This window comes from Rhodococcus sp. BE178 (assembly GCF_050433545.1).
In the GTDB taxonomy this organism is placed as follows: domain Bacteria; phylum Actinomycetota; class Actinomycetes; order Mycobacteriales; family Mycobacteriaceae; genus Prescottella.
Window position 1 is genome coordinate 57,491 of sequence record NZ_JBNPXA010000014.1, and the last position, 57,671, is coordinate 115,161.

Here is a 57,671-nt window from a genome sequence, read left to right on the forward strand (position 1 = left end):
ACCGGTGCGCGGCGGCGGATCGGCCAGCGCGACAACGATCAGCAGCTGCGCCGCGTTCGCGACGACGATCCGCTCGTACGGGTCGGTGTCGTCGGCAGTGCGCCGCAGGACGGTCTTGCGTTCGGCCACGCGCACGATGCGGGCGAGGGTGTCCGGCTTGCCCGACAGGTCGCCGACGACGCTCACCTGATCGCCGACGACGATCGGCGTGCGGCCCAGTTCGCGGGCCCGCATCGTGACCACCGGCCGGTCCGGATCGCCGTCGAGCACACATCCCCACCGGCCGCGGTCGACGGAGACCACCATGGCTTCCTCGGCGCTGGCGTGCTCCGGCCGGGTCTTGGTCCGCGGGCGGGTGCCCTTGCCCGGGCGGATCCGGACGTCGGACTCGTCGTACTGCCGGCGGCTCAGGACAGTGCTCCCTGCTCGGCGGACCCCGACGTCGATTCTGCCGCGTCCAGCATTGCGGCCCAGAGGTTCTCGAAGCCGGGCAGGGTCTTCGCGGTGGTGCCCACGTCCTCGATACGGACGTCGTCGACCACGAGTCCGACGATCGCGCCTGCCGTGGCCATGCGGTGGTCCGCGTACGAATGCCACTGGGCGCCGTGCAGCGGCCGGGGCTCGATGCGCAGGCCGTCGTCGGTCTCGGTGACCGCACCGCCGAGCTTGTTGATCTCGGTGGCCAGCGCGGCCAGTCGGTCCGTCTCGTGGCCACGCAGGTGCGCGATGCCGCGCAGGACCGACGGGCCGTCCGCGAGCGCGGCGAGGGCCGCGACCGTGGGGGTGAGTTCGCCGATGTCGTGCAGGTCGATGTCGATGCCGCGCAACGACTTCGGGCCGGTCACAGTGAGGACGCCGGCGGTGCCTTCCGAGAGGCTCACCTCAGCGCCCATGTCGGTGAGGATGCCGCGGATCGCGTCACCCGGCTGGGTGGTGCGCGACGGCCACAACGGCACCCGCACGGTGCCGCCGGTGACGGCGGCCGCGGCGAGGAACGGCGTCGCGTTGGACAGGTCGGGCTCGATCACCCAGTCCACCGGATCGACCGTGCCCGGCAGTACCTTCCACGTGTGGGCGTCGCCGCTCTCGCCGGGCGTCAGCACGGTCACGCCGGCCTCACGCAGCATCTCGACGGTCATGTCGATGTGCGGCATCGACGGCAGCGGACCGCCCTGGTGGCGGACGGTGACGCCCTCGTCGAAGCGGGCAGCCGACAGCAGCAGGCCGGACACGAACTGCGACGAACCGGACGCGTCGATCGTGACCGTGCCGCCGCGCAGACCGCCGTGGCCCTGGACGGTGAACGGCAACGCGTCCCCGTCGATGTCGGCACCCAGGCCGCGCAGGGCGTCGAGGATGGTGCCGAGCGGCCGCGTGCGGGCCTGCTCGTCCCCGTCGATCGCGACCGTGCCGGCGGCGAGCGCGGCGACCGGGGGCAGGAACCGCATCACGGTGCCGGCGAGGCCGCAGTCGATGCTGCCGCCGGTCATCGGACCGGGGACGACACGCAGGGTGGTGCCGGTCGCGGCGTCGGGCGTCGCGGTGATCGACACGCCGAGGGCCTGCAGGCCCTGGATCATCAGATCGGTGTCGCGGCTGCGCAGCGCGCCGGTGATCGTGGAGGGCCCGGACGCGAGCGCCGCGAGAATGAGGGCGCGGTTGGTGATCGACTTGGATCCGGGCAGCGTCACGGACGCATCCACGGGGGCTTCGGCACGGGGCGCTGTCCACAGGCTCTCACGACTCACCCGTCCATCTTCGCCTATGGGTGGGCGGCGCGTGGCAACCGTGCCAGCATGGGGAGCGGACGGTCACACCCGACAGGGTCGACGGCGACGAGGAGTGCGGCAGACATGTGCGGCAGGTACGCGACGACGGCGAACCCGGCGACGCTCGCGGTGGAGCTCGACGCGATCAACGAGACCGGGGAGTCGGACGGCCCCGAGTCCGCCGACTACAACGTTGCGCCCACGACGCAGGTGCTCACCGTCGTCGCCCGACACGACCGCGAGGACCCCGACAGTCCGGCGACCCGGAGGATCCGGCGCATGCGCTGGGGTCTGGTCCCGTCGTACGCGACCGAGCCGGGTAAGGGCGCACCGTTGTTCAACGCCCGCTCCGAGACCGTCGCGACGAAGGCCGCGTTCAAGACGTCGCTGCGGTTCAAACGCTGCCTGGTCCCGATGGACGGCTGGTACGAGTGGCAGACCGAGCCCACGCCGGACGGGAAGGCCGTGAAGGTGCCGTACTACATGGCCCGCGGCGACGGGCAGCGGCTGTTCATGGCGGGGCTGTGGGCGGTGTGGCACGACCCGAAGGCCCCGAAGTCGCCGCCGCTGCTGAGCACCACGATCCTCACGACCGATTCCGTCGACCAGCTCGCGAACGTCCACGACCGGATGCCGCTGATCCTGCCGCCCGATCGCTGGGACGCCTGGCTCGATCCGGACAGCCTCGGTCACCCCGACCTGATCGCGCCCAGCCTCGAGTCCGTCGCGGCCGTCGAGATCCGTCGGGTCTCGACCAAGGTCAACAGCGTCCGCAACAACGGTCCGGACCTGCTCGACCCCGACACCGGCGACCGGGCGGGGGAGCAGATCAGCCTGCTGTGATGGGCTGCCGCGATGCGAGATCGGTGACGTCGGCGACCAGTTCCAGTGAGCGCATCCAGGCATCGCGCGCGCTGGCCGAGGAGACCACCATCAGCTCGTCCGCGCCGGTCTGTTCGGCGAACCGGCCCAGGTAGTCGTGCACGGTGTCCGGGGTGCCGACGGCGGAGTAACGCACCATCGCGAGCACCTGCTGACCGGCGGGCGACTCGAGGATCATGTCGGCCTCCTCCGGCGTGAACGTGCGGCCGCGGCCGACGAACAGCCCGACCCGCTTGCGCTTGGTCTCGAGGAACAGCCGCTGCGCCTCCTCGTCGGTGTCCGCGGCGATCACGTTGACGGCCGCGATCACGTGCGGCTGCGCGAGTTGCGCCGACGGCCTGAATTCGCGTCGGTAGATCGCGATCGCGTCCATCAGGGCGTTGGGCGCGAAGTGCGACGCGAACGCGTACGGCAGGCCCAGTGCGGCGGCCAGCCGGGCGCCGAACAGCGAGGATCCCAGGATGTAGAGCGGCACCTCCGTGCCCTTGCCGGGCGTCGCCTCGATGCCGGGCACCCGTGACGGCCCGGTCAGGTAGCCCTGCAGCTCGAGCACGTCCTGCGGGAACGACTCCGCCGAACCGGGGTCGCGGCGCAGCGCCCGCATGGTCTGCTGGTCGCTGCCCGGCGCGCGGCCCAGGCCCAGGTCGATGCGGCCGGGGTGCAGCTCGGCGAGCGTGCCGAACTGCTCGGCGATGGTCAGCGGCGCATGGTTGGGCAGCATGATGCCGCCCGCACCGAGCCTGATCCGCTCGGTGTGCGCAGCGACGTGCGCGATCAGCACGCTCGTCGCCGACGACGCGATCGACGGCATGTTGTGGTGCTCGGCGTACCAGATGCGGCTGTAGCCCCACCGCTCCGCGTTCCGCGCCATCTCGACGCTGGCCCGGAAGCTGTCTCCCGCAGTCTCGCCCGTGCCGATCTGGGCCAGGTCGAGGATCGAGAGGGGAATGGAGAGAGGGACCGTCACGGGGACACCGGCTTTCATTCGTGGAGACACGTCATGGGTGGAACAACGGTGCGAGGCCGTCTCATTCCGTCAGCCGGCCGTTATCTCCGCGACCACCGCACCCGACAACCGCACCAGATCCTGCGGCGCCACCTCGATCTCGAGGCCACGGCGGCCCGCACTGCACAGCACCCGATCCCACGTCAGCGCCGACGCGTCGATCACCGTCGGCAGCCGCTTGCGCTGGCCGAGCGGGGAGATGCCGCCGAGGACGTAGCCGGTGGAGCGTTCGGCGTCGGCCTGCGGCGCCATGACGGCCTTGCCCGCGCCCACCGCTGCCGCGGCCGCCTTCAACGACAGCTTCGACGGCACGGGCAGCACTGCGACCGCGAGTTTTCCGGACTCGGTCTTGACGACCAGCGTCTTGAAGATCTGCGCGGGCTCCACCCCGAGATGATCGGCGAGCGAATCGACGGCCTCGTCGCCGAACGACGCGGCGCGGGCGTCGTGGTCGTAGCTGTGGATCCGGTGCGCGACCTTCTCCTTGTCGAGCAGCTTGGTTGCGGGGGTCGAAGTTCCGGCCATGGCGACAACTCTAAGACTCCGCGTCTCGCGCTATCTCGCCGCGATCACGACTCGGGAACACACCGCGTCCCCGCGCTGTTGAAACCTGCCGAGAAGCTGCATCAGCGAAGGGAGTGGCCGGTGGCGGTGTTGTGCGCGGAGCGGGCTCGTTCGGAGACCGCGACGAAGTCGGCGCGTCCGGGAATCGCGGCAGGGTTGGCGGTAGCCTTGACCCCTACGGCAAGCGAAGGGATCAGCGTGCTCGACGATCACGACCCCGAGAACGAACCCGACACCCCGACCGACCCCGCGGGTGACGGTCCAGAGTCCGATGCCGCGCTGGTCGAGCGGTTCGAGCGTGACGCGCTCCCGCTCCTCGATCAGCTGTACGGCGCCGCGCTGCGGATGACGCGCAACCCGGCCGACGCGGAGGACCTGGTACAGGAGACCTACATCAAGGCCTACTCGGCGTTCCGTTCCTTCAAGGCCGGAACGAACCTCAAGGCCTGGCTGTACCGGATCCTCACCAACACCTACATCAACTCCTACCGCAAGAAGCAGCGTCAGCCGGCGCAGTACCCGACCGACGAGATCACCGACTGGCAGCTCGCCGCGACGGCCGAACACACGTCGACGGGTCTGCGGTCGGCGGAGGTCGAGGCACTCGACGCGCTGCCCGACGACGACATCAAGGCGGCACTGCAGGAGCTCCCCGAGGAGTTCCGCATGGCGGTGTACTACGCCGACGTCGAGGGATTCCCGTACAAGGAGATCGCGGAGATCATGGGCACGCCGATCGGCACCGTGATGTCGCGCCTGCACCGTGGGCGCAAGCAGTTGCGCGGCCTCCTCGCGGACGTCGCTCGCGAACGTGGATTCAACCGCGCCGAGCGCAGCGGAACAGCGGAGCAGGAGGTTACTCGGTGACCGGGGAGAACGAATTCGAGCAGTTGGATTGCTCGGCGGTGATCGCGGATGTGTGGTTGCTGCTCGACAGCGAGTGCGACGAGAACTCGCGCGAGAGGATCCAGCGGCATCTGGAGAACTGCGGTGCGTGTTTCGAGGCGTACGGCATCGAGGAGAAGGTCAAGAGCCTGATCGGCCGCAAGTGTGGGGGCGAGCACGCCCCGGACGGGCTGCGGGAGAGGCTCTCGTTCGAGATCCGGCGCACCGTGATCATCACCGGGACCGAACTCGTCGGCGACCGCGAGTCGGACGACTAGACGAACGACCCGGGCCGGTGCCCGGAACGGATCAGGGGCCGGCAAGCGGTGTGCTTGCCGGCCCCTGATTCGTCTGTCAACGCGTCTCAGGCATTGGGACGCTTGCCGTGATTGGCGGCGTTGCCCTTGCGGCTGCGCTTCTTACGACCACGCTTACCCATGAGTAGCTCCTTCTGTGTTCGAACTCGAGTTCGTCCTAGTGTTTCACGTGTGATTGGCTGTGGTTCCATTGGCTGGTCCGCGACCGTCCACGAACAGTGAGGTGCCAGGTGGCAGAAGATGTGCGCGCCGAAATGGTTTCGACCGTCTACCAGGTCGTTGTCAGTGCAGGCGAAGAGGTGACCGAGGGCGACACCCTCGTGATTCTCGAGTCGATGAAGATGGAAATCCCCGTTCTGGCCGAGGTGGCCGGCAAGGTGACGTCCGTCGATGTGAGTGTCGGCGATGTCATCCAGCAGGGCGACCTGATCGCCACCATCAGCTGAACCCGAGAGACGATTCGGAGCCTGGCACATGTCGACACTGAGCGACCTGCTCGCCGAGCACACCGATCTTCCCGGCAGCGCGGTCGATCACCTGCAGCAGGTTGTGGGCGAATGGCAGCTACTCGCGGATCTGTCCTTCGCCGACGTCCTGCTGTGGGTGGCGACCGAGCGGCCCGACGACCAGACCGGCTCGGTGGGCGCCGATCCCGGCACCGTCGTGTGCGTCGCGCAGTGCCGCCCCACGACCGCGTCGACGGCCTTCCCGGACGATGCCGTCGGATCCGTGGTCTCCGAGTCCGAACATCCCCAGGTCCTCAAGGCGCTCGTCGACGGCGAGATCGTCACCGAGGTCGACCACTCGTGGCGCGGCGGCACCCCGTTGCGTCGGGAGGCGGTTCCGGTGCGCTGTGGCGGCGAGGTCATCGCGGTCCTGAGCCGGGACACCAATCTTGCGCAGCAGCGCGCCCAGAGTCCCCTCGAGATCGCGTACCTGGACTGCGCTGCAGACCTGTGCCAGATGATCAGTGAGGGGACGTTCCCCAATCCCGAGACACGCTCGGACACCAACTCGAGCCCCCGAGCGGGAGACGGCTTCATTCGTCTCGACCCCGAGGGGCGGGTCGTGTACGCGAGCCCGAACGCGCTCTCCGCGTACCACCGCATGGGGTTGAACAGCGACCTGATGGGTCAGGACCTGGCGTCCACGACCCACTCGCTCATCACCGACCCCTTCGAGTCGCAGGAAGTGGCCGACTACATCAGCGGAACACTCGCCGGCCGCCTCGGACACCGGATGGAGATCGAGGCCCGCGGCGCGACCGTGTTGCTGCGGGCTCTGGTCCTCAAGCCGCACGGCAAGGTGGTGGGTGCCGCCGTCGTGATCCGCGACGTCACCGAGGTCAAGCGCCGCGATCGCGCCCTGCTCAGCAAGGACGCGACGATCCGCGAGATCCATCATCGCGTGAAGAACAATTTGCAGACCGTCGCGGCGCTGCTGCGCCTGCAGGCCCGCCGCACCGACAACGAGGAGGCGCGACAGGCGCTCAGCGAGTCGGTCCGACGCGTGACGTCGATCGCGTTGGTCCACGAGACGCTGTCGATGTCGGTCGACGAGGAAGTCGACCTCGACGAGGTCGTCGATCGCCTCGTGCCGATCCTCGCCGACGTCGCGTCGGTCAACATGCCGATCAAGATCCAGCGCGAGGGCAGTCTCGGCGTATTCTCCGCCGAGCGCGCGACCCCGCTGGTGATGGTGTTGACCGAATTGGTGCAGAACGCGATCGAGCACGCCTTCGAGCCCGGCGAGTCCGGCACGGTGTACCTGCGTGCGGATCGTTCGGCCCGCTGGCTCGACGTCGTCATCCACGACGACGGTCGGGGCCTGCCCGACGGTTTCAGCCTGGAGAAGTCCGATCGGCTGGGACTGCAGATCGTGCGGACGCTGGTCGACGCCGAACTCGGTGGATCGCTGGGGCTGCATCCGTGCCCGGGCGGCGGCACCGACGCCGTGCTCCGGGTGCCGCTGGGTCGGCGGGCGCACCGCCTCTGACGTTTCGCAGTCTCCGACCGTCTGGTACTACGTTCGGACCACGAAAGACGAAGGCCCGGCACCTGGTAGGTGCCGGGCCTTCGTCTCGGTCGAGACTAGACTGCGGTGCGCGCGCGGGTGCGGGCGTTGCGGCGCTTGAGTGCGCGACGCTCGTCCTCGCTCATGCCGCCCCAGACGCCCGCGTCCTGGCCGGACTCGAGGGCCCAGGACAGGCACTCCGCGGTCACGGGGCACCGGTTGCACACCACCTTGGCATCAGCGATCTGCGCGAGAGCCGGGCCACTGTTTCCCACCGGGAAGAACAGTTCGGGATCCTCGTCGCGACAGATTGCGTTGTGGCGCCAGTCCATCTTTCTACTCCTTAACTGGGTGCGCCATGCACCGTAATGTATTTACAAGTTCATGGGTGCTTACTTGGTTGTTTCAGCACTGTTACTTGTGAATGCTTTCACGAACGCGGGGGAAGTCAATAGATATCGACTGCACCGTGGGGAAGCTCACTCGGTTAGGCTGCCCTGCCCGGCTCCGCATCCTTTGTACACCCACCTGGGGCTTTGTGCACCCCATCAGGACATTTCAGTCCCCGATCGTGACTGATCGAGCGTTGGATCAGGCTCAATCGGGCGTTCGAATCAGTGGGATCGGCGGGATCGGGCCCTCCGGGGGGGTATCGCCGGCGAGTGGCGGTGGAGTCAGTGCGCCTGCGGTGCGACGACGTCGAGCGCATCGGGGACCGCGACGAATGTCACGTCGCTTCGCATGCCGATATAGTCGCCGTCCATTTGGAGGCCGATCGGTGTAGTTGCGCGGATACGGATTTGCGCCACATCATCGAATCGAATCAATGAATGTGATTTCGGCGATAATCCGGCCGAAAGTAGTTGACGAACGACGCGAAGACTGGCAAAGACTCCCGTCGTCCGCATCGCGAAGAGCCCGAGACCCGCTTCGAAGCTCGTTCCCGGGTTCGTGTGCACCTCGCGCTTGTTCAGATAGGTCCACGGAGTCGAGTTCGACACGAACGCATAGTGCACGCCGTCGATCGGCTCCTGATCGGGAAGTTCGACCGTGAGCGTCGGCTCCTCACGCTTGGCGCGGAAGAACGCGCGGACGGCGTGCCGAACGTAGCGTCCCGGCGTCACGGCCTGTCCGTTCGTGCGGCCGTTGTCCACCGCTTCGCACACCTGGGCGTCGAGGCCCATTCCCGCGTTGAACGTGAACCAGCGGTTGTCGCAGTGCCCCAGACCGATCGTTCGCCGCGCGCGCAGAGCGAGCAGATCGATCAGTTGGTTCGTCGCATCCACGGGGTCCGGCGCGATTCCGAGCGACCGGGCGAACACATTGGCCGAGCCGCCCGGGACGACGGCGATCAGCGGAATGGGACCGATGGGAACGGACCGCATCGTCCGGGGATGGGGCGCGCCGAGCAGGCCGTTGACGACCTCGTTCACGGTGCCGTCGCCGCCGTGCACGATGATCAGCGCGATGCCGTCGGTGCGGGCCTGCGCCGCCAGTTCCGCGGCATGACCGCGGTGCGTGGTGTGGGCGACGGTCAGCCGCACCCGGCTCGACAGCGCGTGCGCGAGGAGGTCGCGCCCCGCGGGCGTGGTCGAGGTGGCGTTGGGATTGACGATCAGCAGCGCACGCACGGGGCATCAGCCTAGCCGGGTTCTGCCCGTGTTCTAGGCTGGCTGCGTGTCGAACCAGCCTGCTCCCGCTCCGACTCCCACCACGGTCCGTGGGGCCGGCGCCCTGGTGACCCTCGAGGGCGGTGCCGCAGTCGGTGTCGCGATCGTCCTGGTCGTCCGTGGCTTGTTGGGCGCCGACCAGAGCATGACCAGTGGATACGGCACGGCCGCGTGGTTCGCGATTCTCGGTGGGGCCGTCCTGGCGGCGGGTATCGGGCTGCTCGGCGGTCACCGCTGGGGACGCACGATCGGTGTCATGGCGCAGCTGCTGTTGCTGCCCGTCACGTGGTACGTGTTCACCTCGCACCGGGTGGTCTGGGGAATCCTGTTGGGTGCGGTGGTGCTCGCCGCTCTGGTGCTGCTGTTCTGGAACAGCACGTCGCGGTGGGTGGCCGAGGGATACGGCGCGCCCGACGAGTACTAGGCCCGGCCGCTACGGCGCCTGAGTCGCCAGCGCGGCCAGCGCCTCGCCGCTGAGCCGGTACGTGGTCCACTCGTCCTGCGCCACCGCACCCAGCGCCTCGTAGAACCCGATCGACGGTGTGTTCCAGTTCAGCACCGACCAGGCCAGCCGCGTATAGCCCTTGGCCACGCATTCGTCGGCGAGCGTCGCCAGCAGCGCCTTTCCGTACCCCGCGCCACGGTGTTCGGGGGTGACGTACAGGTCCTCCAGATAGATCCCGTGCACGCCGTCCCAGGTCGAGAAGTTGCGGAACCACAGCGCCGTCCCGACGATCGTGGGGGCCTGCGCATCGTCGCCCGGAACCTCGACGACGTGCGCGAAGACCGCGGGCTCGGGTCCGAAGAGGGCCGTCTCGATCTGCTCCGGAATCACCGTGCACTCGTGCCGGGCCTTCTCGTACTCGGCGAGTTCGTAGATCAGCCCGGTGATCGCCGCGACGTCGTCGGGGGTGGCCCGACGGATCACGGCCAGTCCGACGTTCGTTCGTGCGTTCACTGCATGCCTTCTCTCGGGGTGACGTTGTGGGTGAGGATCGTTCGGAAGCCGTGTTCGTAGCCGAGCACGGTGCGCGCCGCGGGGGAGAGGGTGAACCGTCGTCCCTCGGCGACCGGCTGTTCGACCCACCGGGCGATCAGCGCGCGGAAGAAGTGGCCGTGCCCCACCAGCAGCACGTCGCGGTCCGCGAGCGCGGCCTCGCACGTGCTCACCACCATGTCGGCGCGGGACATGACCATTTCGTGGGTCTCGCCGCCCGGGCACGGGTGGGTCCACACCGTCCAGTGCGGGATTCGTTCGCGGATCTCGGGCGTGGTGAGGCCCTCGAGTTCGCCGTAGTCCCATTCGGTGAGGGCGTCCCACCGGCGGTCCTCGGTGAGCCCCGCCAGGGCCGCCGTGACGTGCGCCCGTCGGCGCGGGCTCGTGATCACCAGGGGGTCGCGCAGTTGCAGGGCGGCGAGTTGCGGTCCGGCCTCGCGGGCCTGCTCCGCGCCGCGTTCGGTCAGCGGAACCTCGGTCGTGCTCGTGTGCCGGCCGAGGCGGGCCCACTCCGTCTCACCGTGTCGCAACAGGACGAGCCGGCGGTCGGGTGAGGTCATGGGTCCAATCATGCCGGGTGCGGCCGAACCCTCGCGTTCGGGCCTCGAGTAGGCAAGGATCTAGGCCGTGACGACGGTACTGGCTGTAGCGAATCAAAAGGGTGGGGTAGCCAAGACCACGACGGTTGCTTCACTGGGGGCGGCGCTCGTGGACCTCGGTCAGCGGGTGCTGGTCGTGGACCTCGATCCGCAGGGGTGTTTGACATTCTCGTTGGGGCACAACCCCGATCGGCTCGAGACCTCGGTGCACGACGTGCTCACGGGGGACGCGTCGGTGCGCGACGTGCTGCTCGAGACGGACGACGGCGTGATGCTGCTGCCCGCGACGATCGACCTCGCGGGTGCGGAGGCGCTGCTGTTGACGCGGCCGGGGCGCGAATTCGCGCTCAAACGGGCCCTCGCGCCGATCCTCGACGACTTCGACGTGGTCATCATCGACTGCCCGCCGTCGCTGGGCGTACTCACCCTCAACGGGCTCACGGCCGCCCGGTCGGTGCTCGTGCCGCTGCAGTGCGAGACGCTCGCGCACCGCGGTGTCGGACAGTTGCTGCGCACGGTCTCCGAGGTCCAGCAGATCACCAACCCCGACCTCGTACTGCTGGGCGCGCTGCCGACGCTGTACGACGCCCGCACCACGCACAGTCGGGACGTGCTCTCCGACGTCTCGGACCGCTACGACCTTCCGGTGCTCGCGCCGCCCATCCCGCGGACAGTCCGATTCGCGGAGGCATCGGCGTCGGGCTCGACGGTGCTCGCGGGCCGAAAGAACAAGGGTGCGGAGGCGTATCGCGAACTGGCGCATCATCTTTCGGCGCACTGGTCCGGGGGCGCCGAGTTGGTGACGTTCTCGCCGTACGAGGGGACTGCCTGACCCGCTGCCGGGTCAGTCCAGCCAGTCCCGGGCGGCAGTCACGAGGGCCGAGACGCCCATCGTGATCGTCGGTTCGATCACCGGTGCGTAGTACGGCGAGTGGTTGGGCGGCAGGACAGGGGTGGTGCCCGCCGCGGCGGCCTTCGCGAAGATCGCGGGGTCCGCGCCGCCGAGAATCCAGTAACAGATCGGGGCGCCCGACGCGGTCGCGAAGACGCCGACGTCCTCGCTCGCCGCCCCCGCGCCGGGATCGGTCACCTTGTCGTCGCCGAACCGGCGGCGGAAGGCGGCCGTCGTTCGGGCGACGGCGTCGCCATCGTTGACCAGGACGGGAAACGAATCGATCGGGGAGATCTCGGGCTTCTTCGGCGCGTTCGACGCCGCCGCCTCCGCCTCGACGATCCGGGTGATCGAGTCGAGGACCCGGGTGCGTACATCCGGGTCGTATGTGCGGATGTTGAGTTTCAGTTCGGCGTGGTCGGGAATCACGTTCGCCTTGGTGCCGGCCTGGAGCGAACCGACCGTGACCACGACCGTGTCGGTCGGCGCCACCGTGCGCGAGACCACGGTCTGCAGGCGCAGGACCGTTGCGGCCGCCATGACAACCGGGTCGACGGACTCTTGGGGCATCGACCCGTGTGAGCCGGTGCCGTGCAGCAGGACCCGCAGCGAGTCCGCGCCGGCGAACGCGGGGCCCGGGTGGGCCGCGAGCATCCCGGCGGGCAGGGGTGCGACGTGCTGACCGAGCACGACGTCGGGGGTGCCGAACCGCTCGAACAGGCTGTCGTCGACCATCGCCTGCGACCCGGAGCCGAGTTCCTCGGCGGGCTGGAACACCGCCATCACCGTGCCGGACCACGAATCCTGTTCGTTCACCAGCACTTCCAGTGCCCCGAGCAGGCAGGTCACGTGCATGTCGTGTCCGCACGCGTGCGCGACGGGGACCTCCCGGCCGTCGGGGTCGGTCGCGCGGACCGTGCTGGCGTAGGGCAGTCCGGTCTTCTCCTCGACCGGCAGCGCATCCATGTCGGCCCGCAGCAAGGCGGTGGGGCCGTCGCCGTTGCGGATCATGCCCACGACCCCGGTCCCGCCGACCCCGGTCGTGGTGTCGATGCCCAGTTCGCCGAGCTTCGTCGCGATCCGGTCCGCGGTCCGGGTCTCCGCAAACGACAGTTCCGGGTGCCGGTGCAGGTCGCGGTAGAAGTCGGCCAGCCACGGCGCGGTGTGGGAGGTGTCGGGTCCGGTCATCACGCAACCTCGCTCGGTCGGGGACGGTGCCGACCACCAGCGTAGGTCAGCGCGCGAAGTGGCGGGTCAGATCCTCGGGTGTCGGCTCCCAGACCGCCGGCCAATCGGCCTGCCGCAGTAACGCGTCCGTGCCGCCGTCGGCGAACAGGACGCTGCCGCACAGCAGGGACGCGGTGTCGCCCACCAGGAATGAGATCAGGGCGGCGATCTCCTCGGGGCGCCCGCGACGTCCGATCGGGACCGGATAGAAGTCCAGGGACTTCGCCAGTTCCGGGTCGAGGTCGGGACCGGACGTCATCGGGGTGTCGATCATGCCCGGAGCGACGGCGTTGAGACGGATGCCCGAGCCGATCCACTCCGGCGTCACCGCCTGGCGCCGCACCCACCGTGCCAACGCGAGCTTCGATGCCGGGTAGGCGGGGATGGCGCCCACCTCGTCGCCGAGCGCGACGGCCTCGTCCTCGGCCCCGGCCAGGCAGGACGCCACGATGTGCTCGGGGATGCCGGGTTGCGTGCTGGTGCTGCTCGACGAGATCGCGACGGCGTACGACCGCTCGGCGCGCGCGAGGACCGGACGCAGCTCGTTCAGGAAGTCGACGACACCGAAGTAGTTGACCGCCACCAACTCTCCGCCGGTGTAGGACGACAGCGGGCCGCGGCCCGCGCAGCACACCGCGGCGTCGAGGACCCCGCCGGTGGCCTCGACGACAGCTGCCGCGGCCTGCGTCCGCCCGTCGCGGGTGGACAGGTCCGCGGTGATCTCGGTGCCCGCCAGATCCACCCCGACGACGTCGTGTCCGGAGGTGCGCAGGAGGTTGACCGTGGCGGCGCCGATGCCCGAGGCCGCGCCGGTGACGACGATGTTCGACATCCCGGAATTAGAACATGTTGCACCCGCGGGGGTGCGGGAATCGGTGGGGGTCAGCGGAGCGCGACGACCTCGCCGCCGCGTTGTTCCAGGACGACGTCGCCGACGACAGCGGTCGCGATGGGGACGGCGTCGCTGTCGCGGGTCACCGGAATCCGCCGCTGCTCCACACCGGTGGCCGGATCGAGCACCGCGATCCCCCCGGGCACGGGGACCAGGAGCGAACCCGCCATGATCGCGCCGGGACCCAGCGCCCCGGGAAACGTCCAGCGGGGCGCGAGTTCGCTGGTGGACAGGGCGATCAGTTCCGAGCCCGTCCACCACGTGAACACCGAACCGTTGCGCGCGGCCGTGGCATGTGGGCTCACCTCACCGGTGACAGGGTAGGACGCGACTTCGTTTCCGGTGCCGTCGTGAACGGCGTAGCGGGGGCCGCTGACCGGGCCGGCAGGCAGATACACCGCGGTGTGATCGCCCGACGCCGCGATGAGGCGGGCGCCCGGCGAGTCGGAGCCGGGCCCGGTGAGCAGGATCGTCCCGAACTCCTGGGGCTCCTGATTGTCCTTGGGGGCTGCGTCGAGGACACTGAGCCGGTCGGCGGCCTCGCCCGGGCAGTCCATCAGCACCGAGACCCGGGTACCGCCGGCCGCGGCGGAGCGCAGTTCGCAGCCGGGGTGAGGCTGCTTGCCGGGATTGATGGGCGCGTCGACCCGCCCGAACTCGAGGGTGCGCACCAGGTCCGAGCGCCACAGTTCCATCCGCTCGGAGCCTCGGGAGACGACGTAGGTGCCGTCGTAGGACAGCGTCACCTCGTCGTCGGCATCGCTCGAGCGCTGTGCCTTCCGTTCGCCGGTCGCCCCGTCGAGCTGGGTGACCTGGCTGCAGCCACGCTGATCGCGATAGACCGCGACCACGGTGTTCCATGCGCCGATCGCACCGCACAGCGGCATGTCCCGCTGGTACCGCCACAGCTCGGCGCCGGTCAGCCGGTCGCGGCCGGTGACGGTCCCGCCGTCCGCGGTCGCGACGACTCCGGCCGCGACGAGGGGAGCGGTGGTCTCGGGGCTGTCCGCTCGCCAGATCTCGTCGAGCGACTCCGGCGGCGACAGGGCCGTATCGACCTCTGCCGCAGGGGTATCCGAGGTGATGGAGGTGGTACCCCGAGCGTCGCTCCGGATCCAGATCACCGCCGCGGCGATCGCGACGACGATCGCGATGATCGCGGCGACGGCGACGTCCAGACGAGTACGACGCTCGGGTGCCAGCACAGGTGGCAGACTACCTCGGGCCTACTCGGCTGCTGCCGATGCCGAGACGCTCACCGGCTCCGCGCCGGTCTGGCCGTCGGTTCCCGCGGACGTGCGGCGACGACGACGGCGACGACGGGGTGCGGCGGCGTCGTCGGACGCCGGTCCCGCGGTGGGCGCACTCGTCGACGCAGTCTCGTTGCCCTCGGTCGACTTTTCGGCGGCCGCTGCGGAACCGTCGGTGGCCTTGCCGGCGCGCGTACGGCGACGGCTGCGGGTGCGCTTGGGGGCATCCGACTTCTCGGACTTCTCACCGTCGGCGGCCGCACGCGCGGGCTTCTCGGCCGACTCGGCGCGCTCGGCCCGCGGCTTGCGGATCGTGCCCTTGGCGTCGGTCGGGATCCCCAGCTCCTCGTACAGGTGCGGGGAGCTCGAGTAGGTCTCGACGGGCTCGGCGACACCGAGATCGAGTGCCTTGTCGATCAGCTGCCAGCGGGGGATGTCGTCCCAGTCCACCAGCGTGATCGCGGTACCGGTGCGGCCCGCGCGCCCGGTGCGGCCGATGCGGTGCACGTAGGTCTTCTCGTCCTCGGGGCACTGGTAGTTGATGACGTGGGTGACGTCGTCGATGTCGATACCGCGGGCCGCGACATCGGTCGCGACGAGCACGTCCACCTTGCCGCTGCGGAAGGCCTTGAGGGCCTTCTCGCGGGCGATCTGGCCGAGGTCGCCGTGGACGGCGCCGACGTTGAAGCCGCGCTCGTTCAGGTCGTCCGCGACCTTCTGCGCGGTGCGCTTGGTGCGAGTGAAGATCATCGTCGCGCCGCGGCCCTCGGCCTGCAGCACGCGGGCGACCATCTCGGCCTTGTCCAGCGCGTGGGCGCGGTAGATGTGCTGACTGGTGCGCTCGTGCACCGCGGACGACTCCGGCTCCTCGGCGCGGATGTGCGTGGGCTGGGTGAGGAACGTGCGGGCGAGCGTGATGATCGGACCCGGCATGGTGGCCGAGAACAGCATGGTCTGACGCTTGTCCGGGACCATACCGAGGATGCGCTCGATGTCGGGGAGGAAGCCCAGGTCGAGCATCTCGTCGGCCTCGTCGAGGACCAGGACGCCGACCTTGCCGAGAATCAGGTGGCCCTGGTTGGCGAGGTCCAGCAGACGGCCCGGGGTGCCGACGATGACGTCGACGCCCTTGCGGAGCGCGTCGATCTGCTGCTCGTAGGGGCGACCGCCGTAGATCGAGAGGACCTGGAGCGGCTTCTTGCCGGCCTTGAGGTACTTGGCCGCGTTCTCGAGGTCCTGGGTGACCTGGATGCACAGCTCGCGCGTCGGCACGATCACGAGCGCGCGGGGGGTGCCGTCGAGGGGGGTGGTGCCGGAATCGGTGGTGGCCACCCGGTGCAGCAGCGGGACGCCGAAGCCGAAGGTCTTACCCATACCGGTGCGGGCCTGACCGATGAGGTCGTCGCCGGCGAGGGCGAGGGGGAGCGTGAGCTCCTGGATAGCGAAGGTGCGCTCGATGCCGATCTCGGCGAGCGCCTTGACGATCTCGTCCCGGACGCCGAGCTCGCCGAAGGTCGGCGGGGTGTGCGTCTCGTCCAGCTGCGCGGACAGGGTGGTCTCGGTTGCGTCGTCTTCGTGGTCGATCGTGATCTTGCTCAGGGAACTGGCCTTCCTCGTATCGGCACGCACGCACGAGGTAAGGGGCCAGGCCGTAAGTCGGCCGATGTCGGTGCCCTCTTGTATCGGTGCCCCGGCCGTGTTGCAGGCCCTCGTCTCAGCGCGGAGATCGGTGTCGATCTCGGCGAGACGCGGCGGGCGCCGTCGATCAGGTGCGCGCACATTATCTACAGGAGTCCGTGTCCGAGCCGCGTGCGAATCAGTCCGGATCGCGTACGAAATCGAGTTCGGATCGTCGGCCCCGAAACGCGGAACTGCGGCGGAAATAACGGTCTCCCGTGGCAATTGTAGCGGCCGGGGCGAAGGAACCCCGCACATGCATGGCGCAGATCACGATTCTCGGCGTGTCCCTTCAGGGAAGCTGAGCCGGACGCACGGATTAGGCTGTGGCGTCATGGGAGCCGATTCGTCCACGTCGTCCGTGCCGACCATTGCCGCCGATCACCCCGGTGTGGGCGAACTGTTCGCGGTTCTCGCCTACGGTGAGATCTCCGCGTTCTACCGACTTGCGGAGGACGCCCAGATGGCGCCCACGCTGCAGGGGCGGGTGGCCTTCGCGAGCATGGCCGCGGCCGAGATGGCCCACTTCGAGACCCTCCAGGCGGCGCTGACCGATCGCGGCCTCGAGATCTACGCGGCGATGGATCCGTTCGTGCGCGCCCTCGACGCGTACCACGCGTCGACCGACCCGTCGACGTGGCTGGAGTCGCTGGTCAAGGCATATGTCGGTGACGGTATCGCCGCCGACTTCTACCGTGAGATCGCGCACTCCCTCGACCCCGCGGTCGGCGGCATCGTCCGCGAGGTCCTCGCCGAGGTGGGGCACTCCGAGTTCGTCGTGCAGGAAGTGCGGGCGGCGGTCACGGCGAGCAAGACCGAGAAGGATCGCCTGATGCTGTGGGGTCGGCGGTTGCTCGGCGAGGCGATCACGCAGGCACAGTTCGTGCTGGCCCAGCGCGAGGAACTGACCGACCTGGTGATGAACGCGACCGGCAGCCTCAACGGTGTGGCCGCGCTGTTCGACAACATGCAGGCCAAGCATTCCGAGCGCATGGCGGTGCTGGGCCTGCATTGAGGCGACTGTTCGCTGACAGCACAGCGCCGCAGCGGGCTGGACCGGTCGGTGCTGCACTAATCTGGCCGAGACAGCTGAAAGCGCTCGGAGAGTTCGGAGGTTGACCGTGGAGGTCAAGATCGGTGTAACTGACAGCCCGCGTGAGCTCGTCGTCAACAGCGCCCAGTCGCCCGACGAGGTGGAGGCGCTCGTGAAGGACGCGGTCGCCGGCAAGGCTGACGGTGTTCTCGCGCTCGTCGACGACAAGGGACGCAAGTTCCTGGTGCAGGCGGGACGGATCACCTACGTGGAGATCGGCCCGTCGGACAGCCGCAAGGTCGGCTTCGCGGCTACGAGCTAGAACCGAGACACACACGAAGGGCGCGCAGTCATCCCGACTGCGCGCCCTTCGCGTGTATCGGAAGTGCCGGTCCCGGTTACTTGGACTCGGCGTGCAGCGGCACGTGCGACAGACCGCCCCACGCGAGCGCGACCGTCGTGTCGACGGCCTCCTCCTTCGGGATGGGGCGCGCGGCCTCGAGCCAGTACCGGGCCGTGAACTGGCTGGTCCCGACCAGGCCGACCGCCAGGATGCGGGCCCGGTAGGGGTCGAGCCCGGAGTCGTGCGCCACCAGGTCGAACACCGCATCGACACATGCCTCGGTGGCCTGCTCGACGCGGCGTGCCACCTGCGGCTCGCCCATCAGGTCGGACTCGAAGACCAGGCGGAAACCCTGGGAGTCGTTGTCGACGAAATCGAAGAACGCCTGGACCGCCGCGCGCACTCGCTGCTTGTTGTCCGTCGTGGACCGCAGCGCCTGGCGCACACCCGAGATGAGACTGTCGACGTAGCTCTGCAGCACCGCGACGTACAGCTCGAGCTTGCCCGGGAAGTGCTGGTACAGCACCGGCTTGCTCACTCCGGCACACTCGGCGATCTCGTCCATCCCGGCGGCGTGATAGCCACGGCTGACGAAGACCTCGCTGGCGGCCGCGAGCAACTGAAGGCGCCGCGCATCCCGGGGTAGGCGGGTGCTGCGGCGGGTGCCCTGACCGTTTGCGGTCGTGGCGGCGCGATCGGAGTGTGTCCGATCCGCGAGTTCAGTCATGTCGCTCCCAATCTGCACAAAGAGCCCAGTTCGTTCGGTGTCCGACTTCACGAACGCCTCGGGGCAAGATAAATCATTTGAACGATACCCGGACGGTTCTCGGCCGCATTCGCTGTACTGAGTTGTCGTACCGAGTCGTCGTCCACGGTGACTGACGGTCACTCGGCGGTGCGTCGATGGACCCTGATCGGCCGGCGACAGGCCATCGGCGGCGCTCCTGGTGATGAGTATTCCAGGATCCCACGCCGAGCACCGCGGCGCGAGGGGAGCCCGCGGATTCAGGCGCACCGGGTGAACCGCTCGGCGGACTGTGAGATTCTGGCTGGGTGACTGACCGAGGAGGACCGCGCCTGGGGGGCACAGTTCCCGAGGTGTCCGACGACCCGACGTCCGGCGACATCAGGAACGGCGACAGCAGGAACAACGGATTCGATCCCGGTCGGGTGCCCGATCCGCACGAGCCGCTTCGGGCTCTGTGGGATCCGACGCGCCGGAACATCGGGCGCCCCCGCGTGCCACGCCCGGATCGTGCAGCGAGGAAGCAGAGCCGACTCGGCAAGTTCGTGTCGATGTACGGGTGGCGGGCATACGCAATCCCGGTGTTGTTGATCGTGACCGTGCTGGTCGTCGTGGACGCGGTCCGCGGCTTCGGCGACTCGGGTTCGAGCGCGTCGACCGACCCCGGATTCGGTGAGCTCAGCCACGAGGACGGCACGGACATCATCGGTGTCCCGCCGCTCGCCGACGGCAACTTCGCCGACACCGTGCCCGCCGGTGCGCTGCCCGACGGTGGTCCGTTCACCGCAACGGCCGCCGGCACGTGGCACGTGGTGCCCGGGACCACCGGGCAGGTCGGTCAGGGCGCCGAGCGGGTCTTCACGTACACCGTGGAGGTGGAGGACGGGATCGACACCGCCGGATTCGGCGGCGACGAGTCGTTCGGCCGGATGGTGGACCAGACCCTCGGTAACCCCAAGAGCTGGACCAAGGACCCCCGTTTCGCGTTCCGCAGGGTCGATCAGGGAGACGTCGACTTCCGCATCTCGCTGACGTCGCAGATGTCGATCCGTGAGGCGTGCGGATACGACATCCAACTCGAGGTGTCCTGCTACAACCCGGGCATCGAACGGGTCGTTCTCAACGAGCCGCGCTGGGTGCGCGGCGCGATCGGATTCCAGGGCGACATCGGCTCGTACCGGCAGTACCAGATCAACCACGAGGTGGGGCACGCGATCGGGTACCGGGAGCATCAGCCGTGCGAGACCGACGGCGGATTGGCGCCGGTGATGATGCAGCAGACGTTCGGCACCGCGAACAACGACATCGCCGCGCTCGATCCCGAGGGCGTCGTCCCGATGGACGGCAAGGTGTGCCGGTTCAATCCCTGGCCGTACCCGCGAGTCTGAGCAAGGATCCGAGAAGGAGGGGCCGGCTGTGTCTGTCGCATCGTCCTCGAGCCCGCCCGTCGTCCACATCGGTGACACCGCCTGCGCCGGGTTCCTGTTCGACATGGACGGCGTCGTCACCGACACCGCGCGGGTCCACGCCCGGGCCTGGAGCCGGCTGTTCGACGAGTTCCTCGACGAACGCGGCAAGGGCGAGGCGCACTTCACCGCGGACGACTACGTCAACTACGTCGACGGCCGGCCGCGGGTCGACGGCGTCGCGTCGTTCCTCGCGTCGCGGTCGATCGACATCCCGCGCGGCGACCCGTCGGATCCGCCGGAGGCACACACCGTGTGCGGGCTCGCGGCCCGCAAGGATGCGCTGTTCCTGCACGAACTCGACGAGAACGGCGTGGATGCCTTCCCGGGTACCGTGACACTGATCGAACGGTTGCGCGCCGCGCACGTCCCCGTTGCGCTGGTGACGGCGAGCCGCAACGCGAATCGGGTGCTGACGGCGGCGGGACTGGCCGACAGCTTCGACGCCCGCGTCGACGGCATCGACGTCGACCGGCTGTCCCTGGCCGGCAAGCCCGACCCCGCGACGTATCTCGAGGGCGCGAGGCGGCTGGGTCTGGCGCCGTCGCAGTGCGTCGTGCTCGAGGATGCTCTCTCGGGCGTCGAGGCGGGCCGCCGCGGGTCGTTCGGGGTGGTCGTCGGCGTCGACCGGACGCATCACGCCGCCGCGCTGCGCGAGGCGGGAGCCGACGTCGTGGTCGCGGATCCGATCGACCTCGAGGTGCGGTTCCCGACGGCCTAGGCTGGACGCGAGCGTTGAACGGTCGATGTCAGGAGTGTGCGGTGCCCGCGAGTAGTCAGCTTCCCCCACTGGTCGAACCCGCAGGGGAGTTGAGCCGCGACGAGGTCGCGCGGTACAGCCGACACCTGATCATCCCGAACGTGGGGACGAGCGGGCAGAAGCGGCTCAAGAACGCCCGCGTACTCGTGATCGGCGCCGGCGGGTTGGGCTCGCCCACACTGATGTACCTCGCCGCGGCCGGTGTCGGCACGATCGGCATCGTCGACTTCGACGTCGTCGACGAGTCCAATCTGCAGCGCCAGGTCATCCACGGCACCGCCGACATCGGACGGTCCAAGGCGCAGAGCGCGCGGGAGAAGATCCGGGAGATCAATCCGCACGTCGACGTGCGCCTGCACGAGTTCCGGCTCGAGGCGTCCAACGCGGTCGAGTTGTTCGGCGAGTACGACCTGATCCTCGACGGCGCCGACAACTTCGCCACCCGCTACCTCGTCAACGATGCTGCCGTCCTGGCCGGCCGACCGTACGTGTGGGGCTCGATCTACCGCTTCGAGGGGCAGGTGTCGCTGTTCTGGGACGCCGCGCCCGACGGCTACGGCGTCACTGGCATCACGCTGCGCGACCTCTACCCGGAGGCGCCGCCGCCGGGGACGGTGCCGTCGTGCGCGGAGGGCGGCGTGCTCGGTGTGCTGTGCGCGTCGATCGGATCGATCATGGCGACCGAGGCGATCAAGCTGATCACCGGCATCGGCGATTCGCTGCTGGGTCGGTTGATGATCTACGACGCGCTGGCGATGAATTACCGCACCGTGAAGCTGAGCCGCGACCCCGACCGGGTGCCGGTCACCGAACTGATCGACTACGACGCGTTCTGCGGTGTGGAGGCCGTCACCGACGCCGATCGGGAGTCCACGATCACGCCGATCGAACTGCGGGAGCTGATCGACTCGGGTGCCGACATCGCGATCGTCGACGTGCGGGAACCGGTGGAGTGGGACATCGTGCACCTGCCCGGTGCGACGCTGATCCCCAAGGGGCGCATCTTGTCCGGCGAGGCCCTCGCGGATCTGCCGCAGGACAAGCGCATCGTGCTGCACTGCAAGACCGGTATCCGATCGGCCGAGGCCCTCGCCGCGATCCGCAAGGCGGGTTTCGCCGACGCGGTGCATCTGCAGGGCGGCGTCATCGCGTGGGCGCAGCAGGTCGATCCGTCGCTTCCCGTCTACTGAGTCGGGTTGTCGAGTCCGTCCCGGAGCGCCTCACCGATCCGACCGGTATCCGGCGGTAGCCTCAGGGCCGTGAGCTCTGCGCAACCTCCCCAGCACGTCTGTTCGACCTTCGGTCTCCGCGAGGTCGAACCGATGGCCCTGGGCGCGGATTGGGAGGGCGGCTGGCGGTTGGGCGACGTCGTGCTCACCCCGGTCGCCGATCACGCCCGCGCGGCATGGTCCGCGAAGGTACGCGAAACCCTGGCCGTGGACGCGGTCCGGCTCGCCCGGCCGGTGCGCGCCACGGACGGCCGTTACGTCGTATCCGGTTGGCGGGCGGACACCTTCATCGTCGGGACCCCCGAGCCGCGCCACGACGAGGTGGTCTCGCTGTCGCTGCGCCTGCACGCGGCGACGGCGCAGTTGGAGCGCCCCCGATTCCTCGCGCAGCCGCCCGTCGCGCCGTGGGCCGATGTCGACGTCTTCGTCGCCGCCGACCGGGCCGCGTGGGAGACGGTGCCGCTGCGGTCGGCCAGGGCGGCGGGTGCGCTCGAGGACCTGTCGCCCGACGGTCAGCGCAGCGTGGAGTTGATCGGGCAGCTCGCTTCGCTGCGCAAGCCGGTGCGGTCCCCGGATCAGCTGGTGCACGGAGACCTGTTCGGCACCGTCCTGTTCGCGGGCAGCGCCGCGCCGGGCGTCACCGACATCACGCCGTACTGGCGTCCCGCGCCGTGGGCGGCCGGGGTGGCCGTCGTCGACGCGCTGTCGTGGGGCGGCGCCGACGAGGGCCTGATCGGACGCTGGGAAGACCTGCCGGAGTGGCCGCAGATGCTGCTGCGGGCGTTGCTGTTCCGGCTGTCGGTGCACACGTTGCACCCGCGGTCCACGCCCGATGCGCTGCCCGGCCTGATGCGTACCGCCGAACTGGTGCGCCTGATCCTCTAGCGTTCGTTCGCGTACCCGGCGAGCAGTTCGTCGAAGAAGCAGCGGGCGGCCCCGACGGCGCGGTCGGCGTCGCCGGCGATCACGGCCTCGACCAGCGAACTGTGCTCGTCGTGGAAGGCGGCCCCGGTGGCGGACACATGCTTGAGGACCGTCGCCTCGATCGCGGGCAACAGTGAGTCGTAGAACTCGAGGTAGACGCGGTTGTGGCTGGCCGCGACGATGCCCCGGTGCAGCGCGATGTCGGCGGCGATCGCGGTGTGCAGGTCGGCCGACTCCCACGCCGTGATCCGATCGTCGAGCAGGCCGCGCAGGGTCTCGATGTCGGAGTTGTCGCGGCGTTGCGCGGCCAGGCCGGCCGCGGTCACGTCGAGCGACTGGCGGAGCTCGAGCACGTCGCGTTCGTGGGCTCCGGCGAAGTACTTGCCGAGGGTGCCGCTGACCTCGGAGTCGGCGAGCACGAAGGTCCCCGAACCCTGGCGCCGTTCGAGCAGTCCTGAATGGACGAGGGCCTGAACGGCCTCGCGCACCGTGTTGCGACCGGTCCCGGTCAGCTCGGACAGCTCGGGCTCGGTGGGGATGCGCGTCCCGACCGGCCAGTTACCGGACCGGATCTCGTCACGGAGCTGTTCGGTCACCTGGGCGATCAGGGTGCTGCGGCGGACGGGTTGCACGGCGCTCCTGCGGGGTTGGCGGTCGTCTCACGAATTATGCTTTGCACACTTTCGTCCGGTCATCCTATGATTTCTCGGGTCGAGTGCAAAGGCCGTTCGGGCCGGGCACTCCCCATTCACCATCTCCCACGGGAACGAGGCAGTAGATGACCGCGTCCGCGACGTCCACACCCATACGAGGACCGCAGCCCCTGCTCGCGGGCCGGGTACTGGTTTTCGCGGCCATCGCCATGTCGGCGCTGACGCTGCGTCTGGCGGTCACGTCGTTCACGCCGCTCGCGTCGCAGATCAGTGACGACCTCGGTTTCTCGTCCACCGTCGTCGGCGTATTCGGCATGGTGCCCACGGCGATGTTCGCCGTGTTCGGTCTGCTCACCCCGGCAATCGCGCGCCGACTCGGGCTCGAATGGACAGCGCTGCTGGCGATGATGATGGCCGGCGTCGGCATGCTCACCCGCGCGATGGTCGGCGACACGTGGTCGCTGCTCGCGCTGTCGGCGCTCGCGCTCGGCGGCATGGGCATCGGCAACGTCGTGATCCCGCCGCTGGTCAAGCGGTACTTCAGCGATCGTCTGGCGCTCATGAGCTCGATCTACATCACGGGCGTGCAGATCGGCACGATCCTGCCGGCGACGGTCGCGGTGCCGCTCGCGGACGCGTTCGACTGGCGCATCTCGCTCGGTGTGTGGTCGCTGCTCGGGTTCGCGGCCGCCGCGCCGTGGCTGATGATCCTCGCCCGCGGCCGCAAGAAGACCTCTGCAGACACAGCCGCCGCGACCACCGCCGCGACGCTGCCGGCGGAGCATGCGCCCGGCCGACCGTGGCGCTCGCCGGTGGGCTGGGGCATGGCCGGCATGTTCGGCATGACCTCGCTCATCACGTACTCGATGTTCACGTGGATCCCCGAGATCCTCACCGAGGCGGGAGCGAGCGAGTCGTTCGGCGGCAGCATGGTCGCACTGTTCTCGCTGATGGGTCTGATCGCGGCGTTCGGCGCGCCCACCGTGTGCGCGCGGATGCGGAACCCGTTCCCGATCGTCGTGGGCTGCGCGGTCTGCTACGCGATCGGCTTCACCGGGCTGTTCCTGGCGCCGATGTCGGTGCCGATCCTGTGGGTGATCATCATCGGGCTCGGGCCCAGCACGTTCCCGATGTCGCTGACGCTGATCAACCTGCGCACCCGCACCCACACCGGGTCGGCCGCGCTGTCCGGCTTCACGCAGGGCATCGGCTACACCGTCGCGTGCATCGGGCCGCTGCTGTTCGGCGTGCTGCACGAGTCCACCGGCGGGTGGGGTGCACCGTTCGCGCTGCTCGGCGTCGCCGTCGTCGTCGTCCTGATCTCCGCGTGGGCGGCGTGCAAGCCGCGCATGCTCGAGGACAGCTGGGGCGGCAAGACCGCCTGACCTGCAGGTCCGTAGACCTCACTGCCCGGATCTGCGCGGGTGAGCGAGAGTTGACGGACGGGTCATCGGGGGCATCACCGCGGCAACATCGGCCTCCTACCTTGGGGTTTCCCACGCAGGTAGGAGGCCCAGGTGACCACACTCTCCGATCGGTCCACAGCACCGGATGCGCACGCGCCGGTGGTGCAGGGGCACTACATCGCGCGCTGGGACGCCGAGGACGTCGACGCGTGGGAGGCCGGCGGCAAGGACATCGCCCGCCGCAATCTCGTGTGGTCGGTGGTCGCCGAGCACGTCGGCTTCTCCGTCTGGTCGATCTGGTCGGTGATGGTGCTGTTCATGCCCACCGACGTGTTCGGCATCGACGCGGCCGGCAAGTTCTTCCTGGTCGCGGTCCCGACCCTCGTCGGCTCGGTGTTGCGGATTCCGTACACCGTCGCCACCGCCCGGTTCGGCGGCCGTAACTGGACGGTGTTCAGCGCTCTGGTGCTGCTGATCCCGACCGTGCTGACGCTGTGGTTCGTGATGCATCCCGGCACGTCGTACACGACGTTCCTGCTGGTGGCCGCCACCGCGGGCGTCGGCGGCGGCAACTTCGCGTCGTCGATGGCGAACATCAACGCCTTCTACCCGCAGCGGCTCAAGGGCTGGGCGCTGGGACTGAACGCGGGTGGCGGCAACATCGGTGTACCGGTGATCCAGTTGGTGGGTCTGCTGGTGATCGCGACCGCCGGCAATACCGCCCCGTATCTCGTGTGCGCGGTGTACCTCGTGCTGATCGCGGTGGCCGCGGTCGGCGCCGCCCTGTTCATGGACAACCTCGGCAACCAGAAGGCGGACCTGCGCTCGATGGCGCAGGCACTGCGGATCCGCGAGTCGTGGATCGTCAGCTTCCTCTACATCGGCACCTTCGGATCGTTCATCGGTTTCAGCTTCGCGTTCGGTCAGGTGCTGCAGATCAACTTCCTCGCCGGTGGCGCCAGTCCCGCGCAGGCCGCGCTGCACGCCGCGCAGATCGCGTTCCTCGGGCCGCTGCTCGGGTCGATCGCCCGCCCGATCGGCGGCAGGCTGGCCGACCGCATCGGCGGGGGCAGGATCACGCTGTACACGTTCGTGACCATGGTGTTCGCGACGGCGGTGCTCGTCGCGGCCGGGACCGTCGACGACAGCACGCCCGGTGCCGCGGGCGCCGGCGCGATGACGGCGCTGGTGATCGGGTTCGTGGTGCTGTTCGTGCTCTCGGGCCTCGGCAACGGCTCGGTGTACAAGATGATCCCGTCGATCTTCGAGGCGCGCTCCCGCGAACTCGCCGGGCTGGACCAACCGGCCCGGGCAGCATGGTCGCGCAACATGTCCGGCGCCCTGATCGGGTTCGCGGGTGCCGTCGGTGGTCTCGGCGGCGTCGGCATCAACCTGGTGCTGCGGGCGTCGTACAGCAGTCCCGCGAAGTCGGCGACGATGGCCTTCTGGGTGTTCCTCGGCTTCTACGTGGTGTGCGCGATCGTCACGTGGTTCGTGTTCCTGCGCCGCCCGTCGGTTTCGGAAGCGACTGCCGGACAGCCGATTGCGGTGTCGTCATGACGGCCACCCTCGCCGCCGCGACGGCGACGCACTGCCCGTACTGCGGTCTGCAGTGCGCGATGACGCTCACGCGCGAGGCCGGGAGCGTGACGGTCGCCGGACGCCAGTTCCCGACCAACCGGGGCGGACTGTGCCAGAAAGGGTGGACCAGCGCCGAACTGCTGCGCCACCCCGACCGGTTGACGACCCCGCTGGTGCGCGACGCGGGCACGCTGCGACGGGCGACGTGGCCGGAGGCGCTGGACCGGGTCGTGGACGGCTTCCGTTCCGCACAGGACGCGGGCGGACGGGACGCGGTCGGGATCTTCGGCGGTGGCGGGCTCACCAACGAGAAGGCGTACATGCTCGGCAAGTTCGCGCGCGTCGCGCTCGGCACGTCGAACATCGACTACAACGGCCGGTTCTGCATGTCGTCGGCGGCCGCGGCGGGGATCCGCGCGTTCGGGCTCGACCGCGGACTGCCGTTCCCGGTCTCGGATCTGACGTCGGCGAAGGCGATCCTGCTCGCCGGCGGCAACGTCGCCGAGACGATGCCGCCCCTGGTCGGGCACCTCACGGCCGCCGCCGACTCTGGCGGGCTGATCGTCGCCGACCCCCGCCGCACCGCCACGGTGGAACGCGCGCTGGCCGGCGGGGGACTGCACCTGCAACTCGCGCCCGGCACGGATCTGCCGCTGGCCCTGGGCATGCTGCACCTCGCGGTCACGGAAGGCCACCTCGACCGGGAGTACGTCGAGGCGCGAACCGACGGGTTCGGCGACACATGGCTCGCGGCGGCACAGTGGTGGCCCGAGCGCACCGAACGCGTCACCGGCGTGCCCGTCGCGTCGCTGCGCCGGGCGGTGGAGATCCTGTCGCGCTCCCGCCGCAACGACACCGGCGCCTACGTCCTCACCGCCCGCGGCGCCGAGCAGCACGCGACCGGCACCGACACCGTCTCGGCGTGGATCGCGCTCGCACTCACGCTGGGCCTGCCGGGACGCCGCGGCAGCGGCTACGGCGCCGTCACGGGGCAGGGCAACGGGCAGGGCGGCCGCGAACACGGGCAGAAGGCCGACCAGCTGCCCGGGTACCGCAAGATCACCGATCCCGTTGCCCGCGAACATGTTGCGCGGGTGTGGGGAATCGACCCGGCGGACCTACCCGGACCGGGGCGCAGCGCGTACGAGCTGCTCGACGCCCTCGGCCGCCCCGACGGTCCCCGCGCCCTGATGGTGCACGGCGCCAACCTCGCGGTGTCGGCGCCGCGGGCCGGCCACGTCGTCGACCGCCTGCGCTCGCTGGACCTGCTGGTGGTGTGCGACTTCCTGCTGTCGGAGACCGCCGCGATGGCCGACGTGGTGCTGCCGGTCCTGCAGTGGGCCGAGGAGGAGGGCACCATGACCAGCCTCGAGGGCCGGGTGCTGCGCCGTCGTCGCGCAACGACCCCGCCGGACGGGGCGCGCGGTGAGCTCGAGGTGTGGCGGGAGTTGGCCGTTCGGCTCGGGCAACCCGCGTCCCGGTTCCCGACCTCGCCGGAGGTGGTGTTCGACGAACTGCGCCGCGCGTCGGCGGGCGGTGTCGCCGACTACGCGGGTGTCACGTACGCGCGGCTGGATGCGGGCGAGGCGCTGCACTGGCCGTGCCCCGACGTCGCGCATCCGGGGACGCCGCGGCTGTTCCTGGACCGGTTCGCGACCGACGACGGGCGGGCGCGGTTCACCGCCGTCGAGCATCGCGGTCCCGCCGAGCCGACGGATACCGAGTTCCCGCTGCTCGCGACCACGGGACGGGTTCTGGCGCACTACCAGTCGGGCGCGCAGTCCCGGCGGGTGGCCGAACTCGCGGCGGCCGCGGGACCGATGTTCGTCCAGGTCCATCCCGACACCGCGGCCCGCGTCGGACTGCGCGACGGCGACGCTGCGACGGTGGTGGCCCGGCGCGGTCGGGTGGCGGCGTCGGTCCGGTGCGACGAGTCGATGCGGCTGGACACCGTCTTCCTGCCGTTCCACTTCGCGGGCGACGCGCGGGCAAACCTGCTGACGAATCCGGCCCTCGACCCGACGAGCCGGATGCCGGAGTTCAAGGTGTGCGCGGTCCGCCTCGAGGCAGGGGCGGGGGTTCGGCCGTGACCCGGCGCGTGGTGATCGTCGGCAACGGCATGGCGGGTGCGCGCCTGGCCGAGGAGTTGCGCCGCCACGAACGCGACCCCGCGCGTCTCGAGGTCGTGGTGTTCGGCGCGGAGCCGCGCGCCGCGTACAACCGGATCCTGCTGTCGAACGTGTTGGCGGGCAGCATCACCGCGCGCGACACCCGGCTGCGGCCGGACGACTGGTGGGCGCGCAACCACGTCGACGTGCGCATCGGGGTGCGGGTGGAGGCGGTCGACACCGGGTCGCGGGTGGTGCGCGGCGGCGACGGCACGGTGCTCGGCTACGACGAGGTGGTCCTCGCGACGGGCAGCACATCGTTCGTGCCGCCGGTCGAGGGGCTGGACGTCGCCGCCGCCGGGGTGGTCGCGTTCCGAACCGTCGAGGACTGCGACCGGATCGCCGACGCCGCGGCGCCGGGGTGCCGGGCGGTGGTGCTCGGCGGCGGCCTGCTGGGTCTCGAGGCGGCCCGGGGGCTGCTGCTGCGCGGCGTCGACGTCACCGTCGTGCACCCCAAGGCGGTGCCGATGGAACGGCAGATGGATGCGGGTGGCGGCACGGTCCTGACCCGTGTGCTCACCGGCCTGGGCATGCGGCTGCTGCTGAACCGGCGCGCGAAGACGCTGCGCGGCAACGGCACTGAACGCCTGCTCGTCCTCGACGACGGCACCGAACTGCCGGCCGATCTGGTGGTGCTCACGGCGGGGATCCGGCCCGACACCGCGTTGGCGCGCGATGCCGGTGTCGTCGTCGACCACGGCGTCGTCGTCGACGACGGACTGCGCACCAGTGCCCCGCACGTGTGGGCGATCGGGGAGTGCGCGCAGCATCGCGGCGAGGTGTACGGGCTGGTGCAGCCCGGCTGGGAGCAGGCCGCGGTGGTGGCCGACCGGATCACCGGCGCCGATCCGGAATCCGAGTACCGGGGCAGCGAGACGGTGACCCGGCTCAAGGCCCACGACATCGACCTCGCGTCGATGGGGGACGTGGGTGCCGACCTGCACAGCGAGAACCACGAGGTGCTCACCGTCGCCGACCCGGCGCGCGGACGCTACGCCAAGGTCGTGGTGCGCGACGAGCGGATCGTCGGCGCGGTCCTGCTCGGCAGCCCCGACGTGGTCGGCACCGTCACCCAACTGTTCGACGCCGGACTGCCGGTGCCGCACGACCGCATGGTGCTGCTGACCGGCCGCGGCGCCGCGGCCACCGAATCGGTGAGCCCCGCCGGGATGCCGGGCGGCGCGGTGATCTGCCGCTGCAACTCGGTGACCAAATCGAATCTCACGGTCGCGTGGCGGTCCGGGGCGCGGTCGCCGGCCGCGCTGGCGACCGCGACCCGCGCGACGACGGGGTGCGGCGGATGCAGTGCCGCGGTGGAGGGCATCTGCGAGTGGCTGCGGAGCAGTGACCCCCAGGTCGGGGATCCCCACAACGACGACGAGACCCACGACGAACGAGAAACACCGTCCCGGAAGGAAGGTGCGGCATGAACGAACGGACCGCGATCGTGATCGGACACGGCATGGTGGGCCACCGCTTCGTGGAGGCGCTGCGGGCGCGCGACGAGGCCGACGCCTGGTCGGTGACCGTGCTGTGCGAGGAGGCCCTGCCGGCGTACGACCGGGTGGCGCTGTCGTCGTACGTCGGCTCCTGGGATGCGAAGGAACTCGCCCTGGCGGGCAACGACTTCGCCGGCGATCCCGCCGTGGACCTGCGGGTGGGGGTGCGGGCGGACGCGATCGACCGGGACGCGCGCACCGTGACGACGTCGACGGGCGAGACGTTGGCCTACGACGCGTTGGTGCTGGCGACGGGTTCGTACCCGTTCGTCCCGCCGGTGTCCGGACACGATCACGACCTGTGCTTCGTCTACCGCACCCCCGGCGACCTCGACGGCATCCGGGCCCGCGCGGAGGCCGCCGGGCCGGGCGCCGTCGGCGTCGTGGTCGGCGGCGGCCTGCTCGGGCTCGAGGCCGCGAACGCGCTGCGCCAGTTGGGGATGTCGCCGCACGTCGTGGAGCACAACGCCCGGCTGATGCCGTTGCAGGTCGACGAGGGCGGTGGTGCGGTGCTGGCCCGCCTCGTGACCGACCTCGGGCTCACACTGCACACCGGAACGGGAATCGGTTCGATCACCGACGGATCGGACGGCGTCCGGGTGGAACTGTCCGACGGGTCGGTGATCGACGCCGCGCTGCTGGTGTTCTCGGCGGGTGTCCGCCCGCAGGATCGGCTGGCCCGCGACGCCGGTCTCGACATCGCCGAACGCGGCGGCATCCTCACCGACAGCGGTTGCGTCACATCCGATCCCGCGGTATTCGCGGTGGGAGAGTGCGCCGCAGTGGAGGGGCGCTGCTACGGCCTGGTCGCACCCGGCTACACGACGGCCGAGGTGGTGGCCGACCGCCTGCTCGGCGGCGATGCGGTGTTCCCCGGCGCCGACCTGTCCACCAAGCTCAAGCTGCTCGGTGTGGACGTCGCGAGCTTCGGCGACGTCCACGCCGTCACACCGGGCGCCCTCGAGGTGGTGCTCAGCGACGCCGCGAAGGGGACGTACGCCAAGCTCGTCGTCTCCGACGACGCGAGGACCCTGCTCGGCGGGATCCTGGTCGGCGACGCGTCGGCGTACGGCTCGCTGCGTCCGCTGGTCGGCCGGGAACTGCCCGGCGACCCGGCCGCGCTGATCTCGCCGGCCGGTGAGAAGCCCGGCGCGGGAACACTTCCCGATGACGCCCAGGTGTGCTCGTGCAACGCCGTGACCAAGGGGGCGATCTGTGCGGCGATCACCGACGGGGCGTGCGACGTCGCGGCGGTGAAGTCGTGCACCGGCGCCGGGACCACGTGCGGCGGGTGCCTGCCGACGGTGAAGGCACTGCTCGCGTCGTCCGGCGTGGAGCTGTCGAAGGCGCTGTGCGAGCACTTCACGCAGTCGCGGGCCGAGCTGTTCGAGATCGTCCGCGCCACCGGTACCCGCACGTTCTCCGGGCTGATCGGGCAGTACGGCACCGGAACGGGTTGCGACATCTGCAAACCCGTCGTCGCGTCGATCCTGGCGTCGACGTCGTCGGAGCACGTACTGGGCGGCGAGCAGGCGTCGCTGCAGGACACCAACGACCACTTCCTCGCCAACATCCAGCGCAACGGTACCTACTCTGTGGTGCCGCGGATGCCGGGAGGGGAGTGCACGCCGGAACAGCTCATCACGATCGGTGAGATCGCGCGGGACTACGGTCTGTATCTCAAGGTGACGGGCGGTCAGCGCATCGACCTGTTCGGCGCGCGGGTGGAGCAGCTACCGGAGATCTGGCGCCGGCTCGTGGACGTCGGTATGGAATCCGGTCAGGCGTACGGCAAGTCGCTGCGCACCGTGAAGAGCTGCGTCGGGTCCACGTGGTGCCGGTACGGCGTCCAGGACTCGGTGGGCATGGCGGTGCGGCTCGAGAACCGCTACCGCGGGCTGCGGGCGCCGCACAAGATCAAGTTCGGGGTGTCGGGGTGTGCGCGCGAGTGCGCCGAGGCGCGCGGCAAGGACGTCGGCGTCATCGCGACCGAGAGCGGCTGGAACCTCTACGTCGGCGGCAACGGCGGGCAGACCCCGCGGCGCGCGCAGCTGTTGGCCGGTGGGCTCGACGACGCCACCCTGATCCGGTACATCGACCGTTACCTCATGTTCTACGTCCGCACCGCCGACCGGCTGCAGCGGACCGCGCCGTGGATCGAGTCGCTCGAGGGCGGCCTCGAACACCTGGCCGCGGTGGTGTGCGACGACGGCCTCGGCATCGCCGACGAGCTCGAGGACGCGATGGCCCGGCACGTCGCCGGCTACCGCGACGAGTGGGCGGGCGTGCTCGACGATCCCGAGAAGCTGTCGCGGTTCGTCTCCTTCGTCAACGCCCCCGAGGTGCCCGATCCGACCGTGGCGTTCGACGACTCCGGCCCGCGCAGGATCCCGGTCCTGATCGGCATTCCGGACGTTCCGGACGGGAGGCGGGAAAGCTCCTCGCGCCGGTAATCGCCGGGTAACCCCGAAGAAACAACCCGACCGTTCAATGAGCAACAGCACAGGGAGGACTGCGATGACGGTGATGGAAAGCTGGGTGCCCGGCACGACCGACACCCACGAGACGGCCTTCGTCACGGAGGAGCGGCACTGGACGTCGGCGTGCGCGCGGGGGCACCTGATCCCCGGCCGCGGCGTGGCCGTGCTGCTGCGGGGCGGTGCGCAGGCGGCGCTGTTCCTGCTGGCGGACGGGAGCCTGCGGGCGGTGGGCAACATCGATCCGTTCGGGCGGGCCGCGGTGATGTCCCGCGGCCTGGTGGGGGACCGCGGTGGCGAGCCGACGGTGGCGTCTCCACTGCTCAAACAGGTGTTCTCGCTCAACGACGGGCGCTGCCTCGACGACGACGGGGTCCGGTTGCCCGTGTACCCGGTGCGGGTGGTTCGCGGTCGCGGCGACGACGTCGTGCAGGTGTGTGTGATCCCGACGAGGGAAGGTTCACCGTGACGGCAGGGGTCCCGCCGACCGGCGACGAACTGCGTGGATTCACGGTCGGGATCACCGCGTCGCGGCGGGCCGACGAGTTCGCGACACTGCTGACGCGGCGCGGGGCCGACGTCGTGCACGCGCCCGCGATCCGGATCATCCCGCTCGCCGACGACGCCGAACTGGCGCGGGTGACGGATGCGGTCGTCGGCGATCCTCCGGACGTCGTGGTCGCGACGACCGGCATCGGGTTCCGCGGCTGGATGGGGGCGGCCGAGGGCTGGGGCCGGGCCGAGCAGTTGCTCATCGCGCTGGGGGCCAGCCGCATCATCGCCCGCGGCCCCAAGGCGAAGGGCGCCGTCCGGGCGGCCGACCTGCGTGAGGAGTGGTCGCCGGAGTCGGAATCGTCGGCCGAGGTGCTCGAGTATCTGCTCGCGGAGGGCGTGGCCGGGCGGCGCATCGCGGTCCAGTTGCACGGCGCGACGACGGAGTGGGAACCGATCCCGGACTTCTGTGCCGCGCTGCGGTCGGCCGGCGCCGACGTCATCGCTGTGCCCGTGTACCGCTGGACACCGCCCGACGACTGCACCGCGCTGGACCGGATGATCGACTGCGCCGCGACGGGCGGACTCGACGCCCTGAGCTTCACCAGTGCGCCCGCCGTGGCCTCGATCCTGGGGCGGGCCAAGGAGACCGGGATGCTCGAGCCGCTGTTGCGGGCGCTCGGTGGCGGTGTCGCGGCGGTGTGCGTGGGCCCGGTGACGGCGGCACCGCTCGCCTCGTTGGGGGTGCCGACCACCGCTCCGGGCCGGTCGCGGCTGGGGTCGCTGGCCCGGCACATCGCGGAGGAACTGCCGCGTCGGGCCGGCCGGCTTCGTGCGGGCGGGCACGAGATCAGCGTGCGGGGTAACTGCGTCGTCGTCGACGGTGAGGTCCGGCAACTGCCACCCGCGGGCATGGTGTTGATGCGCCGCCTGGCCGAACGGCCCGGGTTGGTGGTCTCTCGTGCGGATCTGCTGGCGGCGCTGCCCGGTGGCAGCGACGACACGCACGCGGTGGAGACGGCGATCGCGCGGTTGCGCGGCCATCTCGGTGCGCCCAAGGCCGTGCAGACGATCGTCAAGCGTGGGTATCGGTTGGCGCTGGATCCGGCGGACTACGACCGACTGCTCGAGCCGAGCCGACCGTGACCGGCCCCGCCTTCGTGTTGGTCGCGCACGGCACCCGCAGTCGGGTCGGGGTCGACACCGTCGCGGAACTCGCTGCCGCGGTGGCCGATCGGATCGGGCCGGTGCGCACCGCGTTCGTCGACGTGGTGGGGCCCTCGCCGGCCGAGGTGCTGCGCGACGTCCACGGTCCCGCGGTGCTGGTCCCGGCGTTCCTGGCGTCGGGCTACCACGTCCACACCGACGTGCCGCGCCTCGTCGCCGAGAGTCGGCGCCCCGGTGTGACCGTCACGAAGGCGCTCGGCCCCCACCCGGTCCTCGCGAAGGTCCTGGAGCTACGCGTACGCGAATCCGGTTGGCGGCCAGGAGACGCCATCGTGCTGGCCGCCGCCGGTTCGTCGGATCCGCGGGCCCGCCACGACGTCCGGCGAGCCGCCGCGATGCTCTCGGTTCGGGTGCGCCGCGAGGTCCCCGTCGCCTACATCGCGACCGGGTCGCCGACAGTGCCCGAGGTCGTCGAGCGCCTGCGATCGGAGGGGGAGCGTCGGGTGTTCGTCGCGTCCTACCTGCTCGCGCCGGGTCTGTTCCATGCCCGACTTCACCAGGCCGGCGCCGACGGTGTCGCCGCGCCGCTGGGTGCGGACCCGGCGATCGTCGACCTGATCGCGGAGCGGTTCAGCGCGCGAAGCCCAGTTGGCGTTGCGCGTTCGACAGTGCACTGACGATGCAGGTACCGATCGGCCCGAGCCGGTCGAACATCGTGGTGCTGCCGATGGAGATGCCGTCGACGCTTATGTGATTGTCGGCCTCGAGGCCGATCTCCGGTCCCTCGGGCAGCCGTGACAGCGCCAACGTGAGGTCGGCGTTGATGAAGCCGATTCCCTCGGTTCCCCAGTTGGTCATCAGGCTCGTCGTCTCGCCGACCATCGCGGCACGCACGAACGGTGACGGCTCCTCGCCCGCGACCACGGGAACCTGGTACTGCCATATGCGCTTCCGGCTCGCCCCCTCGTGATCTCCCAGCGACGGTGACCAGCCGGCGGGGTGGTCGTCGCTTCCGATCCACGGATGTGACGGCGCCTGCAGCGGTTCGAGGAGGCTGAGCGGCGGCGGCTGCGGGCTCTCGGGCCGGGTCCACAGTTCCCCCGGCGGCTGGACGCCGCGGCGCAGGAAGACCACCGTTGCCCGTGCGACGGGCTCACCCTTCTGCAGCAGTTCGCCGTCGGCGACGCGGATACGGTTGCCGGTCCGCACGCTGCGGGTCACGACGTCGATCCGCTCGGCGCGCGCGGGCCGGAACAGGTCGACCGTGAGCCGGGCCGGAACGAATCCCTCTGCGCCGTGATCGTTCTCGATGTCGCGGGCGAGCAGTCCGGTGAGTGCGGGCCCGTTGATCATGTCGGACGACCATTTGCTGATCCCCAGTGGCAGCGGCGAGAAACCGTCCCCGTCGCGGGTGAGGAAAGCGATCGATTCGTTCATGGGTGCGCCCACTCCTTCTTCGGTATGTGCCTTCCTGGAACATACGACAAGGGAAGTGACGGGCGGCACATCGGCGTACCCGGGGGACGCACGGATCTTGCGCAGTGGTGTGCAGGAACTGCCCCGATTCCGCGGGTACCGGACTACGGTGAAGAACGACCGGGCACGCTCGGCCGACCGACACTTCCAGGTCCAGGACTCGGAGCGTGCGAGGCGGACGTCGGCGCAGGCCGGGAAGAAGGTTCTTCAGATGACCGCGACATCAGTCGACAGGCAGGGCTTCAGTTCACTCCGCCAGGGCGGACTCAACTGGGACGCGTTTCCCCTCAGGCTGTTCGTGAAGGGCAACGCCAAGTTCTGGAATCCCACCGACCTCGACTTCACGCAGGACGCCGAGGACTGGCTGGAACTCAACAGCGAACAGCAGCGCAGCGCGACGTACCTGTGCGCGCAGTTCATCGCCGGCGAGGAAGCCGTCACCGAGGACATCCAGCCGTTCATGAGGGCGATGGCCGCCGAGGGACGCTTCGGCGACGAGATGTACCTGACGCAGTTCTGCTTCGAGGAGGCCAAGCACACCCAGGTGTTCCGGCTGTGGATGGACGCGGTGGGGCTCACCGGCGACCTGCATCCCTTCGTCGCGGAGAACCCCTTCTACCGCACGCTGTTCTACGAGGAACTGCCCCGATCGCTGCGGGCCCTCGAGACCGATCCGAGTCCGGCGAACCAGATCCGGGCGTCCGTCACCTACAACCACGTCATCGAGGGCAGCCTCGCGCTCACCGGCTACTACGCGTGGCAGAGGGTATGTACCAAGCGCGGAATCCTGCCGGGCATGCAGGAGTTGATCAAACGGATCGGCGACGACGAACGCCGGCACATGGCGTGGGGCACCTTCACCTGCCGTCGGCACGTGGCCGCCGACGACCGCAACTGGGATCTGGTGCAGGAGCGGATGGGGGAGTTGCTCCCGCACGCACTCGGCATGATCCAGTGGGTCAACGACCAGTTCGAGGAGCAGCCGTTCGGCCTCGACCCCGACGAGTTCGTCGCGTACGCCGCGGACCGCGCGCAGCGGCGCCTCGGAGCGATCGAATCCGCCCGGGGCCGCTCGGTCGAGGAGATCGACCTCGACTACTCGCCCGAGACCCTCGAGGACAAGTTCGGGGCGGAGGACGCGGCGGCGATCACCGATGCCGCGGCGGAGGCCGCGACCGCGTGAGCTGAATCTCCATCTCAGAGATCGCTTAATCGGCGCGACTACCGTTCGCGGACCTATGAGCGAACACGAAACTACCCGCCGCAGGCTCTCGGCTCGGCAGGTTGCGATGATCTTCGGTCTCCTCGTCGTTACCGTGGTCGGCGCCGTCATCTACTTCACCGCGACGGCCGACGACCCCGGCTCGACCGCCGACCCCGGGTCCGCCGAGCAGGCGCCGCAGGCGGATCCGGGCGCGGACGCGCTGGCGCAGGCTCGGCGCAGCCTGCAGCAGACGAGCCTGCCGCTGTCGCTGCTCAGCGGCGGCGTGAGCCAGTTGGTCGACGGCGGCCGCCAACTCGACGACGGTGCCAACCAACTCTCGGTCGGGCTGGGGCAGGCGCGCGACGGGGCTGGTCAACTCTCGAGCGGGTTGACTGAACTCAGCGGCGGCGTCGGGCTTCTCGGCGACGGCGCGCAGCAGATCAGCGGCGGTGTCGACGAGGTGGTCGACCGCCTGAGCGGGCTGGGGGAGATCCAGGGTCAGGTCACCGGCTCGCTGCGCCAGGTCGCGGCGGCCTTGTCGGCGTCCCCGGACCCGGTGGCGCAGGGCGCGTCCGCCCGGGTCACCGACCTGGTCGCGCAACTCGACGCCGAAGGGATGGGGCCGGACACCCTCGTACAGCTCACGATGCTCGAGGACGGGGCACGTCAGCTGTCGTACGAACTCAACGATCCGTCGGCTCAGTTCGTCAGCGGTGTGGGTCAGATCGCGGACGGCGCGCGGCAGCTCAGTGACGGGCTGGTTCTCCTCGACGACGGCGGCAAGGCCCTCGCCGACGGAACCGGCCAGCTGGTGGACGGCACCGGACCGATCACCGGTGTGGTCCAGGGGCTCTCGACGAACGTCTCGGACGCGTCGAAGGCGCTGCCGTCGGCCCAGGCGCCGACGTCGGGCGCCGACGCCGAGCCCCAGGCCGCGGTGGAGGCCGACGAGGCCGGCTTACCTGCGTGGCTCTATGTCGTTGTGGTGCTTGTGGTTCTACTCGGAGCCGCCATTGCGTGGGGCTCCTTCGTCCTGGGTCGTCGATCAGTTGCGAAGCCGTGAGTCACGTGGGGTGAAACGCGCATGGCAGCATGGTCGTGATCGAGATGGTCGTGATCAAGATGGTCGTGATCAGCCACCATCGCAGGAAGGCACTCATGCGTCACACCGTCGCCCGCATGCTCGGTACGGGCCTCACGGCTGCTGCCCTCGTCCTCACACCGGCCCTCGCTGCGCCGTTCGCCGCCGCTTCGGGCACGGGCTCGCTGGGCCTCACACCGATGGGTGTGGTCCCCGCTTCCGAGTCGGCGATCCAGCAGCAGTTCGGCGTTGCGGGCCCGCATCCTGTTACCCAGTCCCGTAACCCGCAGGACTGCGCGGGCCTGACCGAGCTGTACGTGCGTGTCGTCCGCCTCGGCTTCGACGTGCAGGACGAGATGAAGTGTTTCGGCACCTTCCCCGACTCCGGTCTGGGCAGCCCCGTCGGTGTGGAGTTCTACTACCCCGACGACATTGCCGAACTCGGCGCGGTGCCGCTCGTGTTGTGGACGCCCGGCATCCTGGTCGAACCGGGGATCTACGACTCCACCGCCCGGCACCTGGCGAGCCACGGCTACGTCGTCGCGGTCAACTACTCGCTCGTCAACTGGTTCGGCCTCACGCACGAGATGGGCGCGCAGGCCGCGGCGGCGGCGAACGCCGACGAGGCCGGCCCGCTGTACGGCCACATCGACCTGACCCGCACGGTCGTCGCGGGCCATTCCGCCGGCGGTGGCTCCGCGCTGATCTCCGGCGGGCGCCTGCAAGAGGTCGGCACGCAGTTCGACCCGGACTTCCGTGTCGTCGGTGCCCTTGCGGTCGAGCCCGGTCCCGCGACGCTCGGCATCGGGGTGCCGCCGTCGACGGTTCCGACGCTGATCGTCACCGGCAGCGCGGATTTCATCGTTCACCCGGCAGGCTGGCCGTCGCTCGTGCAGTATCCGCAGGTGCAAGCGCCCGCGTGGCTGACAACGGTGCGTGGCGCGAGTCACGGCAAGCCCATGGACGGCCCCGCCAACTCCGTGTTCCCGGCCCTCGAAGTCGCCTTCCTCGACTACGTGACGAAGGACTCGGCCGCGGCGAAGGAGGTCTTCCTCGGTACCGACTACGCCCTCGCCACCGACGGTGCGCTCGTGAACACCGAGCGCAATACCCAGGCCGACGCGCTGCGGTAGATCGGTGTTCTTGCACTGCTGCTCGTGGTGGCGGTGGTCGCTCGCGTTTCCTTCGTCCGGGGCCGTCGCCACGCGCCGGGGAGTGTGCGGAGTACGTTCCCAGGTTCCGCCGGCCCCGAGGGGCGCGGCCGGAGCCGCGCCCCTCGGGGAATCGTGCCGGTTCTTGGGTCAGATGTCGCCGAACGCTGCGGCGTACCGGATGGTGCCGCTCGGGATCCGGCGTCCGTCGAGGGCGAGCACCATGAGTGCGTCGTCGGGGACGTCGACGTTCATCCCGACGCCGTGCTCGGACGCGCGGGCGAACCCGAACCTCGGGTAGTACGTCGGATGCCCGAGGACGGTGACGAAGTGCTCACCGCGCGTCTTCGCGGCCTCGAGGACGGCGCGGATGGCGGCGGAGCCGGCGCCGGTTCGCTGATACGCCGGGAGCACCGAACACGGTGCCAGGCACAGTGCAGGGGTATCGCCGATGTGGCAGCGAGTGAGCAGGGCATGCCCGACGGCGTTGCCACCCTCGTCGAGAGTGAGCATCGACAACCCGTCGATCCATGCCGGTTCCTCGCGCAACGCGTCGACGAGGTCGGCTTCCTCGGCGGTCTCGAAGGCAGCGAGGGTGATCTGTCGGACAGTCTGGATGTCCTCGTCGGTTTCCGGACGTGTCGTCCAGTGTGAGCGAGTGTTCATGTCGTACTTCCATTTCTGTGGTTCGGGTGGATGTCAGCGCTGCCGGTCGCGGAACCGGTAGAGGGCCCGAATGTCGCGGGTGATGGCCTTGTCGGTCGCGGTGCGCTTGCCGGCCTGTCGTGCGTCGGAACGGGAGGCCGCCCACTGGGTCTCGCGCAGCATTCTGCGGTAGCGGTCGAGTCGGCCGAAGTCGAGTCGACCGTCCGTCACCGCGTCCTGCACGGCGCATCTCGGTTCGGTGCGGTGCTCGCAGTCCCGGAATGCGCAGCCCTGGGCGAGCTCCTCGATGTCGGCGAACACGTGCCGGGCGCCGTCGGTGACGTCGTGCAGGCCGATGCCCCGCAGTCCTGGAGTGTCGATGATCACGCCCCCGCCCGGAAGCGGAAGCAGTTCCCGGTGCACCGTGGTGTGCCGCCCCTTGTCGTCCGTCGCGCGGACCTCGCTCGTCTCCATCCGGTCGGTGTCGAGCAGAGCGTTCGCCAGCGAGGACTTCCCGGCGCCGGACGGTCCGAGCAGCACCGTGGTTCCCGACAACGACCGGACCAGGCCCTCGATGCCCGCACCGGTGTGGACACTGACGGTGACGATGTCGACGCCGGGCGCCACGGTGGACGTTTCGGCGGCCGCCACTTCCGGATCACATTCGGCGGCATCGGCTTTCGTCAGCACGATCACCGGCGTCGTGCCGGCATCCCAGGCGAGGGCCAGTAACCGCTCGATCCGGCCGGGTTTGATCGGTGCCGCGAGCGAGGCGACGACGCCGACGGTGTCGATGTTGGCGGCCAGGACCTGTCGATGTGACGTTCGATCCGCCGACGCACGTGCGATCGTGCTGCGCCGGGGGAGTAGTGCCACCAACTCGGGCCGTGGACCCGGACGGAGCGCTGCCCAGTCTCCCGTGCACACCGTGTGCTCGGGGTCGGGAGCGACGACCGCAGTGCTGTCGGCGCGAACCGCGCCTGCCTCGGTCAGTGTGTCGCAGCGACCACGGTCGACGCGGGTGACACGGGCCGGGACCAGTCCGTGTTCGGCGTGCCCGGTGAACATGGCGGCGAACCTGCCGTCCCAGCCGAGTGCGGCGAGGTCGAACTCGGGAGTGGAGGTGGATCGTGGTGAAGACGGTGATGAAGACATGGTGAGACCCTTCGGGATTCGGGCCCTGTCGGACGACGCGCTTCACCCTCGGAACGCACACGTGCGCACCGTCGACGAGAAGGGGAGTCGTCTCAGACCGGGACCCGGGACGTGAGGATGGTCCGGGCACTGCCCGCGGCAGTGGTCTTCACCGCAATCATCGACTCACCTCCCTGTCTCACTCGCTTCAGAACGTTCGGCGACCACTCTAACGGCGCCGCGCGGCCCCTGCCACTGTGTTTCGAGGTGCCACGGGGAGGGCGTCGCGCCCGGAATGTCCGCGTCCGATAGTTGCGCTACGTACCTTCGGGTTGGTTTCATCGTCGGGCACGTGTGGTCGGGGACTTCACTGTGGTCGGGGATGACTGGGGAGGGTCGGCGTCGGATGCCGTATCTGGGTTTGATCGTGATGGTCCTGTGGATCGTGTGTCTCGTCGACGTGATCGTCGCCGAGGAGACCGCGGTGCGGAACATCCCGAAGGTCGGTTGGGCGATCATCGTGCTGTTGCTGCCGCTGATCGGTTCGGTGCTGTGGCTCGTTGCCGGACGGCCGGACGGCGGGTACGCGCCGCGCCGGGCCGGGGCGTCGTCGGGGTTCCCCGAATACGACCGTCCGGGCCGGCAGGTGGCGCAGCGGTCGGAGGACGACGAGGAGTTCCTGCGCCGCTGCCGCGAGCGCGCGGAGGAGCAGCGTCGGATCGGTCGTCAGCAGCGGGAGGGTCTCTCCGACGGCTGACCTCCGCGGGATCCCGGTCGGGGTTGCGCTGTCCACGCTCGGCTGTGCCCGAAAACTCGTTGGCACCGTGTCGGCGCCTCGGTTAGGTTCTCCGCATGTATGCAGGCACTGTGTCGATGAAGCCGTGGTCGCTCCGCTGACGGCGGCGACGACCCGAATTCCGACGACTTCTTCCACGCCGCCGTCCGAGTAGACATGCCGGGCGGTAATTCGTGCTGCCCCGGCTCCTTCCTCGAGCTGCGGAGTATCAGTGTCTGTTTCCCACACGGGCCGAAGAGGCCTGTCCACACCCGACCACACACATGACCACCTCTCGTCCACGGATCACCTACCCGCGGGCGCACATGCACACCTGCGAGCAACCTCGGTCCGTGTCGCGCTCGGGTCGCGTCCGGTTCTGGCGGACGTCTCCGTCACGGTGTCCTCCCGATCGCGCCTTGCGGTCGTCGGTGAGAACGGGCGCGGCAAGACCACGCTGCTGCACGTTCTCGCCGGAATCCTGCAACCCGACAGCGGAACCGTCAGTCGGGCCGGCACCGTCGGTATCGCTCAGCAGGCCATACCTTTTCGGGAGGGCGAGACCGTCGGCGCACTCGTCGCCGATTCGGTGGAGCCCGCGGTGCGGGCACTGCGGGAACTCGACGCCGCGACGATCCTGCTCGCCGACCGAGCGCCGGGAGCCGACGACGCCTACGCGTCGACGTTGGAAGCCGCGACCCGGCTCGACGCCTGGGACGCGCAGAGGCGAGTGGACATCGCGCTGTCGGCGCTCGACGCGTGCACCGACCGGGAGCGCCCGTTGGCGACGCTCTCTGTGGGGCAACGCTATCGAGTTCGCCTGGCGTGCCTGCTCGGGGCCGCACCGGACATACTGCTGCTCGACGAGCCGACAAATCACCTCGACCGGGGCGGATTGGACTTCCTCACCGACCGCCTACGTGCCCACTCCGGCGGGCTGGCCGTCGTCAGTCACGACCGCGCGCTCCTGCGCGACGTCGCCGAGGAGGTCCTCGACCTGGATCCGAGCCAGGACGGCCGTCCGCAACTCTTCGCGGGAGGCCGTGCGGGGTGGCAGGAGGGTCGTCGTCGCGCCCGCGAGCGATGGGAACGCGAGTACGAGGACCAACTCGCCGAGCGGGCGCGCCTGCAGGACGCCGTCGCCGACGCCCGCGATCGGCTGAGCACCGGATGGCGACCCGACAAGGGCCACGGCAAGCACCAGCGCCAGTCCCGGGCGCCGGGCCTGGTCCGGGCGCTTCACCGCCGCCGGTCCGACCTCGATGCGCACACCGTCACCGTGCCCGAACCGCCACTGCGGCTGCGGTTCCCGGACCTGACCGTCCGACCCGGCGCACCTCTGCTGCGGTGTGACGACGTCACCGTGGCGGGTCGGCTGGATTCCCCCGTCACGCTCTCGCTGGATGCGGGGGAGCGACTCCTGGTGACTGGCCGCAACGGTGCGGGCAAGTCCACACTGCTCGACGTGCTCGCGGGTGTGCTGGAGCCGTCCACCGGCAGCGTCCACCGCCGAGCCGCCGCCCGGATCGCGCTGATCGGCCAGGAAGTGCCCGACTGGGAGTCCGAGTTGACCGCGCAGGAACTCTACGACCGCCACATCCGGGGGCTCGGGCACGACGTCGAACCGATACCGCTGACGTCGACCGGCCTGCTGGAGAATCAGGCACGCCGGACGCCCGTGGGGCGACTGTCGCAGGGACAGCAGCGCAGGCTCCATCTCGCGATGCAGCTCGCCGGGCGCCCCATGCTGCTCATCTGCGACGAACCCACGAACCACCTGTCCGGGTCTCTGGTCGACGACCTCACCGCCGCACTGTCGGACACGCCGGCCGCCGTCGTCGTCGCCACTCACGACCGGCAGATGCTCGCCGACCTCGCGCATTGGCCGCACCTGGCCCTGTCCGCCGACGCCGATGCCGACAAGGAGCCCACCTGAGGGTTCCCTGTGTGATTACCGTCCAGCGGAACATGACCTACACCACAACGCCTTTCGGGATTAGCGTGTCGGTCCACCGGCCGGGCTGTGGTCCGGAATCGGATCGACGCTCGAGCAGGAGGATCCTGAATGGTGGATTGGAACGAAGAGACCGACGTTGTCGTGATCGGGTCGGGTGGCGGCCTCGCCGGCGCCTACACCGCTGCGCGCGAGGGTCTTTCGGTCAAGGTCATCGAGGCGACGGACAAGTTCGGTGGCACTACCGCCTACTCCGGCGCCGGCCTGTACTACCCGAACAACGCCGTTCTGAAGCGTGCGGGTGACGACGACACCCCCGAGGACGCCCGCGAGTACTTCCGTGCCGTGGTCGGTGACACCGCTCCGGTTGAACTGCAGGACGCGTACCTGGACAACGGTCCCGCGCTGATCGACTACCTCGAAGAGGACGCCGGCGGCTACTTCGAGTTCATGGCCTACCCGTGGCCCGACTACTTCCACGACGCGCCCAAGTCGCGCCCCGGCGGCCGCCACATCATGCCGGCGCTGCTGGATCCGGCCCGCCTCGGCACGCTGCGCGACGTGCTGCGTCCGCAGCCGGGGCCGGACCGTCTGGGTATGCCGCTGCCCGAGGGCGACATGTTCGGCGGGCAGTCGCTGATCGGCCGCTTCCTGATGGCGCTCACCGACCAGGGTGTGGACCTGCAGCTGGGCACCTCGTTCGAGGAGTTCGTGGTGGAGGACGGCGCCGTCGTCGGTGTCATCGTCGACCACGCCGGCAAGCGTGAGACGATCCGCGCGCGTCGGGGTGTGATCGTCGCCGCCGGTGGTTTCGAGCGCAACGACGCGATGCGCTCGAAGTACGGCGTCCCGGGTGTCGGTCGCGACACGATGGGTCCGGAGGCCAACCTGGGCAAGCCGATCCAGGCCGGGATCGAGATCGGCGCGGACATCGCGTCGATGAGCGAGGCATGGTGGTCGCCGGGTCTGACGCATCCTGAGGGCAACTCGGCGTTCTCGCTGTGCTTCACGTCGGGCATCTTCGTCAACCAGGAGGGCGTCCGGTTCACCAACGAGGGTGCGCCGTACGATCGCGCCGGCCGCGACATCATCGAGCAGATGGAAGCCGGCACGACGACGCTGCCGTTCTGGATGATCTACGACAACCGCACCGGCGGTATTCCGCCGATCGATTCGTGCACTCAGCCGATGGTCGAGCCGGAGAAGTACTACGAGGCCGGCCTGTGGAAGACGGCCGACACGATCGCCGAGCTCGCCGAGCAGATCGGTGTTCCGGCCGACGCGCTGGTCGCCACCGTCGAGCGGTTCAACAAGCTCGCGGCGAACGGCGTCGACGAGGACTTCGGTCGCGGCAACGAGCCGTACGACCGCGCATTCAACGAGGACGGCAACGCGCTGGTGCCGCTCGAGCAGGGCCCGTTCTACGCGGCCACGTTCGGCATCTCCGACCTGGGCACCAAGGGCGGCCTGGTCACCGACACGACCGCGCGCGTCCTCGACACGAGCGGCAACCCGATCCCGGGTCTGTACGCGTCGGGCAACTCGATGGCCCCCGCGAGCGGCAACGCCTACCCCGGCGGCGGTAACCCGGTGGGCGCCAGCATGCTGTTCAGCCACCTCGCGGCCAAGGACATGGTCGCAAACCGCTGACAGTGAATCACTGAGGGAGCGGCAGCAACTCGACGGTCTGAGCGTCGAGCGGGCCGGGCGGGAGGAGCGCGAGCGCCTCCCGCCCGATCAGCCCGGCCAGGTGTGCGGTGCGGACGACCGTGTCGGCGCGCCACGTGCCGTCCGACTGTCGCACGACGGGCACGATCCGGGTGACTCCAACTCCGGCGGCCGCGGCGTCTGGGGCGTTGACCACCGTGCCGGTCGCCGGCGCCGACGGTGCGCGTGCGGTGAGCCCGTCGACGACCGCGGGCAGCATCATCAGCAGCGTCGATACCGCCGCTACCGGGTTGCCCGGCAGTCCCAGCACGACGCGACCGTCCGGCAGCAGCGCCGTCACCTGCGATCCGCCGGGTCGGCACTTCACCCGGGCCACCACGATCCGGGCGCCCGCGCGGAGCAGGGCACCCCGCAGCTGATCGGCGGCGCCGCCGCCCGTCGCGCCCACCACCACGATCACGTCGGTGTCGCGGGCGTCGCGCAGCAGCGCGTCGAATCCGTCCGCGGTGTCCCGCAGATGGGTATCCGCCACAGTGCGAACACCGCAGTGGGCCAGCACGTCCGGTAGCACCGGGCCGAGGGAGTCGCGGGTCTGCCCGTCGCGGAGCGGACCGTCGCGTCGGATCTCGTCACCGGTCACCACGACGTGTGCCCGGACCGGCCCGCGCACCGCACCCGCGGTGACCTCCGCGCTCGCCGCCGCGGACACGACGGCCGGACCGATCGCGGTACCGGCGTTCGCGAGGTGGTGCCCGGGTTGCCAGTCCTCACCGCGGCGGCGGGTGTCGTCGCGCACCGGTGTGCCCGGTCGTCGCACCACGAGTTTGCCGACGGAATCCGGTGCGACGTCTACGAATTCGTCACGGATCACGCAGGTCGCTCCACTCGGGACCTGGGCGCCGGTCGCGATCCGCACGGCATCCCCGTCACCCAGGTCCAGGGCGGTGGGCTCGCCGGCGTAGCGGATCTCGGTCCGCAGCCGCCACGGTCCCGGACCGGCCACCGCGTACCCGTCCATCGCGGAGACGTCGAAACGCGGCAGTGCCTCGGCGGCCACCAGCGGGGCGGCGAGGACGGCCCCGAGGGACTCGAACAACGGTGCTTGACGGACGGGCAAGGGCGAGAGCAACTCTCGGACGGCTGCCCGTGCCTCCGTGACGGTCATCGGGGCGGGCACGTGGGCGGCCCGGGCGCGCTCGACGTCGGCGGGGGTGTCGCAGTCGGTGACGCCGGTGCATTCGACCGTGACGCGGCGGTCCGGCACGAGGGCCCTCATCGGCTGGTTCTCCCGGCCCGCGAGGGCGTCGAGGCGCGCGGTGAGCGACGCGCGGCGCCACACGCCGAGGAGGAACTGCATCCGGCCCGACTCGTCCACCGCGAACGACGCCTCCGCGTCCGGGCGGTCGAGCAGAGCCGACACCAGCGTGCGCACCGTTGCCCGGTCCAGGCTCGGCAGGTCCGCGGCGAGGACGAGGACCAGGCCGTCGGTCGACCCGGGGAGCGCCGACAGTCCGGCGGACAGCGCGGCCACCGGTCCGGACCCGGCCGGGGTCTCCTGTGTCTGCACGACGGTCGGCGGCAGGTCGTCGCGACGGGGCCCGACCACAACGGTCCGGTCGCAGTCGGCGGCGGCGGCGAGCGCGGTGTCCAGCAGGCGGCGACCGCCGACGGTGATCGCGGGCTTGTCGACACCGCCCATGCGGGTGGCACGTCCGCCGGCGAGGACGATCGCGTCCGTGGGCTCGCCGGGCAGGCCGAGGGAGGTCATGGCCCAATGCTGCCGCATCGACGACGTGTGTGTGGATCGGTGGTCAGAACCTGTGCCGTGCCGCCGCGAGATCGACTCGTCCGTCCCGGATCGGGACACCCTCGAGCTCGAGCTTTGCCAGCTGACGGTGCGCGAGGTGCGGTGCGGGTCGGCCCGAGGCGCCCAGCACCCGGTGCCACGACAGGTCGGAGGAGTCGGTACGCATGATCCATCCGACCGTTCGCGGGCTGGAAAGTCCTGCAGCGGAGGCGATGTCGCCGTACGTGGCCACCCTGCCCGACGGGATCGACGCGACCAGTTCACGGACGCGCTCGATCTGTTCGTCGGTGGTGGCGGCCATGCAGGACGGCCCTTACAGCAGCTTGCGGACGAATGTCGCGACCTCGTCCGGCTTGGCGTGCGCGACCATGTGGTCGCAATCCAGGTCGGCGAGCGTGAGGTCGGCACCGAGGTGCTCGGACAGCGCGCCGCGGAACTCCGCGGTCACGTACGGCGGCTGCACGCGCAGCGCCTGCACCAGCACGGTCGGGATGCCGCGTGGCGGGAGGACGAAGTCGCGGGCCATCTCGCCCCACGACGCGACGACCGCGGGCACCGACATGCGCCAGCCGAAGCGGCCGTTGTCGAGTTCGACGAGGTGCTCGTCGAGGTCGCTGTCGAGCACGTCGGCGGGCACGTCGGCCCAGGCGCCGTGCCGCTTCTCGGCCCGGGCCTCGGCGACGTCGGTGTAGTCGGGGTGCGCCACGACCAGTTCCGCGATGCGGCTCATCGTCTCGGGGTCCAGGCCCAGCGCCGGGTCCAACAGGACCAGTCCCCGGATCCGCTCCGGCGCGGCCTGCGCGAGGTGCAGCGCGATCGCGCCGCCGTAGGAGTGGGCGACCACGACCACCGGGCCGGTCGCGTGCTCGTCGAGCACCGCGAGGAGGTCGTCGACATGCGTGTCGAGGCCCCACGGCGGCGTGTACGACGAGCGGCCGTGCCCGCGCAGGTCGGGGGCGATGATGCGGGTGTCGCTGAGCTGGCCGGACCCGAGGGCCTCCCACCGGCGGCCGTGCCCGGTGAGGCCGTGGATTGCGAGCACCTCCGACGCTCCCGGGGTACCGAACAGGTAGGTGTGGAGACCGCGCATGGCGTCCACTATGCCGGATGTGGTCGATGTCGGACCCGTCTGGTGAGATTCCTTTCATGACCGAACCGGGCACCCGCACCCGACAGTCGGCGGCCCCGGCCGCGCGGCTCGTCGGCCGCTCGGCCACGGCGCCGGCGGTCCGGACGTGGGGGCCCGACGCGGCGCGGGTGCTGACCGGCGCGCCGCCCGGGCGCGGGTGGCACCCGTGGCAGATCCTGGGCGGGCCGGGCACCGGGAAGACGTCGCTGATCGTGGACGCCGCGGTGGCCCGGATCGCGGCCGGCGCCGACCCGGAATCGGTGCTGGTGCTGACGCAGTCGCGGCGCGCCGCCACCGCGGTCCGCGAGCAGATCACCGCCGGGCTGCTCGCGGCGGAAGCGGAGACCGGCACGGATGCCGGCCCGCGCGCGACGCGGGAACCGCTGGTGCGGACGGTGCACTCGTACGCGTTCGCGGTGCTGCGACTGCAGGCCGCGGCGCACGGCAACCCGCCGCCCCGGCTCATCACCGGAGCCGAGCAGGACGCGGTGCTGCGCGAGTTGCTGCGCGGTGACATCGCCGACGGCGGAGACATGTGGCCGGAGCGGCTGCGGCCCGCGCTCGGCATGACGGGTTTCGCGGTGGAGCTGCGGAACCTGATGCTGCGGGCCAACGAGCGGGGGCTGGGCCCGGAGGACCTCATCGAGCTGGGCCGGGCGCATGCGAAGCCCGAGTGGGTGGCCGCCGGGCGGTTCGCGATGCACTACGAGCAGGGCATGCTGCTGCGCGGTGCGGTGGGCATGGAGGCGCCCGAGGCCACCGCACCCGCCCTCGACGCCGCCGAACTGATCAGCGCGGCCCTCACCGCGTTCGCGACCGACCGCGATCTGCTGCAGCGGGAACGGGTGCGGGTGCGGCACCTGCTGGTCGACGACGCGCATCACCTGGACCCGCAGGCCGCGCAGTTGGTGCGGCTCATCGGCACCGGAACCGCGATGACCGCGGTGGTGGGCGATCCGGACCAGTCGATCTTCGCCTTCCGCGGCGCCGACCCGCGGTTCCTCACCGAACTCGCGGACCGCGGCGATCCGGCGCAGGTCGTCCTCGACGTCAACTTCCGGGCGGCGCCCGCGGTCGCGGCCGTGTCCGCGCGGGTCGCCGCGCGCCTGCCCGGCAATCCGCCGCATCGCGGGGCGAGTGCGCCCGCGGCCGGCCCCGAATACGACGAGGCACCCGGCCGGGTCGTGGTGCGGGTGCTGACCACGCCGGCCAAGGAGGCGGCGCTCGTCGCGGACACCCTGCGCCGGGCACACCTCGTGGACGGAGTGCCGTGGTCGCAGATGGCGATCATCGCGCGCTCGGTGCCCCGGGTGCTGCCGCCGCTGCGGCGTGCGCTGCTCGCCGCCGGGGTGCCCGTGACGACCGCGGCCAGCGAGCTGCCGCTGGCCCGCCAGCACGGTGTGGCCGGGCTGCTGTCGGTGATGCGCGCACTGGTCGGCGGCGAGTTCACCGGCGAGGACGCGCTGGCCCTGCTGACCGGCCCCATCGGCGGTGCCGAGCCGGTGAGCCTGCGGCGCCTGCGCCGCGGACTGCGGCGCGTGGAACTCGCGTCGGGTGGCGACCGGGACTCGGCGGAGCTGTTGCGGCAGATCATCGTCGACGGTCCCGACGCGGAGGGTGTCGCGCACCTGCTCCGAGGGCTCACCGACGTCGAATCGCTGTCCCTGCGAAGGGTATTGAAGGTGCTGCGCCGTGCCCGGGTGCCGCTGCAGCGCGGCCGTGGCATCGAGGAAGTGCTGTGGGCGGCATGGCAGGCGACGGGGCTCGAGCGCCGCTGGGCCGCGGCGTCGGCGTTCGGCGGACCCATCGGCGCGCAGGCCGACCGTGATCTCGACGCGGTGGTCGCACTGTTCGACGCGGCCGCCAACTACGTCGACCGGCTGCCGCGGGCGCAGCTGTCGGGGTTCGTGGACTACCTGGTGGAGCAGGCGATTCCCGGCTCGCCGCGGTCGCGGGCCGTCGCGGAACAGGAGACCGTGACCGTCCTCAGCGCGCACTCCGCGGCGGGTCGGCAGTGGCAGGTGGTCGCGGTCGTCGGTGTACAGGAGGGGCTGTGGCCCAGCCTCGGTGCCCGGGGCACGCTGCTCGGTACGGAGGAGTTGATCGACCTCACCAGCGGTGTGGGGGAGATCGACAGGACGCTCTCGCGAACCGCACCGTTGCTGGCGGAGGAACGTCGCCTGTTCCTGGTGGCGTGCAGCCGCGCGCGCAGTTCGCTGCTGGTGACGGCGGTGGACTCGTCGAGTGGGGACGCCGACCTGGTCCGCTCCCGCTTCGTCGACGATCTGCTCCGCGGCGACGAGAACGACGACGACGCGGACGTGCCGCCCGTCGCGCAGGACACCCCGCGTGTTCTCGCGCTGCCGGCGCTCGTGGCGGAACTGCGCAGTGTCGTGTGCGATCCCGACATCGCCGAGACCGACCCGCAGCGGCAGCGGCGGGCGGCGCACCAACTCGCGCGGCTCGCGCAGGCCGGGGTCCGCGGGGCGCACCCGGACCTGTGGTACGGCACCGCGGACCCGAGTTCGGATGCCGGACTGTGGGATCCGGAGGACGGGCCCGTGCCGTTGTCGCCGTCCACGATCGAGCTGCTCAACAACTGTCCGCTGCGCTGGATGCTGGAGCGGCACGGCGGCAGCGACGGCGACACCACGCACGCGATCGCCGGCACGCTCGTCCACACGTTGGTGCAGGCGCTCGCCGGGCACATCCCGCCGGACCAGGTGGATCGTGCCCTGGAATCGGCCTGGGACTCGGTGGACCTCGGTTCGCAGTGGTATTCGCGGCGGGAGCTCGAACGCACCCGGGGCATGCTCGACGCCTTCGCGAACTGGTTGCGCAGTACGCGTTCCGAGCTCACCGAGGTGGGCGTCGAGGTCGCGGTGGACGGGGTGCTCGAGCCGCGGGTCGAGGGCGACCCACAGGTGCGGATTCGCGGGCGCATCGACCGGCTCGAGCGTGACCCCGACGGCCGCCCGGTGATCATCGACGTCAAGACCGCGAAGGCCGCGGTCACGAAGGACCAGGCGCAGCAGCACGCGCAGCTCGCGGCGTACCAGGTGGCGGCCGCTCACGGCGCGGTCGAGGGCGAACCGGCGTCACGGCCGGGCGGCGCACGTCTGGTGTTCGTCGCGAAGCCGCACAAGAAGGAAGGTGCCACCCAGCGCGTCCAGGAGCCGCTGGACGACGAGGGGCTCGCGTTGTGGGAGAACACGATCCACGCAGCCGCCGCGGCCACGCGCGGGCCCACGTTCCTGGCGCGGATCAACGACAGTTGCAGGCATTGCCCGGTGCTCTCGAGCTGCCCGGCGCACGACGAGGGACGGCAGGTGACGTCGGAGTGAGTACGGCAGCAAGTGCACCGGAGAACGGGCGCCGCGTCAGCCCCGCCGTGCTGGCGGAGGCGCTCGGACAGTTCCCGCCCACCGACGAGCAGGCCGCCGTCATCGAGGCGCCGCTCGGTCCCACCCTGGTGGTCGCCGGGGCCGGTGCGGGGAAGACGGAGACCATGGCGGCCCGGGTGGTGTGGCTGGTCGCCAACGGTCTGGTCGAGCCCGAGCAGGTGCTGGGTCTGACGTTCACCCGCAAGGCCGCACAGCAGCTCACCAGCCGGATCCGGCAGCGGCTCGCCAAGCTCGCCGGCTCCACGCTGGTCCGTGACCTCGACCCCAGCGGCGGTCTGCGGTCCCGGATCCTGGGCAGCGAACCCGAGGTCAGCACGTACCACTCGTATGCCGGACGGCTGCTGTCCGAGCACGGCCTGCTGCTGCCGATCGAACCGTCCGCGACGCTGCTGTCGGAGACCGAGCTGTGGCAGCTGGCGTACCGGGTGGTGAGCGCGTGGGACGGCGACCTCGACACCGACCGCAACCCGGCGTCCATCACCGAGTCGGTGCTGGCGCTGTCGGGCCAGCTGGCCGAGCACCTCGTCGAACCGGACGATCTGCGGGAGGCACACACCGAACTCGACAAGCTGATCCACACGCTGCCGGCCGGTCCGAAACAGCGTGGGGGACCGTCGAAGACGCTGCTCGACATCCTCGAGGTGCAGCACCAGCGCCTCGACCTGCTGCCGCTGGTGCGGCGGCTCGCGGACACGCTGCGCCGCGAGGGCGCGCTGGACTTCGGCAGCCAGATGTCGCTCGCGGCGCGGGTCGCGTCCGAGCACCCCGAGGTGGGGCGCAGCGAGCGTGACCGCTTCCGAGTGGTGCTGCTCGACGAGTACCAGGACACCGGCCACGCGCAGCGGGTGCTGCTGTCGTCGCTGTTCGGCGGCGGCGAGGACGCCGGTCTGGCGCTCACCGCGGTGGGCGACCCGATGCAGTCCATCTACGGTTGGCGCGGTGCCTCCGCCGCCAACCTGCCGCGGTTCGCCACCGACTTCCCCCTCGCCGACGGTACCCCGGCACCCAAGCTCGAGCTGCTCACCAGCTGGCGCAACCCGCCGGAGGCGCTCACGCTCGCGAACATGGTGTCGGATCCGTTGCGCGACAGGGGTGTCGAGGTCAGCATGCTGCGCGCCCGCCCGGGCGCGGTACCCGGCGATGTGCGCCTCGGGCTGCTCGACACGGTCGAGACGGAACGGTCGTGGGTGGCCGACCGCATCGCCGAGCAGTACGAGGCGGCCCGGGCGGACGGCGGGAAGCCGCCCACCGCGGCTGTCCTGGTGCGCCGCAACGCCGACGCCGCACCGATCGCGGAGGAACTGCGGGCCCGCGGACTGGCGGTGGAGGTGGTGGGCCTCGGTGGTCTGCTGCACACCCCGGAGGTCGCGGACGTCGTGGCGATGCTGCGGCTCGTGGCCGACCCGATGGCCGGCAGTGCCGCGGTGCGCGTCCTCACCGGCGCCCGCTGGCAGATCGGCGCCGCCGACCTGCGGGCGCTGTGGAAGCGGGCCGGCGAACTGGGCATCCGCACCGGCTTCGGCGCCGCGGGGGCCGTCACCGACAGCGCCGCCCTGGACGAGGCCCTCGGCAGCGCGCTGCCGGGGGAGCAGGCCGAGCAGGCGGGACTGGCCGACGCCCTCGCCGATCCCGGCCCCGCCGGCCGGTACTCGGAGGCCGGCTACGTGCGGATCTGCGCGGTCGCGGCCGAGTTGGCGTCGCTGCGCGAGCGGCTCGGCCAGCCCCTCACCGAACTGGTCGCCGAGGTGGAACGGGTGATCGGCATCGGGATCGAGGCGCAGGCCCGGACCCGGTCGTCGGAGGTGGGCGGCGCCGGCCGCGAGCACCTCGACGCGTTCGCCGACGTCGTGTCCGGCTACGCGAACCGCACGTCGGCGACGCTGACCGGTCTGCTGTCGTTCCTGGCCGCCGCCGAACACGTCGAGAACGGGCTCGCTCCCGGCGAGATCGAGGTGGCGCCGGACCGCGTGCAGATCCTCACGGTGCACTCCGCGAAGGGGCTCGAGTGGGAGGTGGTGGCCGTGCCGCACCTCACCGCGGGCGTGTTCCCGTCCACGCAGGCGTCGGCCACGTGGCTCGGCTCGGTGGCCGAGCTGCCGCCGGCGCTGCGCGGCGACCGCGCCTTCGACGGTGAATCCGCCGACGGGGTACCGGTTCTCGGACTCGAGGACCTGTACAACCGCAAGGACCTCGAGGACGCGATCACCGGCCACAAGAAGGCACTGGGCACCCGGCGGCTCGACGAGGACCGCCGCCTGTTCTATGTCGCGCTCACCCGCACCGAGCGGGCGCTGTTCGTGTCCGGGCACCATTGGACCGAGACCGGCTCCGAACCGAAGGGGCCCTCGCCGTTCCTGCTCGAGCTCGAGGACCTCGTGTCCGCGGCCGCGAGCGCGCCGGGCGAGTCGCTCGGCGTGATCGACGTGTGGGCCCCCGCCCCCGACGACGGCAGCGAGAACCCGCTGACCGCCACGCCTCGGACCGCGATGTGGCCGCGGGACCCACTGGGCCGGCGACGCGCCGACGTCGAGCGCGGTGCCGACTCGGTGCGCGAGGCCCTCGCGGATCTCGACAAGCCCGGACCGGCGGAGTCCGAGTCGGCGCCCGATCCACTCGACGACCCCGACAACTGGGCCGCCGACGTGGACGCGCTGCTCGCCGAGCGCAACGCGCGGGTGTCGGGCACGGCGGACGTCGAGCTGCCCGCACAGCTGTCGGTGAGCCAGCTCGTGGATCTCGCGGCGGACCCGGACGAGCTGGCCGCGCGGCTACGTCGGCCGCTGCCGTTCCCGCCGAACCCGTTGGCACGGCGGGGAACCGCGTTCCACGCGTGGGTGGAACAGCGGTTCGGTGCCACGCGGCTCCTCGACTTCGACGAGCTGCCCGGCGCCGCCGACACCGGGGTGGGTACCGAGACGGAACTGGCGCTGCTGCAGGACGCGTTCCTGCGGTCGCCGTGGGCCGACCGGAACCCCGTCGAGGTGGAGGTGCCGTTCGAGACGTCGGTCGCCGGGACGGTGCTGCGCGGCCGCATCGACGCGGTGTTCGCCGACCCGGACGGCGGCTGGACCGTCATCGACTGGAAGACCGGTGCGGAGCCGTCGGCCGCGAACGAGAAGGCCGTCGTGATGCAGCTCGCGGCCTACCGGCTGGCGTGGGCGGAACTGATGGCGGCGCGACAGGCGCAGGTCACGGGCCGCCCGGCCGACCTGCCGCTCGACAAGGTGCGGGCAGCCTTCCACTACGTGCGCACGGGGCGAACCATCGCACCGGAGAACCTGCCCGACGCCGACGAACTGGCGCGGCTGATCAGGACGGCGGGCGCGGAGAAGGAACTCGAACAGTGAGAGCCCGCCCGATCACCGGGCGTTGCGGCGGGCCTTCAGCGCCTGCGTGACCAGCGGGATCTGCAGGGGGAGCCGGGCCACCGCGGCGGCCTTCGCGGGCGCCGAGACACGGTCGGACCGCAGCCAGCTGACGGCCATCTGCACGTTCGCGGGGAACACCGCGACGAACAGGGCGGCGGCGAGTGCGCCGCCGAGTCGGCGCGTCCGCGGCACCGCGAGCGCGGCGGCGGTCGCGAGTTCGGCCACGCCGGAGACGTAGGTGTAGGTGCGCGCCCGGCCCGGCAGTGCGGCGGGCACGATCGCGTCGAACGGCTGGGGCTTCGCGAAATGGAGGATCCCCGAGCCGAACAGGAGCGCGGCCAGGCGGATGGCGGGGACTTGACCCGAACGGTCCCGGTTCAACGGCATACCGACACCCTGCCCGACCGGGCGCCGACCCGCCACCGCACGTTCGGGATTGCTCGGGTTCTGCCGGGTTCTGGTGTGTTTTGCTGGGTTTTGCTGTGTTTTTGGCTGGCATTCCGCAATCCCGGCAACCGCGGCTAGGCTGCGATCCGATGTTCGACACCCAGAAGGCGATAGGAACGAGTGGATGCCCGGTAGGTTGAGTGCGCGTTTCCGGAACTCGGACACGCTGACGGATCGGCCGGACTTTGCACTCGTCGGCGTCCTCAAGGTGCCGGAGATGCAGACCAGTCCGGCCCGGGCCATCGCGCGCCGCGTCTCGTACGCCCTCGCAGCGCTGGCGCTCGCGGTGGTGGTGGTCTACATCGACCGGGACGGCTACAAGGACGCGCAGGAAAACCCCCTGTCGCTGCTGGACTGCATCTACTACGCGACGGTGTCCCTGTCCACCACGGGATACGGCGACATCACCCCGATCACCCCGGAAGCACGACTGATCAACGTCCTGGTCATCACGCCGCTCCGGATCTTCTTCCTCATCGTGCTGGTCGGTACCACCCTCTCGGCGCTCACCGAGAGTTCCCGCCAGACATTCAAGATTCAGCGTTGGAGGCATCGCGTGCGCAACCACACCGTCGTCGTCGGATTCGGCACCAAGGGCCGCACCGCCATCGACGCGATGCTCGGTGACGGCATCGTGCCGTCGGACATCGTGGTCGTCGACACCGATCAGGCCGTTCTGGACACCGCCGCCGGTCTCGGGCTGGTGACCGTGCACGGCTCCGCCACCAAGTCGGACGTCCTGCGGCTCGCCGGGGTGCAGAACGCCGCGTCGATCATCGTGGCCGCGAACCGCGACGACACCGCGGTGCTCGTCACGCTCACCGCCCGCGAGTTGGCGCCGAAGGCGAAGATCGTCGCGGCCATCCGCGAGACCGACAACGCCCACCTGCTGCGCCAGTCCGGTGCCGACTCGGTGGTGGTCTCGTCGGAGACGGCCGGCCGGTTGCTCGGTATTGCCCGCACCACCCCGAGTGTCGTGGAAATGGTCGAGGACCTGCTCACGCCCGAGGCCGGGTTCGCGATCGCCGAGCGCGAGGTCGAGCCCGAGGAGGTCGGCGGCTCGCCGCGGCACCTGTCGGACATCGTGCTCGGCGTGGTGCGCGACGGCCGCCTGCTGCGGGTCGGTTCGCCCGAGGTGGACGCCGTCGAGGCCGACGACCTTCTGCTCTACATCCGGCGCGTCGCCAACTGATCGTCCGGGTCGGATGCGGGTCGGATGCGGGTTGCTCGCGGGGCACCGCAGTAGGGTCGTTGCCGTGCCCGACTTCACACTGACCGAAACACCCCTGCTGTCCCGCGCGGCCGTCGACCGAGCCGAGGAATTGCGTTCGGACACCGACGCTTTGCGTGCCGACTGGGCGGATGCGTTGCTGCTGCGGGTGAACCACCGCGGCCAGTTCCGGGTGGCCGACGGCGACATGGTCCTGGAACCGGCGACCTCACTGGCGGCGGAACCGGTCGCGGGTGCAGTGTTCCTGGGACTGCGCGGTGACCGCCACGTGTGGGCGGTCCGCGTTCCGGCGATGACCGGTGAGCTGGGGGATCTGCGGATGCTCGGGCACCGTCTCGACCATTCCAGTGCCGGCCTGGCCACCACCGCTGTCGCGTTGCTGAACTGGCACGACCACGCCGGATTCAGTGCCATCGACGGCGCACCGACCATCCCGACGATGTCGGGATGGTCGCGGATCAGCAGCAGCACCGGGCACGAGGAGTTTCCGCGGACCGATCCCGCCGTGATCTGCCTCGTCCACGACGGCGCGGACCGGGTGCTGCTGGCACGCCAGCCCAGCTGGCCGCCGCGGATGTTCTCGGTCCTGGCAGGGTTCGTCGAGGCCGGGGAGT

General features: G+C 70.5%; 53 protein-coding genes (2 of these 53 running past the window's edge). 31 read left to right on the plus strand and 22 right to left on the minus strand.

Features of this window, described 5'->3' with window-relative positions; genetic code table 11:
- Positions 1–474: the beginning of a ribosome small subunit-dependent GTPase A gene (gene rsgA, locus J2X34_RS21580; protein ID WP_429519834.1), read on the minus strand. Its footprint begins 582 nt before the window's first position; the window shows 474 of its 1,056 coding nt (coding positions 1–474); its start codon is at positions 472–474; its stop codon lies off the left edge, out of view.
- The gene (aroA, locus tag J2X34_RS21585; protein ID WP_114721941.1) at positions 408–1,748 is read right to left on the minus strand and encodes a 3-phosphoshikimate 1-carboxyvinyltransferase; all 1,341 of its coding nucleotides are present in this window, start codon (positions 1,746–1,748) and stop codon (positions 408–410) included. Before aroA ends, rsgA (J2X34_RS21580) begins: the two co-directional genes overlap by 67 nt.
- 105 nt (positions 1,749–1,853) lie before the next feature.
- On the opposite strand from aroA, the gene J2X34_RS21590 reads away from it, so the two are divergent.
- A complete protein-coding gene (locus J2X34_RS21590; RefSeq protein WP_114721942.1) occupies positions 1,854–2,612 on the plus strand; it encodes an SOS response-associated peptidase in 759 nt (252 codons plus the stop codon).
- Here the strand turns inward: J2X34_RS21590 and J2X34_RS21595 are convergent.
- Both J2X34_RS21595 and ybaK read right to left on the minus strand, forming a co-directional pair.
- Entirely contained in the window at positions 2,599–3,618 is a 1,020-nt protein-coding gene (locus tag J2X34_RS21595) for an LLM class flavin-dependent oxidoreductase (RefSeq protein WP_429519740.1), read from the minus strand. The genes J2X34_RS21590 and J2X34_RS21595 overlap by 14 nt on opposite strands.
- Positions 3,619–3,687: 69 nt before the next feature.
- Entirely contained in the window at positions 3,688–4,182 is a 495-nt protein-coding gene (gene ybaK, locus J2X34_RS21600) for a Cys-tRNA(Pro) deacylase (RefSeq protein WP_114721944.1), read from the minus strand.
- 120 nt (positions 4,183–4,302) lie between these two features.
- Here ybaK and J2X34_RS21605 point away from each other — a divergent pair, with 120 nt between their 5' ends.
- Together J2X34_RS21605 and rsrA are read left to right on the plus strand one after the other, a co-directional pair.
- Positions 4,303–5,088, plus strand: coding sequence for a sigma-70 family RNA polymerase sigma factor (locus tag J2X34_RS21605; protein WP_397484709.1), 786 nt, complete (start codon positions 4,303–4,305; stop codon positions 5,086–5,088).
- Positions 5,085–5,384, plus strand: a complete 300-nt coding sequence (gene rsrA / locus J2X34_RS21610; protein WP_114721945.1) for a mycothiol system anti-sigma-R factor — start codon at positions 5,085–5,087, stop codon at positions 5,382–5,384. The genes J2X34_RS21605 and rsrA overlap by 4 nt, the downstream gene beginning before the upstream one ends.
- An 86-nt stretch (positions 5,385–5,470) precedes the next feature.
- Here rsrA and J2X34_RS21615 read toward each other — a convergent pair whose 3' ends face one another.
- Positions 5,471–5,545, minus strand: a complete 75-nt coding sequence (locus J2X34_RS21615) for a 50S ribosomal protein bL37 (RefSeq protein ID WP_022597109.1) — start codon at positions 5,543–5,545, stop codon at positions 5,471–5,473.
- Positions 5,546–5,653: 108 nt separating this feature from the next.
- On the opposite strand from J2X34_RS21615, the gene J2X34_RS21620 reads away from it, so the two are divergent.
- Positions 5,654–5,869: a biotin/lipoyl-binding carrier protein gene (locus J2X34_RS21620; protein ID WP_114721946.1), complete on the plus strand. Its 216-nt coding sequence runs from the start codon at positions 5,654–5,656 to the stop codon at positions 5,867–5,869.
- A 28-nt stretch (positions 5,870–5,897) separates the two neighbouring features.
- Entirely contained in the window at positions 5,898–7,418 is a 1,521-nt protein-coding gene (locus J2X34_RS21625; RefSeq protein WP_114721947.1) for a sensor histidine kinase, read from the plus strand.
- Between the two features lie 95 nt (positions 7,419–7,513).
- On the opposite strand, the gene J2X34_RS21630 is transcribed toward J2X34_RS21625, so the two are convergent.
- Both J2X34_RS21630 and J2X34_RS21635 read right to left on the minus strand, forming a co-directional pair.
- Positions 7,514–7,768: a WhiB family transcriptional regulator gene (locus J2X34_RS21630; RefSeq protein WP_031937408.1), complete on the minus strand. Its 255-nt coding sequence runs from the start codon at positions 7,766–7,768 to the stop codon at positions 7,514–7,516.
- A gap of 342 nt (positions 7,769–8,110) precedes the next feature.
- Entirely contained in the window at positions 8,111–9,067 is a 957-nt protein-coding gene (locus tag J2X34_RS21635) for a diacylglycerol/lipid kinase family protein (RefSeq protein ID WP_429519746.1), read from the minus strand.
- Positions 9,068–9,113: 46 nt separating this feature from the next.
- On the opposite strand from J2X34_RS21635, the gene J2X34_RS21640 reads away from it, so the two are divergent.
- Positions 9,114–9,530, plus strand: coding sequence for a hypothetical protein (locus J2X34_RS21640; protein ID WP_114721949.1), 417 nt, complete (start codon positions 9,114–9,116; stop codon positions 9,528–9,530).
- A 9-nt stretch (positions 9,531–9,539) separates the two neighbouring features.
- Here the strand turns inward: J2X34_RS21640 and J2X34_RS21645 are convergent, their stop codons facing one another.
- Both J2X34_RS21645 and J2X34_RS21650 read right to left on the minus strand, forming a co-directional pair.
- The gene (locus tag J2X34_RS21645; RefSeq protein WP_114722013.1) at positions 9,540–10,034 is read right to left on the minus strand and encodes a GNAT family N-acetyltransferase; all 495 of its coding nucleotides are present in this window, start codon (positions 10,032–10,034) and stop codon (positions 9,540–9,542) included.
- Between the two features lie 26 nt (positions 10,035–10,060).
- Positions 10,061–10,675 (minus strand): acid phosphatase, encoded by a 615-nt coding sequence (locus J2X34_RS21650; protein WP_114721950.1) that lies wholly within the window; start codon positions 10,673–10,675, stop codon positions 10,061–10,063.
- A gap of 55 nt (positions 10,676–10,730) precedes the next feature.
- Here J2X34_RS21650 and J2X34_RS21655 point away from each other — a divergent pair, with 55 nt between their 5' ends.
- Positions 10,731–11,534, plus strand: a complete 804-nt coding sequence (locus tag J2X34_RS21655) for a ParA family protein (protein WP_429519749.1) — start codon at positions 10,731–10,733, stop codon at positions 11,532–11,534.
- A gap of 12 nt (positions 11,535–11,546) precedes the next feature.
- Here J2X34_RS21655 and J2X34_RS21660 read toward each other — a convergent pair whose 3' ends face one another.
- From J2X34_RS21660 to J2X34_RS21675, 4 genes are read right to left on the minus strand one after another with little or no spacing between them, the layout of a single operon-like run.
- On the minus strand, positions 11,547–12,782 hold the full coding sequence (locus tag J2X34_RS21660) for an amidohydrolase (RefSeq protein WP_429519751.1): 1,236 nt from the start codon (positions 12,780–12,782) through the stop codon (positions 11,547–11,549).
- A 46-nt stretch (positions 12,783–12,828) separates the two neighbouring features.
- On the minus strand, positions 12,829–13,653 hold the full coding sequence (locus J2X34_RS21665) for an SDR family oxidoreductase (RefSeq protein WP_114721953.1): 825 nt from the start codon (positions 13,651–13,653) through the stop codon (positions 12,829–12,831).
- A 50-nt stretch (positions 13,654–13,703) separates the two neighbouring features.
- Positions 13,704–14,918, minus strand: coding sequence for an Rv3212 family protein (locus J2X34_RS21670; protein ID WP_114721954.1), 1,215 nt, complete (start codon positions 14,916–14,918; stop codon positions 13,704–13,706).
- A 21-nt stretch (positions 14,919–14,939) separates the two neighbouring features.
- Entirely contained in the window at positions 14,940–16,592 is a 1,653-nt protein-coding gene (locus J2X34_RS21675) for a DEAD/DEAH box helicase (RefSeq protein ID WP_114721955.1), read from the minus strand.
- A 382-nt stretch (positions 16,593–16,974) separates the two neighbouring features.
- On the opposite strand from J2X34_RS21675, the gene J2X34_RS21680 reads away from it, so the two are divergent.
- Complete coding sequence (locus J2X34_RS21680; RefSeq protein WP_114721956.1) at positions 16,975–17,655, plus strand: ferritin-like fold-containing protein; 681 nt, start codon at positions 16,975–16,977, stop codon at positions 17,653–17,655.
- A 106-nt stretch (positions 17,656–17,761) separates the two neighbouring features.
- Positions 17,762–17,995 (plus strand): DUF3107 domain-containing protein, encoded by a 234-nt coding sequence (locus J2X34_RS21685; protein ID WP_174911900.1) that lies wholly within the window; start codon positions 17,762–17,764, stop codon positions 17,993–17,995.
- A gap of 76 nt (positions 17,996–18,071) precedes the next feature.
- Here J2X34_RS21685 and J2X34_RS21690 read toward each other — a convergent pair whose 3' ends face one another.
- Positions 18,072–18,743 carry a TetR/AcrR family transcriptional regulator gene (locus J2X34_RS21690; RefSeq protein ID WP_114721958.1) on the minus strand — a complete coding sequence of 224 codons (672 nt, stop codon included), beginning with the start codon at positions 18,741–18,743 and terminating at the stop codon, positions 18,072–18,074.
- Between the two features lie 398 nt (positions 18,744–19,141).
- Here J2X34_RS21690 and J2X34_RS21695 point away from each other — a divergent pair, with 398 nt between their 5' ends.
- The 4 genes from J2X34_RS21695 to J2X34_RS21710 all read left to right on the plus strand — a co-directional run bounded on the left by J2X34_RS21695 (position 19,142) and on the right by J2X34_RS21710 (position 23,101).
- On the plus strand, positions 19,142–20,149 hold the full coding sequence (locus tag J2X34_RS21695; protein WP_397484714.1) for a DUF3152 domain-containing protein: 1,008 nt from the start codon (positions 19,142–19,144) through the stop codon (positions 20,147–20,149).
- A gap of 28 nt (positions 20,150–20,177) precedes the next feature.
- Positions 20,178–20,948 carry an HAD family hydrolase gene (locus J2X34_RS21700; protein WP_258557880.1) on the plus strand — a complete coding sequence of 257 codons (771 nt, stop codon included), beginning with the start codon at positions 20,178–20,180 and terminating at the stop codon, positions 20,946–20,948.
- Positions 20,949–20,989: 41 nt separating this feature from the next.
- Complete coding sequence (gene moeZ, locus J2X34_RS21705) at positions 20,990–22,177, plus strand: adenylyltransferase/sulfurtransferase MoeZ (RefSeq protein WP_114721960.1); 1,188 nt, start codon at positions 20,990–20,992, stop codon at positions 22,175–22,177.
- Between the two features lie 69 nt (positions 22,178–22,246).
- The gene (locus J2X34_RS21710) at positions 22,247–23,101 is read left to right on the plus strand and encodes a TIGR02569 family protein (protein WP_114721961.1); all 855 of its coding nucleotides are present in this window, start codon (positions 22,247–22,249) and stop codon (positions 23,099–23,101) included.
- Here the strand turns inward: J2X34_RS21710 and J2X34_RS21715 are convergent.
- Positions 23,098–23,772: a FadR/GntR family transcriptional regulator gene (locus J2X34_RS21715; RefSeq protein ID WP_114721962.1), complete on the minus strand. Its 675-nt coding sequence runs from the start codon at positions 23,770–23,772 to the stop codon at positions 23,098–23,100. The genes J2X34_RS21710 and J2X34_RS21715 overlap by 4 nt on opposite strands.
- Before the next feature lie 146 nt (positions 23,773–23,918).
- Here J2X34_RS21715 and J2X34_RS21720 point away from each other — a divergent pair, with 146 nt between their 5' ends.
- From J2X34_RS21720 to J2X34_RS21755, 8 genes are all read left to right on the plus strand, one after another.
- Positions 23,919–25,178 (plus strand): CynX/NimT family MFS transporter, encoded by a 1,260-nt coding sequence (locus tag J2X34_RS21720; RefSeq protein WP_174911894.1) that lies wholly within the window; start codon positions 23,919–23,921, stop codon positions 25,176–25,178.
- Positions 25,179–25,310: 132 nt separating this feature from the next.
- Complete coding sequence (locus J2X34_RS21725; protein ID WP_114721964.1) at positions 25,311–26,759, plus strand: MFS transporter; 1,449 nt, start codon at positions 25,311–25,313, stop codon at positions 26,757–26,759.
- Positions 26,756–28,870 carry a molybdopterin oxidoreductase family protein gene (locus J2X34_RS21730; protein WP_114721965.1) on the plus strand — a complete coding sequence of 705 codons (2,115 nt, stop codon included), beginning with the start codon at positions 26,756–26,758 and terminating at the stop codon, positions 28,868–28,870. Before J2X34_RS21725 ends, J2X34_RS21730 begins: the two co-directional genes overlap by 4 nt.
- Positions 28,867–30,378 carry an FAD-dependent oxidoreductase gene (locus tag J2X34_RS21735; RefSeq protein ID WP_309473097.1) on the plus strand — a complete coding sequence of 504 codons (1,512 nt, stop codon included), beginning with the start codon at positions 28,867–28,869 and terminating at the stop codon, positions 30,376–30,378. The genes J2X34_RS21730 and J2X34_RS21735 overlap by 4 nt, the downstream gene beginning before the upstream one ends.
- The gene (gene nirB / locus J2X34_RS21740) at positions 30,375–32,900 is read left to right on the plus strand and encodes a nitrite reductase large subunit NirB (RefSeq protein WP_429519753.1); all 2,526 of its coding nucleotides are present in this window, start codon (positions 30,375–30,377) and stop codon (positions 32,898–32,900) included. The genes J2X34_RS21735 and nirB overlap by 4 nt, the downstream gene beginning before the upstream one ends.
- Positions 32,901–32,964: 64 nt before the next feature.
- Positions 32,965–33,393 carry a nitrite reductase small subunit NirD gene (nirD, locus tag J2X34_RS21745; RefSeq protein WP_429519754.1) on the plus strand — a complete coding sequence of 143 codons (429 nt, stop codon included), beginning with the start codon at positions 32,965–32,967 and terminating at the stop codon, positions 33,391–33,393.
- A complete protein-coding gene (locus tag J2X34_RS21750) occupies positions 33,390–34,562 on the plus strand; it encodes a uroporphyrinogen-III synthase (RefSeq protein WP_114721968.1) in 1,173 nt (390 codons plus the stop codon). Before nirD ends, J2X34_RS21750 begins: the two co-directional genes overlap by 4 nt.
- A complete protein-coding gene (locus J2X34_RS21755) occupies positions 34,559–35,260 on the plus strand; it encodes a sirohydrochlorin chelatase (protein ID WP_429519755.1) in 702 nt (233 codons plus the stop codon). The genes J2X34_RS21750 and J2X34_RS21755 overlap by 4 nt, the downstream gene beginning before the upstream one ends.
- Here J2X34_RS21755 and J2X34_RS21760 read toward each other — a convergent pair.
- Positions 35,214–36,020 carry an acyl-CoA thioesterase domain-containing protein gene (locus J2X34_RS21760; protein WP_114721970.1) on the minus strand — a complete coding sequence of 269 codons (807 nt, stop codon included), beginning with the start codon at positions 36,018–36,020 and terminating at the stop codon, positions 35,214–35,216. The two genes, J2X34_RS21755 and J2X34_RS21760, sit on opposite strands and share 47 nt — an antisense overlap.
- Before the next feature lie 250 nt (positions 36,021–36,270).
- Here J2X34_RS21760 and J2X34_RS21765 point away from each other — a divergent pair, with 250 nt between their 5' ends.
- From J2X34_RS21765 to J2X34_RS21775, 3 genes are read left to right on the plus strand one after another with little or no spacing between them, the layout of a single operon-like run.
- Positions 36,271–37,242, plus strand: a complete 972-nt coding sequence (locus J2X34_RS21765; protein ID WP_114722016.1) for a R2-like ligand-binding oxidase — start codon at positions 36,271–36,273, stop codon at positions 37,240–37,242.
- Positions 37,243–37,297: 55 nt separating this feature from the next.
- Positions 37,298–38,326, plus strand: a complete 1,029-nt coding sequence (locus J2X34_RS21770) for a hypothetical protein (RefSeq protein ID WP_429519756.1) — start codon at positions 37,298–37,300, stop codon at positions 38,324–38,326.
- 29 nt (positions 38,327–38,355) lie between these two features.
- Positions 38,356–39,477: a hypothetical protein gene (locus tag J2X34_RS21775; RefSeq protein WP_174911882.1), complete on the plus strand. Its 1,122-nt coding sequence runs from the start codon at positions 38,356–38,358 to the stop codon at positions 39,475–39,477.
- A gap of 168 nt (positions 39,478–39,645) precedes the next feature.
- Here J2X34_RS21775 and J2X34_RS21780 read toward each other — a convergent pair whose 3' ends face one another.
- Complete coding sequence (locus J2X34_RS21780) at positions 39,646–40,161, minus strand: GNAT family N-acetyltransferase (protein ID WP_174911879.1); 516 nt, start codon at positions 40,159–40,161, stop codon at positions 39,646–39,648.
- 33 nt (positions 40,162–40,194) lie between these two features.
- Complete coding sequence (rsgA, locus tag J2X34_RS21785; RefSeq protein ID WP_429519757.1) at positions 40,195–41,295, minus strand: ribosome small subunit-dependent GTPase A; 1,101 nt, start codon at positions 41,293–41,295, stop codon at positions 40,195–40,197.
- A 385-nt stretch (positions 41,296–41,680) separates the two neighbouring features.
- Here rsgA (J2X34_RS21785) and J2X34_RS21790 point away from each other — a divergent pair, with 385 nt between their 5' ends.
- From J2X34_RS21790 to J2X34_RS21800, 3 genes are all read left to right on the plus strand, one after another.
- A complete protein-coding gene (locus J2X34_RS21790) occupies positions 41,681–42,031 on the plus strand; it encodes a PLD nuclease N-terminal domain-containing protein (protein WP_114721975.1) in 351 nt (116 codons plus the stop codon).
- 280 nt (positions 42,032–42,311) lie between these two features.
- Positions 42,312–43,985, plus strand: coding sequence for an ABC-F family ATP-binding cassette domain-containing protein (locus tag J2X34_RS21795; protein WP_429519835.1), 1,674 nt, complete (start codon positions 42,312–42,314; stop codon positions 43,983–43,985).
- Between the two features lie 129 nt (positions 43,986–44,114).
- Positions 44,115–45,653 carry an FAD-binding protein gene (locus tag J2X34_RS21800; RefSeq protein WP_429519758.1) on the plus strand — a complete coding sequence of 513 codons (1,539 nt, stop codon included), beginning with the start codon at positions 44,115–44,117 and terminating at the stop codon, positions 45,651–45,653.
- A gap of 7 nt (positions 45,654–45,660) precedes the next feature.
- Here the strand turns inward: J2X34_RS21800 and J2X34_RS21805 are convergent, their stop codons facing one another.
- From J2X34_RS21805 to J2X34_RS21815, 3 genes are read right to left on the minus strand one after another with little or no spacing between them, the layout of a single operon-like run.
- Positions 45,661–47,439, minus strand: a complete 1,779-nt coding sequence (locus J2X34_RS21805; RefSeq protein WP_254622597.1) for an NTP transferase domain-containing protein — start codon at positions 47,437–47,439, stop codon at positions 45,661–45,663.
- A gap of 43 nt (positions 47,440–47,482) precedes the next feature.
- Positions 47,483–47,779 (minus strand): MGMT family protein, encoded by a 297-nt coding sequence (locus J2X34_RS21810; protein ID WP_114721979.1) that lies wholly within the window; start codon positions 47,777–47,779, stop codon positions 47,483–47,485.
- Between the two features lie 12 nt (positions 47,780–47,791).
- Positions 47,792–48,568 (minus strand): alpha/beta fold hydrolase, encoded by a 777-nt coding sequence (locus J2X34_RS21815; RefSeq protein ID WP_174911870.1) that lies wholly within the window; start codon positions 48,566–48,568, stop codon positions 47,792–47,794.
- A 56-nt stretch (positions 48,569–48,624) separates the two neighbouring features.
- On the opposite strand from J2X34_RS21815, the gene J2X34_RS21820 reads away from it, so the two are divergent.
- Together J2X34_RS21820 and J2X34_RS21825 are read left to right on the plus strand one after the other, a co-directional pair.
- Entirely contained in the window at positions 48,625–51,951 is a 3,327-nt protein-coding gene (locus J2X34_RS21820; protein WP_429519759.1) for an ATP-dependent helicase, read from the plus strand.
- Complete coding sequence (locus tag J2X34_RS21825) at positions 51,948–55,358, plus strand: ATP-dependent helicase (protein ID WP_429519760.1); 3,411 nt, start codon at positions 51,948–51,950, stop codon at positions 55,356–55,358. Before J2X34_RS21820 ends, J2X34_RS21825 begins: the two co-directional genes overlap by 4 nt.
- Before the next feature lie 12 nt (positions 55,359–55,370).
- Here the strand turns inward: J2X34_RS21825 and J2X34_RS21830 are convergent, their stop codons facing one another.
- Positions 55,371–55,766: a DoxX family protein gene (locus tag J2X34_RS21830; RefSeq protein ID WP_429519761.1), complete on the minus strand. Its 396-nt coding sequence runs from the start codon at positions 55,764–55,766 to the stop codon at positions 55,371–55,373.
- A 184-nt stretch (positions 55,767–55,950) separates the two neighbouring features.
- On the opposite strand from J2X34_RS21830, the gene J2X34_RS21835 reads away from it, so the two are divergent.
- The gene (locus J2X34_RS21835) at positions 55,951–57,018 is read left to right on the plus strand and encodes a potassium channel family protein (RefSeq protein ID WP_114721983.1); all 1,068 of its coding nucleotides are present in this window, start codon (positions 55,951–55,953) and stop codon (positions 57,016–57,018) included.
- A 13-nt stretch (positions 57,019–57,031) separates the two neighbouring features.
- Positions 57,032–57,671, plus strand: partial view of an NAD(+) diphosphatase gene (gene nudC / locus J2X34_RS21840; protein ID WP_397484711.1) — the 5' portion only. The gene runs 326 nt beyond the window's last position; the window shows 640 of its 966 coding nt (coding positions 1–640); its start codon is at positions 57,032–57,034; its stop codon lies beyond the right edge, outside the window.

Bases quoted from the DNA above. Each gene is read 5' to 3' on its own strand.
- J2X34_RS21650 (WP_114721950.1), bottom strand. From the start codon at position 10,675: ATGATTGGACCCATGACCTCACCCGACCGCCGGCTCGTCCTGTTGCGA.
- J2X34_RS21625 (WP_114721947.1), top strand. From the start codon at position 5,898: ATGTCGACACTGAGCGACCTGCTCGCCGAGCACACCGATCTTCCCGGC.
- J2X34_RS21680 (WP_114721956.1), top strand. From the start codon at position 16,975: ATGGGAGCCGATTCGTCCACGTCGTCCGTGCCGACCATTGCCGCCGAT.
- J2X34_RS21775 (WP_174911882.1), top strand. From the start codon at position 38,356: ATGGTCGTGATCGAGATGGTCGTGATCAAGATGGTCGTGATCAGCCAC.
- J2X34_RS21810 (WP_114721979.1), bottom strand. From the start codon at position 47,779: ATGGCCGCCACCACCGACGAACAGATCGAGCGCGTCCGTGAACTGGTC.
- J2X34_RS21820 (WP_429519759.1), top strand. From the start codon at position 48,625: ATGACCGAACCGGGCACCCGCACCCGACAGTCGGCGGCCCCGGCCGCG.
- rsgA (WP_429519757.1), bottom strand. From the start codon at position 41,295: ATGTCTTCATCACCGTCTTCACCACGATCCACCTCCACTCCCGAGTTC.
- J2X34_RS21720 (WP_174911894.1), top strand. From the start codon at position 23,919: ATGACCGCGTCCGCGACGTCCACACCCATACGAGGACCGCAGCCCCTG.
- J2X34_RS21780 (WP_174911879.1), bottom strand. From the start codon at position 40,161: ATGAACACTCGCTCACACTGGACGACACGTCCGGAAACCGACGAGGAC.
- J2X34_RS21690 (WP_114721958.1), bottom strand. From the start codon at position 18,743: ATGACTGAACTCGCGGATCGGACACACTCCGATCGCGCCGCCACGACC.
- ybaK (WP_114721944.1), bottom strand. From the start codon at position 4,182: ATGGCCGGAACTTCGACCCCCGCAACCAAGCTGCTCGACAAGGAGAAG.
- J2X34_RS21765 (WP_114722016.1), top strand. From the start codon at position 36,271: ATGACCGCGACATCAGTCGACAGGCAGGGCTTCAGTTCACTCCGCCAG.
- J2X34_RS21665 (WP_114721953.1), bottom strand. From the start codon at position 13,653: ATGTCGAACATCGTCGTCACCGGCGCGGCCTCGGGCATCGGCGCCGCC.
- J2X34_RS21630 (WP_031937408.1), bottom strand. From the start codon at position 7,768: ATGGACTGGCGCCACAACGCAATCTGTCGCGACGAGGATCCCGAACTG.
- J2X34_RS21830 (WP_429519761.1), bottom strand. From the start codon at position 55,766: ATGCCGTTGAACCGGGACCGTTCGGGTCAAGTCCCCGCCATCCGCCTG.
- J2X34_RS21805 (WP_254622597.1), bottom strand. From the start codon at position 47,439: ATGACCTCCCTCGGCCTGCCCGGCGAGCCCACGGACGCGATCGTCCTC.
- J2X34_RS21660 (WP_429519751.1), bottom strand. From the start codon at position 12,782: ATGACCGGACCCGACACCTCCCACACCGCGCCGTGGCTGGCCGACTTC.
- J2X34_RS21800 (WP_429519758.1), top strand. From the start codon at position 44,115: ATGGTGGATTGGAACGAAGAGACCGACGTTGTCGTGATCGGGTCGGGT.
- J2X34_RS21760 (WP_114721970.1), bottom strand. From the start codon at position 36,020: ATGAACGAATCGATCGCTTTCCTCACCCGCGACGGGGACGGTTTCTCG.
- J2X34_RS21730 (WP_114721965.1), top strand. From the start codon at position 26,756: ATGACGGCCACCCTCGCCGCCGCGACGGCGACGCACTGCCCGTACTGC.
- nirD (WP_429519754.1), top strand. From the start codon at position 32,965: ATGACGGTGATGGAAAGCTGGGTGCCCGGCACGACCGACACCCACGAG.
- J2X34_RS21835 (WP_114721983.1), top strand. From the start codon at position 55,951: ATGCCCGGTAGGTTGAGTGCGCGTTTCCGGAACTCGGACACGCTGACG.
- J2X34_RS21815 (WP_174911870.1), bottom strand. From the start codon at position 48,568: ATGCGCGGTCTCCACACCTACCTGTTCGGTACCCCGGGAGCGTCGGAG.
- J2X34_RS21770 (WP_429519756.1), top strand. From the start codon at position 37,298: ATGAGCGAACACGAAACTACCCGCCGCAGGCTCTCGGCTCGGCAGGTT.
- J2X34_RS21590 (WP_114721942.1), top strand. From the start codon at position 1,854: ATGTGCGGCAGGTACGCGACGACGGCGAACCCGGCGACGCTCGCGGTG.
- J2X34_RS21790 (WP_114721975.1), top strand. From the start codon at position 41,681: ATGCCGTATCTGGGTTTGATCGTGATGGTCCTGTGGATCGTGTGTCTC.
- nirB (WP_429519753.1), top strand. From the start codon at position 30,375: ATGAACGAACGGACCGCGATCGTGATCGGACACGGCATGGTGGGCCAC.